This is a genomic window from Roseburia porci, assembly GCF_009695765.1.
In the GTDB taxonomy this organism is placed as follows: Bacteria; Bacillota; Clostridia; order Lachnospirales; family Lachnospiraceae; genus Roseburia; species Roseburia porci.
The window spans coordinates 1-57,671 of the sequence record NZ_VUNI01000004.1 but is presented as its reverse complement, the minus strand read 5'-3'; the positions used below and the strand labels follow the sequence as shown (position 1 = coordinate 57,671).

General features: G+C 41.5%; 49 protein-coding genes (1 of these 49 running past the window's edge). 8 read left to right on the top strand and 41 right to left on the bottom strand.

Annotated features, from left to right (window positions below; all coding sequences use genetic code 11):
• The 9 genes from cas4 to FYJ75_RS03660 form a co-directional block, all read right to left on the bottom strand.
• A protein-coding gene (cas4, locus tag FYJ75_RS03700; RefSeq protein WP_154428983.1) for a CRISPR-associated protein Cas4 crosses the window boundary here: on the bottom strand, nucleotides 1-273 show its beginning. Its footprint begins 393 nt before the window's first position; only the first 273 of its 666 coding nucleotides appear in the window; the start codon lies at nucleotides 271-273; its stop codon lies off the left edge, out of view.
• Nucleotides 273-1,184 carry a type I-C CRISPR-associated protein Cas7/Csd2 gene (gene cas7c, locus FYJ75_RS03695; RefSeq protein WP_154428981.1) on the bottom strand — a complete coding sequence of 304 codons (912 nt, stop codon included), beginning with the start codon at nucleotides 1,182-1,184 and terminating at the stop codon, nucleotides 273-275. Before cas7c ends, cas4 begins: the two co-directional genes overlap by 1 nt.
• Nucleotides 1,185-2,933, bottom strand: a complete 1,749-nt coding sequence (gene cas8c, locus FYJ75_RS03690; protein WP_154428979.1) for a type I-C CRISPR-associated protein Cas8c/Csd1 — start codon at nucleotides 2,931-2,933, stop codon at nucleotides 1,185-1,187.
• A complete protein-coding gene (gene cas5c / locus FYJ75_RS03685; RefSeq protein ID WP_154428977.1) occupies nucleotides 2,930-3,592 on the bottom strand; it encodes a type I-C CRISPR-associated protein Cas5c in 663 nt (220 codons plus the stop codon). The genes cas8c and cas5c overlap by 4 nt, the downstream gene beginning before the upstream one ends.
• Nucleotide 3,593: 1 nt before the next feature.
• Nucleotides 3,594-4,034 carry a hypothetical protein gene (locus FYJ75_RS03680; protein WP_154428975.1) on the bottom strand — a complete coding sequence of 147 codons (441 nt, stop codon included), beginning with the start codon at nucleotides 4,032-4,034 and terminating at the stop codon, nucleotides 3,594-3,596.
• Nucleotides 4,018-4,485: a DUF3990 domain-containing protein gene (locus FYJ75_RS03675; RefSeq protein WP_154428974.1), complete on the bottom strand. Its 468-nt coding sequence runs from the start codon at nucleotides 4,483-4,485 to the stop codon at nucleotides 4,018-4,020. The genes FYJ75_RS03680 and FYJ75_RS03675 overlap by 17 nt, the downstream gene beginning before the upstream one ends.
• A gap of 263 nt (nucleotides 4,486-4,748) precedes the next feature.
• On the bottom strand, nucleotides 4,749-6,905 hold the full coding sequence (cas3, locus tag FYJ75_RS03670; RefSeq protein ID WP_235906998.1) for a CRISPR-associated helicase Cas3': 2,157 nt from the start codon (nucleotides 6,903-6,905) through the stop codon (nucleotides 4,749-4,751).
• Nucleotides 6,906-6,957: 52 nt separating this feature from the next.
• Nucleotides 6,958-7,521 (bottom strand): GNAT family N-acetyltransferase, encoded by a 564-nt coding sequence (locus FYJ75_RS03665; protein ID WP_154428972.1) that lies wholly within the window; start codon nucleotides 7,519-7,521, stop codon nucleotides 6,958-6,960.
• 155 nt (nucleotides 7,522-7,676) lie between these two features.
• The gene (locus FYJ75_RS03660) at nucleotides 7,677-7,910 is read right to left on the bottom strand and encodes a substrate-binding domain-containing protein (protein ID WP_154428970.1); all 234 of its coding nucleotides are present in this window, start codon (nucleotides 7,908-7,910) and stop codon (nucleotides 7,677-7,679) included.
• Here FYJ75_RS03660 and FYJ75_RS03655 point away from each other — a divergent pair, their 5' ends adjacent.
• Nucleotides 7,911-8,189: a hypothetical protein gene (locus tag FYJ75_RS03655; protein WP_154428968.1), complete on the top strand. Its 279-nt coding sequence runs from the start codon at nucleotides 7,911-7,913 to the stop codon at nucleotides 8,187-8,189.
• Between the two features lie 120 nt (nucleotides 8,190-8,309).
• On the opposite strand, the gene gtfA is transcribed toward FYJ75_RS03655, so the two are convergent.
• From gtfA to FYJ75_RS03630, 5 genes are read right to left on the bottom strand one after another with little or no spacing between them, the layout of a single operon-like run.
• On the bottom strand, nucleotides 8,310-9,788 hold the full coding sequence (gene gtfA, locus FYJ75_RS03650; RefSeq protein ID WP_154428966.1) for a sucrose phosphorylase: 1,479 nt from the start codon (nucleotides 9,786-9,788) through the stop codon (nucleotides 8,310-8,312).
• Entirely contained in the window at nucleotides 9,778-12,585 is a 2,808-nt protein-coding gene (locus tag FYJ75_RS03645; protein WP_154428964.1) for an alpha-galactosidase, read from the bottom strand. The genes gtfA and FYJ75_RS03645 overlap by 11 nt, the downstream gene beginning before the upstream one ends.
• Nucleotides 12,586-12,606: 21 nt before the next feature.
• Nucleotides 12,607-13,449 carry a carbohydrate ABC transporter permease gene (locus tag FYJ75_RS03640; protein WP_154428962.1) on the bottom strand — a complete coding sequence of 281 codons (843 nt, stop codon included), beginning with the start codon at nucleotides 13,447-13,449 and terminating at the stop codon, nucleotides 12,607-12,609.
• Nucleotides 13,446-14,321, bottom strand: a complete 876-nt coding sequence (locus FYJ75_RS03635) for a carbohydrate ABC transporter permease (RefSeq protein ID WP_154428960.1) — start codon at nucleotides 14,319-14,321, stop codon at nucleotides 13,446-13,448. The genes FYJ75_RS03640 and FYJ75_RS03635 overlap by 4 nt, the downstream gene beginning before the upstream one ends.
• On the bottom strand, nucleotides 14,318-15,619 hold the full coding sequence (locus tag FYJ75_RS03630; RefSeq protein WP_154428958.1) for an ABC transporter substrate-binding protein: 1,302 nt from the start codon (nucleotides 15,617-15,619) through the stop codon (nucleotides 14,318-14,320). The genes FYJ75_RS03635 and FYJ75_RS03630 overlap by 4 nt, the downstream gene beginning before the upstream one ends.
• 169 nt (nucleotides 15,620-15,788) lie before the next feature.
• Here FYJ75_RS03630 and FYJ75_RS03625 point away from each other — a divergent pair, with 169 nt between their 5' ends.
• The 3 genes from FYJ75_RS03625 (at nucleotide 15,789) to FYJ75_RS14930 (ending at nucleotide 17,203) form a co-directional block, all read left to right on the top strand.
• Nucleotides 15,789-16,631 carry an AraC family transcriptional regulator gene (locus tag FYJ75_RS03625; RefSeq protein ID WP_154428956.1) on the top strand — a complete coding sequence of 281 codons (843 nt, stop codon included), beginning with the start codon at nucleotides 15,789-15,791 and terminating at the stop codon, nucleotides 16,629-16,631.
• 126 nt (nucleotides 16,632-16,757) lie between these two features.
• A complete protein-coding gene (locus FYJ75_RS03620; protein ID WP_331467433.1) occupies nucleotides 16,758-17,147 on the top strand; it encodes a CNNM domain-containing protein in 390 nt (129 codons plus the stop codon).
• The gene (locus FYJ75_RS14930) at nucleotides 17,099-17,203 is read left to right on the top strand and encodes a hypothetical protein (protein ID WP_456300124.1); all 105 of its coding nucleotides are present in this window, start codon (nucleotides 17,099-17,101) and stop codon (nucleotides 17,201-17,203) included. The genes FYJ75_RS03620 and FYJ75_RS14930 overlap by 49 nt, the downstream gene beginning before the upstream one ends.
• A 132-nt stretch (nucleotides 17,204-17,335) precedes the next feature.
• Here FYJ75_RS14930 and FYJ75_RS03615 read toward each other — a convergent pair whose 3' ends face one another.
• The 13 genes from FYJ75_RS03615 to FYJ75_RS03555 form a co-directional block, all read right to left on the bottom strand.
• A complete protein-coding gene (locus tag FYJ75_RS03615; RefSeq protein WP_268878578.1) occupies nucleotides 17,336-19,030 on the bottom strand; it encodes a recombinase family protein in 1,695 nt (564 codons plus the stop codon).
• Entirely contained in the window at nucleotides 19,023-19,880 is an 858-nt protein-coding gene (locus tag FYJ75_RS03610; RefSeq protein ID WP_154428954.1) for a KilA-N domain-containing protein, read from the bottom strand. Before FYJ75_RS03610 ends, FYJ75_RS03615 begins: the two co-directional genes overlap by 8 nt.
• An 81-nt stretch (nucleotides 19,881-19,961) precedes the next feature.
• On the bottom strand, nucleotides 19,962-20,246 hold the full coding sequence (locus FYJ75_RS03605) for a helix-turn-helix domain-containing protein (RefSeq protein ID WP_235906997.1): 285 nt from the start codon (nucleotides 20,244-20,246) through the stop codon (nucleotides 19,962-19,964).
• A gap of 95 nt (nucleotides 20,247-20,341) precedes the next feature.
• Nucleotides 20,342-20,632, bottom strand: a complete 291-nt coding sequence (locus FYJ75_RS03600) for a hypothetical protein (RefSeq protein WP_154428952.1) — start codon at nucleotides 20,630-20,632, stop codon at nucleotides 20,342-20,344.
• Nucleotides 20,613-21,413 (bottom strand): ATP-binding protein, encoded by an 801-nt coding sequence (locus FYJ75_RS03595; RefSeq protein WP_154428950.1) that lies wholly within the window; start codon nucleotides 21,411-21,413, stop codon nucleotides 20,613-20,615. Before FYJ75_RS03595 ends, FYJ75_RS03600 begins: the two co-directional genes overlap by 20 nt.
• A 2-nt stretch (nucleotides 21,414-21,415) precedes the next feature.
• A complete protein-coding gene (locus FYJ75_RS03590) occupies nucleotides 21,416-21,904 on the bottom strand; it encodes a replication initiator protein A (protein ID WP_154428948.1) in 489 nt (162 codons plus the stop codon).
• The gene (locus tag FYJ75_RS03585) at nucleotides 21,905-23,188 is read right to left on the bottom strand and encodes a serine/arginine repetitive matrix protein 2 (protein WP_154428946.1); all 1,284 of its coding nucleotides are present in this window, start codon (nucleotides 23,186-23,188) and stop codon (nucleotides 21,905-21,907) included.
• Nucleotides 23,189-24,533: 1,345 nt separating this feature from the next.
• The gene (locus tag FYJ75_RS03580; protein ID WP_154428944.1) at nucleotides 24,534-25,376 is read right to left on the bottom strand and encodes an amidohydrolase family protein; all 843 of its coding nucleotides are present in this window, start codon (nucleotides 25,374-25,376) and stop codon (nucleotides 24,534-24,536) included.
• Nucleotide 25,377: 1 nt separating this feature from the next.
• Nucleotides 25,378-26,925: an ATP-binding cassette domain-containing protein gene (locus FYJ75_RS03575; RefSeq protein ID WP_154428942.1), complete on the bottom strand. Its 1,548-nt coding sequence runs from the start codon at nucleotides 26,923-26,925 to the stop codon at nucleotides 25,378-25,380.
• Between the two features lie 402 nt (nucleotides 26,926-27,327).
• Complete coding sequence (locus FYJ75_RS03570) at nucleotides 27,328-28,782, bottom strand: ISLre2 family transposase (RefSeq protein ID WP_154428940.1); 1,455 nt, start codon at nucleotides 28,780-28,782, stop codon at nucleotides 27,328-27,330.
• A gap of 265 nt (nucleotides 28,783-29,047) precedes the next feature.
• Nucleotides 29,048-30,748 carry a 23S rRNA (uracil(1939)-C(5))-methyltransferase RlmD gene (gene rlmD, locus FYJ75_RS03565; RefSeq protein WP_154428938.1) on the bottom strand — a complete coding sequence of 567 codons (1,701 nt, stop codon included), beginning with the start codon at nucleotides 30,746-30,748 and terminating at the stop codon, nucleotides 29,048-29,050.
• Nucleotides 30,749-30,756: 8 nt separating this feature from the next.
• Nucleotides 30,757-31,704, bottom strand: a complete 948-nt coding sequence (locus FYJ75_RS03560; protein ID WP_154429161.1) for a 3'-5' exoribonuclease YhaM family protein — start codon at nucleotides 31,702-31,704, stop codon at nucleotides 30,757-30,759.
• A gap of 53 nt (nucleotides 31,705-31,757) precedes the next feature.
• Complete coding sequence (locus FYJ75_RS03555) at nucleotides 31,758-33,023, bottom strand: S1C family serine protease (protein ID WP_154428936.1); 1,266 nt, start codon at nucleotides 33,021-33,023, stop codon at nucleotides 31,758-31,760.
• A 161-nt stretch (nucleotides 33,024-33,184) separates the two neighbouring features.
• Here FYJ75_RS03555 and FYJ75_RS03550 point away from each other — a divergent pair, with 161 nt between their 5' ends.
• From FYJ75_RS03550 to FYJ75_RS03540, 3 genes are read left to right on the top strand one after another with little or no spacing between them, the layout of a single operon-like run.
• A complete protein-coding gene (locus tag FYJ75_RS03550) occupies nucleotides 33,185-35,584 on the top strand; it encodes an endonuclease MutS2 (protein ID WP_154428933.1) in 2,400 nt (799 codons plus the stop codon).
• A gap of 20 nt (nucleotides 35,585-35,604) precedes the next feature.
• Nucleotides 35,605-36,306 (top strand): response regulator transcription factor, encoded by a 702-nt coding sequence (locus FYJ75_RS03545; RefSeq protein WP_154428931.1) that lies wholly within the window; start codon nucleotides 35,605-35,607, stop codon nucleotides 36,304-36,306.
• Between the two features lie 14 nt (nucleotides 36,307-36,320).
• Nucleotides 36,321-37,757 (top strand): sensor histidine kinase, encoded by a 1,437-nt coding sequence (locus tag FYJ75_RS03540; RefSeq protein ID WP_154428929.1) that lies wholly within the window; start codon nucleotides 36,321-36,323, stop codon nucleotides 37,755-37,757.
• A 21-nt stretch (nucleotides 37,758-37,778) separates the two neighbouring features.
• Here FYJ75_RS03540 and FYJ75_RS03535 read toward each other — a convergent pair whose 3' ends face one another.
• The 7 genes from FYJ75_RS03535 to FYJ75_RS03505 all read right to left on the bottom strand — a co-directional run bounded on the left by FYJ75_RS03535 (nucleotide 37,779) and on the right by FYJ75_RS03505 (nucleotide 48,264).
• Nucleotides 37,779-38,918, bottom strand: a complete 1,140-nt coding sequence (locus FYJ75_RS03535; RefSeq protein ID WP_154428927.1) for a hypothetical protein — start codon at nucleotides 38,916-38,918, stop codon at nucleotides 37,779-37,781.
• A gap of 69 nt (nucleotides 38,919-38,987) precedes the next feature.
• Entirely contained in the window at nucleotides 38,988-40,790 is a 1,803-nt protein-coding gene (gene aspS, locus FYJ75_RS03530; protein ID WP_154428925.1) for an aspartate--tRNA ligase, read from the bottom strand.
• 9 nt (nucleotides 40,791-40,799) lie between these two features.
• A complete protein-coding gene (gene hisS / locus FYJ75_RS03525) occupies nucleotides 40,800-42,059 on the bottom strand; it encodes a histidine--tRNA ligase (protein WP_154428923.1) in 1,260 nt (419 codons plus the stop codon).
• Complete coding sequence (gene hemZ, locus FYJ75_RS03520; protein WP_154428921.1) at nucleotides 42,050-43,627, bottom strand: coproporphyrinogen dehydrogenase HemZ; 1,578 nt, start codon at nucleotides 43,625-43,627, stop codon at nucleotides 42,050-42,052. Before hemZ ends, hisS begins: the two co-directional genes overlap by 10 nt.
• Nucleotides 43,624-44,253 (bottom strand): MBL fold metallo-hydrolase, encoded by a 630-nt coding sequence (locus FYJ75_RS03515; RefSeq protein ID WP_154428919.1) that lies wholly within the window; start codon nucleotides 44,251-44,253, stop codon nucleotides 43,624-43,626. Before FYJ75_RS03515 ends, hemZ begins: the two co-directional genes overlap by 4 nt.
• Before the next feature lie 165 nt (nucleotides 44,254-44,418).
• Entirely contained in the window at nucleotides 44,419-46,776 is a 2,358-nt protein-coding gene (locus tag FYJ75_RS03510) for a RelA/SpoT family protein (RefSeq protein ID WP_154428917.1), read from the bottom strand.
• A gap of 108 nt (nucleotides 46,777-46,884) precedes the next feature.
• Entirely contained in the window at nucleotides 46,885-48,264 is a 1,380-nt protein-coding gene (locus FYJ75_RS03505; RefSeq protein WP_154428915.1) for a glycosyltransferase family 2 protein, read from the bottom strand.
• A gap of 165 nt (nucleotides 48,265-48,429) precedes the next feature.
• On the opposite strand from FYJ75_RS03505, the gene FYJ75_RS03500 reads away from it, so the two are divergent.
• Nucleotides 48,430-49,446 (top strand): alpha-hydroxy-acid oxidizing protein, encoded by a 1,017-nt coding sequence (locus tag FYJ75_RS03500; RefSeq protein ID WP_154428913.1) that lies wholly within the window; start codon nucleotides 48,430-48,432, stop codon nucleotides 49,444-49,446.
• A gap of 80 nt (nucleotides 49,447-49,526) precedes the next feature.
• On the opposite strand, the gene FYJ75_RS03495 is transcribed toward FYJ75_RS03500, so the two are convergent.
• From FYJ75_RS03495 to FYJ75_RS03465, 7 genes are all read right to left on the bottom strand, one after another.
• Nucleotides 49,527-50,411: a GNAT family N-acetyltransferase gene (locus FYJ75_RS03495; RefSeq protein WP_195838934.1), complete on the bottom strand. Its 885-nt coding sequence runs from the start codon at nucleotides 50,409-50,411 to the stop codon at nucleotides 49,527-49,529.
• 72 nt (nucleotides 50,412-50,483) lie between these two features.
• A complete protein-coding gene (locus FYJ75_RS03490; RefSeq protein WP_154428909.1) occupies nucleotides 50,484-51,005 on the bottom strand; it encodes a peptidylprolyl isomerase in 522 nt (173 codons plus the stop codon).
• A 232-nt stretch (nucleotides 51,006-51,237) separates the two neighbouring features.
• On the bottom strand, nucleotides 51,238-52,650 hold the full coding sequence (locus FYJ75_RS03485) for a UDP-N-acetylmuramoyl-tripeptide--D-alanyl-D-alanine ligase (RefSeq protein WP_154429159.1): 1,413 nt from the start codon (nucleotides 52,648-52,650) through the stop codon (nucleotides 51,238-51,240).
• Nucleotides 52,651-52,688: 38 nt separating this feature from the next.
• Nucleotides 52,689-53,747: a D-alanine--D-alanine ligase family protein gene (locus tag FYJ75_RS03480; protein WP_154428907.1), complete on the bottom strand. Its 1,059-nt coding sequence runs from the start codon at nucleotides 53,745-53,747 to the stop codon at nucleotides 52,689-52,691.
• 144 nt (nucleotides 53,748-53,891) lie between these two features.
• Nucleotides 53,892-54,635, bottom strand: coding sequence for a pyruvate formate-lyase-activating protein (gene pflA, locus FYJ75_RS03475; RefSeq protein WP_154428905.1), 744 nt, complete (start codon nucleotides 54,633-54,635; stop codon nucleotides 53,892-53,894).
• A 140-nt stretch (nucleotides 54,636-54,775) separates the two neighbouring features.
• A complete protein-coding gene (gene pflB, locus FYJ75_RS03470) occupies nucleotides 54,776-57,028 on the bottom strand; it encodes a formate C-acetyltransferase (protein ID WP_154428903.1) in 2,253 nt (750 codons plus the stop codon).
• Between the two features lie 225 nt (nucleotides 57,029-57,253).
• Entirely contained in the window at nucleotides 57,254-57,547 is a 294-nt protein-coding gene (locus FYJ75_RS03465; RefSeq protein WP_154428901.1) for a hypothetical protein, read from the bottom strand.
• Nucleotides 57,548-57,671: the final 124 nt, after the last annotated feature.

Below are 57,671 nucleotides of genomic sequence, written 5' to 3'. Positions count from 1 at the left end.
ACCATCTTCACATTTATGAAACTCTACAATATCACATTCTCCGCTCACTCCCAGTTGTCTTGACGCAACCGGTAGTGCTCGAACAACGATAATATCTTTCCGTTTTTCTGTAAAATATGGGTCGTGCGCTCTTTTATGCATCAATTCTCCAACTACTGTATGAACGTTTTCTGCCCATTGTTGTTCAACATGAATCAATGCCCATTGTCTTCTACAAAATTTGAAGTGCTGTATCCCCGATATCATTAAATACTCTTCTTCTGTATATTCCATTAAATCATCCTTTTCACTTCGACCGAATCCGGAATGTCTTCATCATGTACCTGTACAATATAATCCTGATATTTTCTTGGATAATCAATCTCCTCTTTCTTTTTCACTTCTACTGCATCAAACAACTTATATGCTGGACAATCTCCTAATTCTTTGCTGTGTTTGAATACAATAAGCTCACGTACTGCCATTTTTCCCCTTGCTGCTGAATGATCATTTTCAAACATATTAATAATTGCTTCCCAAAGAAGTTCCAAATCCTCCTCCGAAAAACCAGTAACTTTTCTGGCAAGATTTGCAGAAACATACCCTTCCACACGATATAATCCATATGGTACAATGTTTTTTCTTCCCATTTCTGTACTTTTATTCTCAGCATCTTTTTCTGTTGTAATAGCAACTCGTGTTATTGTTACTTCCTGACTAATGATTGGATCAATGCTTCTTGCAAAGCCAATCTGTACAGGTCCCCTCACCTGCCCACAATTTAATGAAGCTTTTACGAATGTTGTCATAACTGCCCCAAAAGTACGGATGTCATAAAAATTATCGCACATATAATCCCTTAATTTTACATCTGCATCTGGATCTGATTTCTTTAATTTTTTTAAGGCTTCTGTCACCTTTTTATCATCATTCTCCTCTATTCCCAGACTTTCGCATGCTTTCCGGTCACTTCTATTCAAAGGAATATCTTCTTTAATATAAATCTGGTAGCCTTTTTCATCTTCTTTTACGGTTTCAACATAATTACGGATTTTGCGCTTTAAGCATACATCTGTAACTAAACCTAATCCACTTTCCGGATCGATTCTTGGCATATTCCCAGCATCCGGATCCCCATTTGGATTTCCATTTTCCACATCAAATAATACAACAAATTCATATCTGTTTTTTATTACTTCTCCCATTTATTTGTCCTCCTTTTTTTCATACTTTTTCTGTGTCTGATGATAATAACCTAACATAAATTTTCCCTGATCATCTAATGACAACCTCTTCGGGAAACCACTTGAATCTTCTTTCATTTCTATTCTTCCCATAAGTTCTGTCAATAACTTCTCATAATATACTTTCGTTCCAGCAGATGTTCTCTCTAACTTCTTTATATGGCTGTTTTTCAACTTAATCAAAACAGGAAAAACAGATGCTGGTGTTGCACATGCAGAATTAAAATAACGATCACGAATTGTTGTATTGATTCCCGGATTTGCGTCCTTTTGAATGAATTCCAATACTGCAAACAACCGTCCCAACACATATGCTGGTTCTTTACATTCTTCATTTAATCCCATATAATGTTCTCCTTCTTTCCATTTATAATTTTGTATTAAAAAAGCTTTTAAAATAGCAGCCCTTCCGTAAGTAATATTTCCCTGCTCTGCGCGTATTCGAATCATCGTATCCGTATAAAGGCTTGCAGGATACCTATCATCCGCTAATATTGCTTTTAAAACCATTGCAGCCATATTCGAGATTGGTGTTTTGTCTCTTGAATTCAGATTTACTGTTTCCAACAGCATTTTCCGAATTCCTAAATAACTGCGGTTTTCCCATGAAGGTTTTACAATTTCCATACGCTTATAATGCTTTTCAATATTTTGCATTATACTTCCAAATGTATTTTGATAAAAAAAGCGAACCGACAATCTTGCTGCATTGGGTGCCAAACTAAGGATATAAAATTTTTGCTCTGGATCAATCTTTATATTATTAGTATCAACCCATATATTTTTCTTTAAATTTCCGAAAACATTTTTTAATTGTTCCTGATTATCCGGTTGTGGATCTAATGACAAAAAAAACATTTCCTGATATTCCTTTTTTGCAGATTCTGCCCAAAAAACGATCATAGAATCGCCCAGTTGAAACGTATACTCTCTTTGACTTAAAAGATAATTCAATGCAGTTGTATATGCAAATTCTGCATATTTTCCAACTGGAGCATTATAACTTTGTTCTTTTCCATATGACTCAAATGCTGGTGCATTAAACGAAACCAGTGCCGCACCACTTGACTGCGCTCCTGGAACACCTTTAATTCCTCTATGAATACGTGCAATCTCTGCTTTTTCACCAGTTACCAAACATGCTCCTAGTTCTCCTTCCTGCGAGCGATTCTGCTGATCATTCCATGTTTTTTGGATAAATTCATCATCCTGCGCATACTTTCCACGCATTCCGAAAATCAGATTGCCTCCTTCGTTTAATTCTTCCCAATGCTCTTTTACTGCATCATTTTCCTGTGCCACTTCCGGATCCCAATGTTCAAAAAAGCTGCAAATTGCCTTCGCCATTCCTCCATCCGTATTTTTTAAAATAGACAAATGCTTTTCTTTTGCTGCCTGAAAGCAGTCTATAACTCGTTGATTTGCACCCTCTAAATCAATTCCCAATAAATATTTTGCATTATCACACAAGAAATTAGCTGATACACCGGATGATCTGGTCACCATCTCTGGTACACATAATTTAGATGGGACCCAGTTTTTTTTCTTTCCACGTTCTTCTTCCTGCTTTAAAGGCGTAATCGCTTTTATAGTCCCGTCCTCATTCAAGTCAATTTCATAAGAAATTTTTGCATGACACCAGCCCGGTTTTGATACTTTTCCATCTTGGGCAAGATTTTCATAATGCTGAACCAATGCCTGTAAAATCATCGAATCACCTCACAATCTCTCAAATCCAGTACGCCTCTTTTCATAACTGCTCGAAAAAACATTGGCTGTATATTGTTTTTATCACTATAGTCCATATCATATAGCATAAAACCAAGATCTTTTTCAGGCACTTCATCATATATCGTATGTATTTCATCTTCCTCACACAGGCAAAACTGTGCTGGGAATTCTCTGCATCCAAAATACGGCATATGATAGCATTCGCCTCTTTTTAATCGTCGCATCATAATATCCTTAAATTTTCCGGGATTATCTGACTTATTCGCATGGTCTGTCATTTCAAAATGAGCTTCAATCACATAGGACACATCGCATAAAATCAGTGAAGCTCTTTGAACAATATCCTCTTTTGTGTTGATATAAAGCGGCTTGTCTGCCCCGTTATACACCTGCAAAACATTGCTGGCAGAGACTTTACTCTTCACTTCATTGCGACGCACACTGGTAAATCGAATTGGATTCTTAACATATATTTTGTCAATTACCCATCGAAGCCCTGGATGCCAATATATTGCTTCTAAAATTCCTCGCGCAGCCGAAGGAGTCATAACATCATAAGAACATCGTTCCACCTTCATTTCTGGGCGAGAAAATAATGCATAATCTCCCCACACCTGAACCTTTACACCCATTGCCATTTTATAATACCTCTCCTTTCTTATAGCACGCTGCTATATAATCTCGCGGTTGATAATAAAAATCTGTATTATAATTGGAAATCTGCTCATCCATCCACGAATGATATACCTCCCATATTCCAGCTAAGATCTGTTCATCGCTATAACAGTCTTCAACCAGTCTTTCATACACTTCACCAATATCCCAATAATCGGGTATCCGATATCTGCAATCTCCAACATTATCAAAATTACCATTCTGTATATGAAATTCATTAATAAATTCATTGGCAACCTTTTCAATGGGTTCACAATGAAACACATCTGCATATTCATAGATTCTCTGAATTGCATTTTTCCCTAGGATGTCCGTTACATCCTGTCTGGATCTCTTTTTTTGACGTCCAATATATTCAATCAAACTGCAGGCGTAAAACAGTGCATTATTATTTTTTGTTCCCATATACAACCTCATTTCCTACATATTTCAAAGTATCCAGTGCTGCCAATGTATGAAAACTAATCTGATGCGTTGGATGATTAAATTTAGCCAGTTCCCAAAATGCTGCTCTGGATATCTTGCCATCTATATAATTCTGAATATAATTATAGATCGTATCATCTGCCATTGGACCTTCCACAATATCGTAATTATGTGACTTTCCATTCCGACATTGTACAATAAAGTCTAACCATTCATCGGTCATCTCTTCAAAATGTAAATAGTTTAAAGAATCATTTTCTGTATATTCGTAACGATTCAGATATCCTTTCCCGCCATAACGACTTGCCCATCGTTTTGCCTGTTCAAGTAATCTAGTACAATAGAACCCGAAATAAAAATCCTTGTTGTATTGCGCTTTTCGAATTTCAGGATATTCTACTATTTGTTTACTTCCATGGTATAAAATCATAAACCTTCTCCTTTTTCAACCATACCTTCGCTTTATTCCATGCTCTATAAATTGACTATACTACACTGATTTTCAATTATCAATCTTTATTAAAATTTATATATAAAATTTTATTGAATATTTTTAACAAATCCTTGATGTTTATTTAAAATTAATCTATACTAACACAAGTCTGGTGTTCCAGTGGATTGAAATAATAATATTTTTTATATCACAAAAGTAGCGGTGTGAAGATTTTTTCCATACCGCTACTCTTTCAATTCCTACATATATAATGCCATTCCATCGTCTATAGAAAAATCAATCCCACAGCTTTCAGAATATTGATCCAATGCTACCAATTCGTAAAAATCCTGCATATCTTCCGAAACAGGTTGAACCATTCCTGCTCCATTTAATTTTTTGAAGAAATTACTGTATACCTGAATGCAATACTGCCCAGCTTTTCGCATCCTTTCTTTTGATGCTCCTTTTATTTTAAACTCCTGCAATATTTCATCTGCTTCTAATTCTCTTCCAATAAAAATAGTTTTTGTGTCCTCCTCAATTAATTTAAATTCTTCTCCTACCTTTGCAAAATTATATTCCTTGTTTCGAAATTCATCCATAATGTTTTTTTTATCCAAACTTTCTCCACGAAATTTGTATAAACGAGCAAAATAATCTGTAATACTCTCTGTATTTGCAATACTCTTATAATCATGTAAAATTGCTTTTGCAACATCAATTTGCAATAATTGACTTTGTACTGCTTTCTGTTCTTCAAAATCAAAAATATAAACCTTACTTTCTTTTGCATTTCTTTTTCCTTCACGATTACATCTTCCAGCAGCTTGAATCATTGAATCAATTCCAGCAATTTGTCGATATACACAAGCAAAATCCAGATCAACCCCAGCTTCCACAAGACTGGTCGATATCAAAACACATTTTTTCCTCTTGGATAATCTTTCACGAACACTTTCAAGTACTTGCTTTCGATGCTTCGGATACATACTCGTTGATAAATGATAGACGCCCTCTCCTTGAAGCAAATGATACAGTTCTTGTGCGCTTTTCTTCGTATTAACAATGCACAAAACACTCTGTTCCTCTGTAAGCCGTCCTACAAGAATCTCTTTTGAAATAGATCCAATATTCTGATATGTCACACGTTCAAAAAAACGAAACTGTTCATCCATCCGCGGACATAATTCAACAATTTCTTCTGCATGTGGAATAAAATTGTCCAGAGCAGGCTGTGTTGCTGTACATAACACAGCACTGGTTCCATAGTTTTCCACCAATTCCTGTATCATTGAAATACAAGGCTTTAAATAATCCATTGGAAGCATCTGAGCTTCATCAAAAATAATCACACTGTTTGCAATATTATGAATTTTTCTGCACTTGGAAGATTTGTTTGCAAATAACGATTCAAAAAATTGCACATTTGTAGTTACAATAATCGGTTTATCCCAATTTTCGCATGCAAGTTGCATTGGTTTGAATTCTTCTGTTCCTTCATATTCTACATTGCAATGATTTTCCAATACATTATCGGAACCAAGAATCTCCCGAAAAACCTGTGCATTTTGTTCTATAATACTCGTATATGGTATGACATAAATAACTCGATCCATCTTGTTCTCTACTGCATGTTTCAAAGCAAACGCAAGAGATGCGACTGTTTTTCCTCCACCTGTCGGTACTGTTAACCGAAAAATTCCTTTTGCGCTCTTACCTTCATTCAAACAATGCCTAAGTATTTCTGTTCTTCTTCCATTTACACTGTCTATCTCCTGATTTAAAAGCCAACCCGAAATATAATGTTCGAGTTTTTCCAAAAGGATATCCATAGACTGTCCCGCCATCCGTTCTACCTGTCCATTTTTCATAAAAAACTCAGTATCTAGAAAATCAGCATCAACAAGACAAGAATATAGCATTCTCATAAATGTGCTTAATGAAAAATCCAAATTTTTCCCTTGCTCTATTTTGATTGGCATGGATTGAAGTTCTGGAACCTCGATTTCTTCTTTATATGCTTCATAATCCGCTATTTTCTTTTTCCTTCTTCCACATAAGCTGGAAGAAATTGCTGTATTTCCATAATCCGGAAGTCCCGCATGATGCCCTGCAATGCAATAACTTAAAAACTGATAATATCCCCCTAATTTCATACAAAGCTGTGCTCCCGCAGTCGCATGATCAACCATATTATTTGTATTTTCTTTAATTTTCTTCTGAAATGCATTAGAATATTTTCCTATATCATGCAGCATTCCGCAGCAATATCCCCAATCTTCTTTTCCGAATTTTGCCGCAAATTTTTCCGCCAGTTGTGCAGTACCAGTCAAATGTTCTTTAACTGTTTGTTCTCTTTCACCATCCTTATGTGCAATGTATTTCCCCATTTGTTCTCTTTCTGCAGTTCCCATATTGCTCCTCCATTCTTTCTCTCATGCTCTCCTAATTTTTCATATTTTATAATTACTTCTTTAATACATAATATGCCCCATACTCTGTTCCATCATGGCCTATCAGTTTCTCTGATGATGCCACGAATCCCAGGCTCTTCAATGCCTGAATCCGCTCTGTTGCAGACTCGATTGCTTTTGTTGCGATCTTGTCACAGTGAAACATATCATATGTTGGTTCAATGATAAGATTTAATATCTGGCGTATTGCATCGGATGTCTCATAGTCACTTCGAAGATCCAGTCTGAGCAGACCACAGTCCGTAAAGTAATCTTCTGCATCTCTATGGAAAAGCTCGATCGTTCCGATTACTTCATCCGTTTCTTTGGATACAATCGCCCATCTTACAAATCCTTCCCTGTCATATTCATACAGCCAATAATTGATTGCCTGTTCCATTCGTTCTTCTGTTGTGTAATAAAAATCATCTCCTCCGCAGTTGTCGCTGTTGAAGAATGGAAGTGCCTTTTTGTCGGAATATACCTTCAAAAGATCCTTTTTATCTTCTTTCCTGACCTGTCTTAAAACATATGATTCATCCTCATATTGTGGGCATTTTTCGTATATGCTTTCCATTATAATCCTCCATTTGTTGCAGTAATCTGTATCCTAATTATACGGCAACAATTGTCTGTCGTAAATAGTTTTTCGAACATTCGTTCTGTTTATAATCAAAAAACTCACCGGACTGTCAAATCCGGTGAGGAACAATAATTATGTATCGATTATGTCTAAATAGTATAATTCCAGCTGCTGTATTCTGCATCCACGCAGCTTTCTCTGATAACCAGATGCCCTTCCAGTTCCATGGTTGTCACAGAGTCGTGTTTCCCATTGATTCTGTCGATCAATAAATATACGGCGAATCTTCCCATCTCCACTTTAGGCAGGGCAACCGTGGTAAGCATAGGTTTTGTAAACTGCGCCTGCTCGATATCATCACTTGAAATTATAGACCAACCCATATGAAAGACAGCAACACTGCCAGTGATATTGACTATCAAAGCATGGTAAAAAATATCATTGATGATTTTACTTCTCCCACTCAGATTGCTACAGAGGATACTCCCGAAGTCTCTAATGATGCTTATATTAACGGACTACTCCTTTTGTTTTGCAAAAATTTGGAAATGAAAATTACCCAGCTTTCTGTCGAAGAAAAACAGACCTTAAAAGAAATATTTTCACGTTCCAAGCCGGCAAAGGAACATAGGAAACTGAGAAGACGAAATCCGAAGTTATAAGATTTAAATTATCCATTTTCAAAACAAGCCACCGAGCATTATCCCTATGTGGCTTGTTTCATCTATGATTATTTCCATTATAAAGTTTAGGTTTCATGTACAATCGACAGCCCAACTTAACTATCTGCTTTCTACTATTGTATATGTTCCTGATTCAAAATTTACATATAATGCTGCAAATGCACTATTATATTCCCAGCGGATTTCCAGAGCCCTCTCCCCTCCGGAGATTGCTACCTCTGCGCCTTCCGAAAATGCCTTATGGGTATTTCGCATGCGGATTAACGCAAGCTGTTTTTGAACCACATCTTTTTTCAGACCTTCCGCAATCTGATCAGTGGAAAGATTTGTCCGGTTGATTTCCTTATGTCCGGATTCTCCCGCACGTTGCACCGCTTCATGGTCATTTTTACCAGCAAACAGATCCAGATACCAGACCTGCGGTTTGCCCGGCATAAACATCTGTATAGCACGCGCCAGAAGCATTTTTTCGTCCGACGCACCCAATGCACTGTAATATGTGGCATTTACCTGATAATACAGATTCTTTTGGCCATGTAAATTTTTGACCATGCCTCCGCGGGATACGATCCGTTCAATTAACGACTGGATTTCCTCTTCCGGAAGCAGCCCCTTTAAGTCCAGAAGCGGGATGCCATCGTGACAGCCGAGCATGTTGACCGTTGGGATCTTCTTTTCCACAATTTCCTTCGCCCATGCCGCAAGGTACGTTCCCCGCCGGTTCTCAATTGCATCAATGATCAGTCCCGGCAGGAAAAAGTCGTAGGTTGCATAGCCTTTTTCTGCAAGTGTCTCATATATTTTTTCATCATACGCTGCGTGGATCTCCGGCAAAAGCGTAAGTCCCAAAGGTTCTGCCAGTGCATGGATCTTTTGTAAAAGTTCCCACGTCTCCGGATCATTGAGGAAGTTTTTCTTTCCCGGTGTTTTTGGTGCATAGGCAAAGGCATCCAGCCGCACAATCGCCGCACCGTAAGAGGCTATTTTTTCCAGTGTTTCACGATAAAACTCCCACACTTTTGGTGACTGGATGTTTACATCCATCTGTCCCAGATACTGTCTGCCATGCACTTCCTGATAAAAGGTATTCCAGTACGGCACTTTTTTTCCATCCGGGAATTCCACCATCAGGATCGGCAGCCCGGGTTTGCGGAAAAACATCTGCTTCAGGCAGCTTTCATCCGGCTGGATATAGCCTTCCTCCGTCATGGTTCCATGCCCTTCCCAGAAATGGTTCCAATCGATGAAAAAATCGCGGTACGCAGAAGCCTCCCCTTTTTCCACAAGATCCCGAAACTGCGGGGACTGTGCGGAAGCATGGTTTAAAATAAAATCGAGTTTCAGATCAATTCCCATATTCTTTAACCGGTCAAGATCCTCCCTGTTGGCAAGCTGCTCATTCAGGTCATAGTCGATCACGGAAAATCCCCGGTCGAGATCGGAATGGTACAGGCTCGGCAGAATATAAAAAGAAGAAAATACATCCTGTAAATCCTCCGTTTTCAGCAATGTTACGATATTCCCAAGATTTCCTCCAAGACTGTCTGGATATGCATTGAGCATCGGTTTACTGTTCATAAACATTTCCGTCCTTTCCAACGATCAACCCTGCATTTTTACGCTGCACCTCAAGCTTTTCCTGTTCCAGTTCTACCACGCGGCAGATAAACGGACTTGCGGCATTCTCATCGCGGTTTCTGCGGATGCGCCGCTCTCTTGTCTCCTCCAGAGAACTTTCCAGAAAGACGGGCAGATCCACACCATGTAAATCGTCACTGCCTCCGTGTGTCCACTCCAGAAGTAATACGGATATTCCGGAAAAATCGGTTTCTTCCAATGAAATCTCGCCATCTTCCCGTCCCATATGCCGCAATGTAATCGAATCTTTTCCCTCATGAAATGCCGCAAGCACTTCATTGATCCGGTCGAAGTCAATCTCTTTCTTTGTCCCGAGATATCCACGCAGTCCGTCTTCCCCTGCCTCTTTATACACACGCATCCGTTCTTCATCGTTGCGTTTTGGAATCCGGTGTGGATAATCATCGCCAGAGAGCAGATAACAACCCGTTCCGTCATTTAAAAAGTACTGCTGCAATGCTGTTGCAAGTGTTGTTTTTCCGGAACCGGAACCACCGTAAATGCTGATGACCATGCGTTTTTCTGCATTTCTATCACACCATTTCTGCACTTTTTCATATAATCTTCCCGCCTCTTTCAGTTCGGTAAAGGCAAACTGATACGCCTCATATTCCCCGGTAAACGGTGGAAGCGGAATTCCCGCATGCATCAGTGCCGCACCGGAATACTGTCTGCCGCTTTGTTCTTCCAGATACACAGCATCCGGTTTTAACCCACGCAGGCGGACATAAACGGTCGCCTGATTTGCCTCAGCCATAAGACGCACCACACTTACCAGTGCATGATCCTGTTCCTCTGATACCGACATCCATGCCGCAATTTCATCTGTAAACGGATCAGACAGCCGCCAGTACGTTCCCTCGTTAATGAGCGTTTCATACTTCTTATACGTTTTTATCTGCTCCCGGATCTGCTGCTTTTCCTCATCCGATAAAAGCGCCGGGTTTAATTCATAACCGAAGGTTCCCGCCATCGCCGTCACCCCGCGGGTATGGAAACTTGTCACCCGTCCCGTCTGGTGATTCGGCACCGCCGAAACGTGCGCCCCCATTGCGGAAACCGGATAGAAAAACGACGTTCCGTACTGAATTCTTGTGCGGTTGATCGCATCAGTATTGTCGCTGCACCAGATCTGTGGGGAATAATAAAGCATTCCTGCGTCAAACCTGCCGCCGCCACCGCTGCATCCCTCCAGCAGAAGATCCGGATAGCGGCTGCACAAACGCTCCATGAAATCATAGACACCAAGCACATAATCATAGGAAAGATTTCCGGCATAAACATCTGCCATGCTGCGGTTCATATCCCACTTGACATAATCAATTTTTCCCTGATCGAGCACGGCACAGATCTGGTCAAATACACAGTCGCGCACTTCTTTTCTGGAAAAATCAAGCAGTAACTGGTTTCTCGAGCGCACCGGCTTTTTCCCCGGAATCTGGATTGCCCAGTCCGGATGCGCCCGGTACAGATCACTGTCTTCATTGACCATCTCCGGCTCAATCCAGATGCCAAATTTCACGCCTTGCTCATGCACACGGGCAATAAGCTCTGCCAGACTGCCCCCCAGTTTCTTTTCGTTGACCTGCCAGTCCCCAAGGGAAGAATTGTCATCATTTCTTTTCCCGAACCAGCCGTCATCCATTACTACCATATCAATTCCAAGGGAAGCGGCTTCTTTTGCCAGATCCACAATCGTATCTCCCGTAAAATCGAAATAGGCTGCCTCCCAACTGTTGATCAGTACCGGACGCTGCATATGGACATATTTGCTGCGGCACACATGGTTGCGGATGCAGTTATGATACTGCTGCGACAATGCAGACAATCCATCTGCCGAATAGGATAAAATGACTTCCGGCACCGTAAAGGTTTCTCCAGCCGCGAGTGGGTAGGAAAACAGTTCTTCATTTAATCCAAGAAGCAGGCGCGTCTGGTTGAACTGGTCTTTTTCTGCCTCACAGGAGAAATTTCCGCTGTATACAAACAGCATTCCATAGCAGCTTCCTGCGGTCTCCGTTGTCCCTTTTTCTGCCAGAATCACTGCCGGATTATACTGATGGCTGGATGTTCCCCTGCGGCTGCCAAACGCAATGGTTCCATGTCCCAGCGGTGTGCGTTCCAGATTGCGCTCCATGGCATGTTTTCCATAAAACCGCAGGACATCAAAATCTCCCTGTACAAAATCCAGACAGGCTGCCGCTGCCTTTTCGATCGTAATCTGCCCGGTTCCCGTATTTTTAATCCGGACACTCCTTGTAATGATATCGTTTTCTTCCAGAACACCATACAGCAGATGCACTTCAACCTGTGCGTTTTCATCTGCAAGGACTATTTCCAGTGTCTGTGCTTCGTTTTCATCTGCCCAGACAGCCGGAAGTCCCTGTAACTGATACTTGCCACTTCGGATCTCATAGCTCTTAAAAAGCAGATCCGCACTTTCCACCCCTTTTTCATTTTTGATATTCAGTGCGATATTGCGGTAATCCCCGGTGCCAAGGGACGGATACTCCTGTGGCAGCGCATCCAGCGAATAGGTGCGGTCCATGCCCGCTGCATAAGGATTTCCGGAAAATCCGCGATCTGCATAAGTTAAGACATAATCCATGGAACTGTTTGTTTTTTCTCCGTAGTACAGATGCAGCAGATATCCCAGTGGATCAACCTGCATCTGATAAGCTGTATGAGCCGTATACAGGGTAAATATTTTTTTATTTGGATTGTATATAATTGCCATATAAGTCACCTCATTTTATTCTTATCCTTTGACTGCACCGTTTGCCACACCATTCAAAATCTGTTTCTGACAGATCATATAAAAGATCAGGATCGGGATCAGTGCCAGAATATAGGAGGCAAATGCCAGATTGTAATTGGTTCCAAACTGTGTCTGGAAGTTAAGCTGTGCAAGCGGCAGCGTATTCTGTCCTGTTCCGGACATGATCACAAGCGGTGTCATAACATCGTTCCATGTTCCAAGGGCTGTCAGGATCGCAACCGTCGCATGCATCGGTTTCATCATCGGGAATACCACTTTCCAGTAAGTCGTCCAGGTACTTGCCCCATCAATATCTGCTGCTTCTTCGAGTGCTATCGGAATATTTTTTAAGTACCCACTGTAAAGAAGGACGTTCATTGGCATATAAAATACCAGATACAACAGAATGACACCCGCGCGGTTTCCAAGTCCCATATGCGCCGTCTGCTTTACCAGAGGCATCATTAAGATGGAAAACGGAACAAACATTCCGCTGACAATATACAGATAGATAAATCGGAAACTTTTTCTTCTTGCCATGCCGCGTCCGATCACGTAGCCTGCAATTGAGTGGATCAGGATTGCCAGTACGATTGTTACCAGTGTGATCAGTAAACTGTTTCCAAGAGAGTGCCAGAAATCGGTCACTTCCATTGCCTGACGGAAGTTTTCAAAACTCCACTGTTTCGGGAAAGAAAGTGCACCCGCCACATCGTTTGTCATCTCACTCGGTTTCTTAAACGCAATGATCACTGCCATATACAGCGGGAAAAATACCGTAACCGTCCCCAAAATCAGAACAATCGTAAGTACCCAGTTTGTTTTCTGTTTTTCTTTCATCATAACTGCTCCTCCTTCTTATTCATGACTGTCATCTGGAAAAGTGAAATCGCCACGATCACAATAAAGAAAATGACTGCATTTGCACTCTGGAATCCAAACTGTCCGCCATCCATACCATTTTTATAAATCAGGTAAGAGATGGATTCAGTGCTCTGTGCCGGACCTCCCTTGGTCAATGACATAATCTGGTCGAATACCATGAGGAAATTCTTTGTGCTCAGTACCAGATTAATCGTCACAAACGGCATCACCAGTGGAAATATTACTTTCCAGAACTGCTTCCATTTACTGGCTCCGTCAAGCATGCTCGCCTCGTAGACTTCCTCCGGTACAGTCTGCAGACCAGAAATATAAATAATGGTATTCATGGCAACTGCCTGCCATACACCAACAATCAGCACACCAATCCATGCGTATTTTTCACTTGCAAGAATACTGTTCTGTAAAAATCCAATATGAAACACATTTCCCACAGTTGGAAGAATGTAAGTAAAAATAAAACTAAAAATATAGCCGATGACAAGTCCTCCTAAAATATTCGGTACAAAATAAATACCACGCAGTGCACTTTTGCAACGGATCTTACTGTTTAAGCCGACTGCCATGACCAGACTTAACACATTTACCAGAATGGTTCCTGCCAGTGCATATTTAAATGTAAACAAATAGCTTTTTCCCACTCGGGAATCCGTAAACAGATCTGCATAGTTCCGGAATCCGACATAATCGTACGTTCCATATCCTTTATAATTGGTAAAACTGTAAATTACACCTTTGATCATTGGAAGTGTATTGAATGCAAAAAATAAGATTACAACCGGTATGATAACCGCCCAGAATGTTTTGTCCCTGTTTGACATTTTCTTTTTCATTGTGCATCCTCCTGTTCTTTCTGATAATCCTGTACTTTCCGAATCAGATCCCGGTTGTAGCGCTTCCAGTCGGAATCAAATTTTGTCAAAAACTTTTCCTGTGCATTGTCGCTTGTATCCAGCAGGAACGTCTGGATCATGGCATCCACACCCATCTCACTCGGATAATGGTGATCCTGATAATCTGCCATGCGGTTGTTTTCAATGTAAGGACGCATATCCTCGAGTGTTTCCGGAATTGCAAAATCCCCGTCTTTGCAGGCAATTCCGCCCTGTTCATCCAGATAAATCTGAATGGTCTCATCTTCATACAGATATTTTAAAACTTCATATGCAGCCTCTTTATTTTTGCATGCTTTCATTACGGAAAACTGCAGATCAATTCCTGAATTTAATACATTGTCTGATTCGTTATCATTTGCAGGAAATGTAAAAGAGCCAATATTCATGTCCGGGTTGACCGATTTAATCTGCGGAATCGCATAGCTTCCAATCGGATACATGGCAGCTTCCCCGCGGGCAAATGCTGTACATGCATCGTTGTAACCATATGCATACGGATTTTTTTCGGCGTAATCCAAAAGCGCACGCATCTTTTCTGCTACCGGTCCATACGTATCGGAAAATGTGGTATTTCCCATATTTACCTGATTGTATGTATCCGAATCGGTAAGTCCGACTGCCAGCGCATTCCACGGAGCCAGACAGGTCCAAGTATCTTTAAAGCCCATATACAGCGGAAGTGTTCCGCTCTGTTTTATTTCATCACACAGTGTGGTAAATTCCTGCCAGGTGGTCGGAACTTTCCAGCCATTTTCCTCAAACAGATCTTTGTTATATAAAATTCCTGCCGCGTTTGCCGCATATGGAAGTGCATACGTGCCATCCTTTGGAATAAACTCCAGTTCCTTATCCATATCCAGATATGCCTGTTTTACGGTCTGAACCTCATCCAAATCGGAAATATCTTCAAACAGGTCTGCGTCTAAAAAGTTAGAATAGTTGCTGTCTCCTCCGATTGCGATGATATCCGGATAATCCTCCCTGATAAAACGTGTCTTTAAAATAGTCATTGCTTCGTTTGGAGATGAAATCGTCAGATGGATGTCATCATGTGTTTCATTGAACCGCTTTTCAATTTTTTCAAATGCCTTAACTGCTTCTGGTTTGTAGGAAACCACTTCAATCTCCGTTTTTCCATCCGCCCTTTTTTCGCTTCCGCATCCAGCAAGACCTGTCATACACATACCAAGTGCAAGCACAGCCGCAAGACCACAGAAAATATTCCTTTTTGCCATATTCCTCTCTCCTTTTCTTAAATATATCCGCTTGCCTTTTTGATAATCTGATTATAACATACCTTTATGCGTCCTTAAATACCTATATTTTTTTAATTTTATACCCAAATGCAATATTTTGTGCTATAATAGATACTAATATCGCATTTTGGTATATACGGAGTGTTTTATGAGTAATACATTTTTTAATATTTTTCCAAATGAAAATTTTATTGATCTGTGCATGTATCAGTTTGGATACGAACAGTGTGATCCCGGTCATTCTTTCGGACCTGCAACACGCAACCACTATCTGTTTCACTATGTTCTTTCCGGAACCGGAACGCTTATGGCAGACAATACAAAAGGAGATACACAGACCTATTCCGTAAAAAGCGGACAGGGATTTATTATTTTTCCCGGTCAGATCAACACTTACATTGCCGATAAACAGCTTCCCTGGGAATATATGTGGATCGAATTTGACGGCTTACGTGTAAAAGAGGCTTTAAGTGTCACAGATTTGTGCAAAGACGCGCCCGTTTATCATTCCCATTCCAAAGAATTACGGGAAAAACTTGCCGATGAAATGCTTTATATCGTCAATCATCCGCAGGAATCCTCCTTCCATCTGATCGGGCATCTGTATCTGTTTTTGGATTATCTGCTGCAGTCGGCAAAGTCAGCAACGCTGATCTCCAGTGGGCGCATGAGTGATTATTATATAAAAGAAGCGATCAATTATATGGAACAGAATTTTCAGAATACTATTTCGATTGAAGATATCGCTGCGGTATGTGGCATCAACCGGAGTTATTTCGGAAAAATCTTCCGCAACTCGACCGGTCGCTCCCCACAGGAATTTCTTATGAACTACCGAATGGTAAAGGCAACGGAATTATTAAAGCTGACTTCCCTGTCCATCGCAGATATCGGCTCTGCCGTCGGATACGAAAATCAGCTTCATTTTTCCCGTGCATTTAAAAATATTTATGGTGTTTCCCCTCGGGAATGGAGAAAACAGAACAAGTAACACTAGATAAGCTACTCCATCTTTTCCTGATTTAATATCATCCATCATCTGATTAAACGAAACACTTCTCTACTTCCTATATATTAAGGACTACAGTACTCAAAAGCTTGCTGCCATGCCTTTTGCATGGAATACGGCGTTCTCGTCCCTAAACAAGACCCGCCTAAAGGGGTGTTGGCGGACAATGGAAACAAACGGGCAGCACTGGCACTTAAGTTGTCCGAAGACTACGACAAACTGATCTCCACCATCCTGATCGGCAACAATATCGTGAATATCATGGTGGCGTCCATCGGCACACTTCTGTTCGTAGAGCTTTACGGTGATATTGGTGCGACGGTTTCTACAGTGGTCGTAACAATCGTTGTTTTGATTTTCGGTGTTCTTCATCAGAAGGATTTTTATATCAACGGCAAAATGACTGATCAGCCAGCTTGGAGGATTTTATGGAATTCTTTGACGTCAAGCTGGAATCGGACAGTGTTTCTGTCGGTGGCTGGGTCATGGAGCAGCTGAATAGATTCCCTCGCAAACTTCTCTTTTATGAATCTCTTCTGCATCACTACGTATAGTTCCATAAGGAATGACATTCTCACTATCAATTCCTCCCCAGACCTTAAGCCAATACATAGCTCCTTTTTTAGCTTTGTAGCCTGTTGTTTCCTTGGAACTCTCCTCGTTGCCTTCGCGCAAATCAAGGATTCTTACAAATCTATCCGATGTAGTACAACTATTGTCTCGTCATTCGTTTCTTTGTCCCAACAACTTTCAAAATCAAGTTGATCTGTTTCAACTCCATTATAAAAGATTGGGAACCTGAATTTGATTCCCTTTAAAAATCTTCCATCCGGGAGTTCCTGCTCATGGACAAATACATCCTTCACAAATGATTTAAGAAATCGTTTCTTTTCTAAATCTGTAAACTCTGAATACATTTTATCAAACTGTAACAATATTTGATAGACTGCTTCCCCAGATAATTTGTTTTTATGGAGGTTATCAATTCGCAAACTTACTGATTCAATCTTTTCCTCTAATGATGAAATCTCATCATACTGCTTATCCAATCGATTCTGCATATCCTCATATTTTCGGTCATAATGTTTATCTGTAATATCAAGTCTGTCCATCTGCTCAGCAATTTTGTTCTTTGCACCTATAGCCTGCTGTAATTGCTTATTTAAGACAACTTTTTCCTTATCCAATTCAGATGTATCTATTTTAGAACCTATTTTTTGCTTAAGTGCAGTCTGAAATTTTGGATTATTAACCATTTTTCTAATCACTTCTTCTACTGCAGCATTTACTTTATCCTGCCCCCACTGCTTATGATAATCGCAACTGTGTCCATCAATTCTTATTCTATGCTTACAAGCATAATAGAAAAAATCTCTATAATACGTGCCATCTTTTTTCTTCTTTCGATTCACGTTTGCATACATTGCGCCACCACACACCGGGCATTTTAAAATTCCTGATAAAATATGTTCGTGATCCAGGCTATGTGTTTTTTTAAATCTAACTCCAGTATCAACGCGCTTCTGTTTTGCCAACGCAAAATCTTCTTCTGAAATGATGGCATCATGAGCTCCTTCATAAAGCGAATATTCATCCTGCTTTACTACATGGAATTCATTTCTTGTTCCTGGAATTTTCTCTGTCGCGCGTCTTCCATAAGGCATCTTCCCCATATAAATTGGATTATCAAGAACGCCTTTTATAAATGATGGTGCGAATGCATCTAATGTATTATTTTGACGCTTTTTCTTTTTGTAACCATGCGTATTCAAATACTCTGCAATTCCATTAGCTCCTAGATTTGTATGAATGTATTTATCAAATATAACTCTTATAGTCTCTGCTTCATCCTCTGCTATAATAAGTTCTCCATCTTCAAGCTTATAGCCATATGGAGCAAAACCTCCATTCCATTTTCCTTCTCTAGCTTTCTGCTTACGTCCTTCCATTGTTTGAACAAGAATATTCTCACGTTCAAGTTCCGCTACAGCAGAAAGAATGGAAATCATGAGCTTCCCAGATTCCTTTGAGCTGTCAATCCCATCCTCAACACAAATAAGGTTCACTCCATAATCCTGCATTAGCTGTAAAGAATTTAATACATCTGCAGCATTACGTCCAAATCTCGATAATTTGAAAACAAGGACGAAAGTAACCTCGTCCTTGCCATCCTCAATATCTTCTAACATTCTTACAAATTCTGGTCTTCCAGCTATATTCTTTCCTGAATGACCTTCATCTGAATACTCTCCAACAATTTGCATTTCTTCATATGCTGCATACTTTTTTAATTTTTCCTTTTGTGCATCCAAACTATATCCATCAACCTGCATAGCCGTTGATACACGTGTATATATGTAACACTTTCGCTTTTTAGTCAATTTTATCCCCTCCTGGCAATCTCTTTATATCCTCCAAACATGCGGAGGATAATGTACTCATCTGCTTCACTGCCAGATTTCTTAGCAGCACCAAACGTTCAGACATCAATTTCCCTTGTTCAATCAAAATCGAATTATAGCTTTCCATATTTGCAAGAACCAATAATTGATTCAAATTTGCTTCATCTCGAATATTGCCTTTAATCTCAGGATTCTTTTCGCGCCATTGTTTTGCTGTTTCGCCAAACAAAGCAACATTTAGCAAATCTGCTTCATTCGCATACTTATATGAAATCTGCTCCATTGTCAGCTCTGGCGGAATTAGATTTTCTTTTATTGCATCCGTATGTATTTTATAATTCAACTTTGCAATCTCGCGATTAAGATTCCAATTTAAAGATAATCTACTGTTTTCATCCTTTTTTAACCGTTGGTAGTCTTTCATAATATACAGCTTAAACTCTGCCGATACCCATGAAGCAAACTCTAATGCAATATCCGAATGTGCATAAGTACCACCATATCTTCCAGCTTTTGATACTATACCAATAGCATTTACTCCCTCAATCCATTTAGTAGGCGACATAGTAAAAGCATGAAGTCCTGCTTCACTTTTAAACCCGTCGAATTCGACGGGTTTAAAATCAGAATTATGTAACTTTTCCCATAATCCAAGAAACTCCAATGTCTCTCGACCTCTCATCCAATTCTTAATAACATCATTAGGATCATTGCTTTTATATTTTGCTATATCGGTAAGTGATAAATATTCATTTTCAAAATCAGTTGTGAAAATACGAATGTCAAATCCATTTGCATGAATTATTTCCTTTTTTATATTTTCTGCCATACATTCCATCCTCCAATAATTTTAACGTCACAATTTATAACCTTAACTTCTTACCCCGTCGAATTCGACGGGTTTAAACTATCATATAGAAGATTTTTTTCCCGCATCTTTTAGCTTGTCATAATAGGCTTTATATCGGTATGCTGTCCTTCTACTAATATCGCTTTCAGCCACAATCTCCATAATAGTCATACCACCCTCATATTTCACAACAAAATCATTATAAGCAGTCATCCACGCTTCATTATGTTTCTTTCTACCTCCATAATTTCTATTCCTGTAATACTCTAATTCTGATAGTAACTGTTTATTTTCCGCTTCCAGCTCATTGATACGCTCTAACGCTTCTTTTAATGTATTAATCATAGTTGCCTCCAACTCCACACTTACATCTGTGCCATTTTGATATTTGTCACAATAATAGCATTAAACCCACAGTGTGTCAATTTGTGTTTTAGGCACTACGCACTTTTTGCAATTAGTCCATTAGCGTAAGCTACCTGAACATATGCTTTTAAAATATCTGCGTTTGTTATTTTCTCAGCCTCACATAATACAGACATTCCATTTGCAATAAAAATATAGTCGCAAACATTACTAGAATTCACACCATCTGAAATAGTATCTAACACCTTGTCTCCATACTTTTCCACCAGCTCAGCAAGAACATCAATACAACAAATAAATGCTGCATTTTGTACTGGATCATTAAAGTATTTTTCATTAATTGCTCTATTCATATTTTTCTTCATCCATCTTGCCCCCATTAATTATCTTTCCAAATTTGACCTTTGCTTCCACCCTATTATCTTTTCTAAAATCATTCTCTGAAACACATACTGGAATACAGCGCTCCAGTACTCGGTCATAAATTCGCTTTAAGCTAAGCTGCTTCTGATTCTTCAATTCCTCTAAATTTAAATTGGTTGTAATAATCATCGCCTTTCCTGACACATATCTGGCATCAATCACATTAAATAGATTTTCCAAAGAATATTCCGTATTACGCTCAATTCCCAAATCATCTAAAATCAAAAGACTATATCTGCATAAGGATCTAATATATTCATTCTTATCCTCGCAATTGAATAAATCATTTAATACGGTTGCAAAGTTGGTCATCTTTACGTCGGCTCCTTGCTTAATCAATTCATTTGCCACGCATGCTGCCATATAGCTTTTACCACTGCCTACAGAGCCCCAAAGCAAAAGCCCTAAGCCATTTTTCTTCATTTCATTCCAGTTAGCCACATATTTCTTAGCAACTTGCATCTTGGAATTACGACCATTATCATTTTCAAATGTCCATTCATGCTGGATACAACTTGGAAAACAACGGTCTCTTTTAATATGTTCCTCCTGCTGTCTCTGTCGTTCCTCTATCTGCTTCTGCAACTCTCTCTGGCACTTACACATTCTGCCATGACCTGTGATTCCCATTACAGGAACATCAAATTTTACTTCTACAGCTTCATTACATACAGTGCAATGGAGCAAACCATCATTTCCTAAATAAGTATTTTTCTTTTCCATAATTAAAAACTCTCCCCTTCATCATATGTATAAGTAGTTTCATCAAGTGTTTTGTTATAGTAGTTAGTAGGCCCTTTATGTACTGTCAGTGGTGCCTTTTTTGCACCTACAGTAGTGCCATTTGTGGTCTCCCCAGTAGTTCCTTTTTGCTCCCCTGGAAGAATAACAAATAAGTGATTTGGTTTATTAAATCCTCCGCTTCTCTTCTTCAAGAGGCCTTCATTTACAAGCTCCTTAATCAAACGCTTTATCTGTGTTTCTGATAAATTTAGACGCTTACTTAGTTGATCAATAGGATAGATAACATATACATTTCCAAATTCATCCGTCATATCATTTTTCTGTGACAGGCTTGCTCTATTTAACAGTTCTGCATATAAAATCATTGCAGATGAGCTAAGGCCTGTCCCAATCATGCTACTAGGAAGTGGAACATACGAAGGAAGCTTCGTATTCTTTTTGATATAATTTATTCTCTTTTCAAATGACAATTAACGTCCCCTCCTTCTACGAACAACCTGTTGAGCTATCTCCTGTGTTTTGGAACCGACCTTTCCCATGTCGCTATAATTCAATTCATTTCCATAGCAAATTTCATAATCATGAGGTCCAGACTCTGCTAGACGGTCCAAATTTCTCCACATTTTTTGTTGCACAAGTTGTATATTCTTGCTCCTATTGTCATCTTGTGAAAACTTGCATTTTACCCTATAAACAACATCATCAATTGTCTGCTCAACTCGATTGATAAATCTTTTCAGCAAACTTCCCATAGCTTGTTTTTCATAACTTGAATAAAAGCTTGTACGCTCTTCCTCATCCTTCGCAGCTTTTGCACTGTCGATACTCCTCTTCAGCACATCCCTAGTAACCACTTCAGCTACAACGCTACAAGTACTGTCATAGATGGATGATGCGATTGAATTCATAATCGTATCTATAGCAGCAAACTCTACATTCGCCTTTTCTAAATCTTTTTCTTTGTCTGCCACTTGATCTGCAATATTTGCCAGCCGAGTCTGCTGATTTTGAATTATAAAATCCTGCTTGTCAAGATATTTCTTGCCACCATAGGTCGGTTCTCGATCCACAGAAAGCCCATACTCCTCACAAATGGATAAAAACATATCTCTACAAATTGCATCGAATACCATCTTTCGATTATTGGATTTACTCTTTGGTTTATTTGGATCTGGAAGATCAATTCCAAGTGCCTCAAGTGCCTTATCCTGTTGTGGTGCTAGTTCTCCGTGTGCATTTAATGCATCGAATACATGTCTTTCATGGATATGCGGTGTTTTTTCGTCCACATGTAGCGCCCAATCAAGAATATGGACATGCTCTCCAAACCGCTCGTTAAATTGCTCAAAAAATGTTTCTGCAACATTCATTAGTGTTTCTGCACTTACACTTCCATCAATATTGCCAAGTTGCAAAATGCTTTCTTCAGGACATGTTTTCTTATTACGATAGATTTCCTCCACAGAACGATTTCTCTCAGAATGTCCATTGCATTCATTTCTATAATTCTGTCCATTAACAGAGTCCTGATAATTATCGTGATAAAATCTGAGCTCAACTTCCTCAAAGCTCTCATCATTTTCTGGAGTTTCAGCGGAAGTACGTCTCCCTCCATAACAATCCCAATACACATTCTGTAATGCCAACTCTCCATCTATATGCTCACTATGTGAAATATCAAATTGCCTATCATTATGCTTAGGATTGTAGGAGCCGTGCTTTCCACTTCGACCATTGTGTCTTGTCGCTTTCATTGCGCACTCCTTTCACTGTAAAATTTTTCTGTTAATCTGGCTTCACAACCAATGGGTTCGCAGACACCTCTGCGAACGGAACAGGCATTACCTCCGCCAGATAGTACCCAGTACGAAGTGACGTGCACATCACTTCTTTTTGTCAACGATGTTGACAAAACCTGGGCCAAGGTTGCACCCTGGACGGGCTCAAAAAATCCACTCACTACAACTTGCTTTTCCCGGGAAGCAAGTTATAGTGCAATTCCTTTTGTGCCTATCTGAACTGTATTTGGTAACATATCCACCTAATACCTTCACGCAGCACAAAAGTTTTTCACTGCAATACTGGTCTATCAGCCAATCTCCCTACTTACATAATTCACATAGGCGATTGAACAGACGCATCTGCAGTTTTTTCAGATTTTTCCTTTCATAAAGTACTTAGGGTCAAAAAAAGGTGATTACAAATTTTCCTTTCATAAAGTACTTGGGACATGAAAAATCTGATTGCAGAAATTTTTATCTTTCTACACTACATTTGGGTTGAAAAAATCCTGATTACTAAATACAAGCAAAAAATTTATAAAGTTTTTACTATTAAGTACTTGGAGCCTAGAATTCGTGATTACAGATACTAAGCAAAATTTCTTAACCCTTTACAAAATGCATATGGGAAGAAAATTTCCTTTCGTTGCACTTTTTTACAAAACTTTTTGAGGCATCATCAGTTTGTGTGAGCGTGTAGCTGCCTCTGGCAACACACTCATCCATTATTCTGCTTGATTACTTTCCATCTGGTATTGAATTTAGGGACAAGGGTTTCCACGGAGTGGTGCTTGAACCCTTGCGGCTGAATTCAATATCAGATACCCTAATCGAAGCAGAAGAAAGAAGTCCATTCATGATAGAATTTTTGTTAAGCATATGGGACTCTTTCCTTTACGATTTTTTTAGGAAAAAAAATCATAATAGAGCCCATATGCTTTTTTAATACCTAAGCGGCTTTGAGCCGATTTTCTATACCACACATACTAATGAAGAGCCAACTTTTTCAACCTTACATAGGGAATATGGGAACAAAAACTCTTAATCTTCCTTTTTATTTATTTTTTCTTGCATCCAGGTAATAGCTTAAAAAATGAAAAATTCACGATTATTCAAAAATAATTAGAAAGCTTCTGAGCCACTGGAACATAAGCTAATAGATGTGCCTTGGGATAAAAAGTCCCAAGCTTAGAACGACTTATACATGGATTTAACACAAGCTAAGGTGTAAACTCATTTAGATTCTGAAAAATAAAAAAAGGCATCTGATTATGCGATTTCCACATAATAAGATACCTATATTTCTAGACGTTTTATGTCATTTATTAATCATTTTTAATGCATTTAGCCTGCATATTTTCTCAGCTTCTTCCTCTGAAAAGTCCATTTGACTAAGAATTTCAAAATATTTGTCATATATTTCGATAGGTTCAAGTTTACGATTATCAGGATAATCAGTAGCAAATACTAATTTTTCTACATCTAATCTTCTTAAGATTTTATTTGTACCAGCAATACCGTACTTGTCTACCAAATCTGGCAAAATAGCAGAAATATTAAAAAACAGTCCAAGGTCAGTTAACTCTTCATATTGGAAGCCTCCAATATGAGCAATTGACATACGTAGCTTCGGATATTTTTTTATAATATTTTTTATTCTAGTCGGAGAACACATATCATCCATAAGGTGTGTTCTTGGATACGAATGTATCTCAACTAAAATATTATTTTTATTTGCCCATTTAAAAATCTCATCATAATATATGCCATCAATCGGATAACTGGTATTTGCTGCATGTATTTTCACGCCTAATACCTCTTCCCTTCTCACTGCATCTTCTAATATTTGAATTGTCTTCTCTATATCATTTCTGATATCGATATCGGCAAAGCAAAACAATCTATTTTTTGCTTTGCCACACATATCAAGCAAATTATTATGAACGGTACATACATTAAAATCCATAGATAACATGTATGGATCATTAAACGGCATTATAAATGCTGACTCAATATTATATTTATCCATTATTTTGAGATAATCTTCCACATCTCCAAAATCTATAAAGTTACCACCATACTCTTTATTTGCCTCAATAACATCTGATGGCATTAAATGTATATGTGCATCTATCTTTTTTATATTTGTCCAATCAATCATCCTATTCCATCTCCCTTTGTTTAAGTCCATCAACGGTTAATTCGTATATCTTTTCACATACCTCTTTTATATATTTTCTGTCGTGCGAAATACTGATTACAGCACCGGGAAATTCCTGTATCATTTTTCTAATAACCGGCCCTGATAAAGGAGAAAAATTTCTAGTGGGCTCATCTAATATCAACACATTTGCCTCAGACATACTCATTTTAAGCAAGAGAACTTTCGCTTTTTGACCTCCTGACAACTCTCTGATTGGATGATCCATCTCATCTGCCGTGTATTTTAATGAGCCAAGATAGGTTCTGATTTTTGTTCTTTCTTCCTTTTCTCCTGTTTTATCCAAAAAATCCACTGGTGTCATATTTAAGTCTAATAAATCTTCATAATTTTGCGGCATATATTCTGCTCTGATATCAGTTCTGTTTAACAGGTCTTGTGCCATCTTTCTTAAAAGAGTAGTTTTCCCTGCACCATTCATACCAACTATACATATTTTTTCCGAGCCTTTGATATTTAAAACAATATCTTTTGATAATATCCTATCCTCATCTGGTGTATATAATTTGTCCAGGCTGTATTCTACAACTGTTTTTCCTGCAGGGATTTTTGATGTTTCACTTCCAAGTTTAAAAAATATCGCAGTCTCCTGTTCTGGCATCTGTGTCATATTTTCATCTTCTTTTTCAAATCGTTTCCCCATAGACTTTACCGTATGCATCTTATCCTTTAGATTTTTTGCTACTGAAGGACACTGCCTTGAGCAATCCTCTAAAGCATGCTGCACACTATCTAAAACTCGTCTATACTTCTCATCTCTGATTTGCTTTTCACGTTTGTCGCTTAAAGCCTGCTGCTCCTGTTTTTCAAAAGCATTGAGTCTTTCTTCCACATATTTTCTATATCCCATCTTTGCAACAGTATACCTGCATTTTGTTTTTCTCTGAATCTGCTCAATATGGACAATCATATTTGCAGTATTCTCAATTAATGTCTCATCATGTGATATAAAAAGTACGATGTATTGCCACTCATTTATGATTTTTTCCAAAAGCTCAAGACTGGCAATATCAATATCATTTGAGGGCTCATCCATTAAAAGTACAGTTGGTTCCTGCATTAGTAATTTCATAAGCTGAGCCTTTACCTTCTCCCCTCCAGAAAGTGTTACAAGCTTTTGTTCACTATAGAAAAAGTCTACAGACACTCCAAATTTGTTTGCATATTCTCCCAAATCCTTTGGCGTCTGATTCCAAAAACAGTCCATTTCTGAAAAGAATTCATATAGACTTTTTTCCTTATCCTTGTCTTGAAGCTCCTGGGGCAGATAACCAAGTCTTTCATTTCCAAGTATTCTCGTCCCCTCTGCTTCAATATAATCTTCCACAATTTCTGGATTATATATCCATTTCATAAGTGTTGATTTACCATTTCCTTCTTCACCTATGATTGCAGCTTTATCACCATAGTTTAATACAAGGTCAAACTTGTCCAATATTATCCTTAAGTCTTTTTTATGTGTTAAATTCAGTCCGTTTATTTGTAACATATACTTCACTCCCTTTTTGACAGAAGCAAAAAAGTCTGTACTTGCATACGCAAATACAGACTCACACACAAATTTATCCTTATTAAATTTCATATCACGAAATTAAAAAGAAAATGAACTATGCGATAATCTAAATTAAGCGTACACAAATAAGACTGCCTCTGCAGCATCAACTTCTTATTTGTTTCACCTAAATTAAACTATCTATTATTCATTTCCTCACCATACACATAAAATGTGCTCTTTCTCTAAAATCTATGCCTATGGTAGCACTATATTTATATGTTGTCAACCCAAACTAGCTTAGCAGATAGCGTAAATTTACTGTAGGAATTGAAGAATAGACTCATCCTATGAATGTCAGGATTCTGACACAATTAATATACTTCAATTACGCTCATTCTACAATCCCCATATATGATTCTTCAAACTAGCGATTTTTTTGATTTGTGGATATGGGATGGAATACCATGGTAAATCTGCCACCTTTCCCAATTCTCTTTTGTTGTGGCTCAATGATGCCTGGATATCTGCATAAGAAATATTTTTTTCTTCACAGCCAGCCGCCTTAGGTAAGCACACTTTCTGATAGCGCACAAGCTCCAACATATTTCCGCCATTGAATTGATACACTCTCAGACGGGCTATTTTATCAGCCCCTGTTCGAGACCAACCCAATGGTCGTGAACTCATTCGATCTGCAAATACATGACTAACATGTCCTTCAGCACTACAATGTATTTCATCTTTCCTGTTTCGAACGCCAGTCATAATCGCTGACCAATGAGATGCTATGTAATCTCTGGAGCGTTCTACCGCTTTTGCCTTTGTTTCGGAGTCTGTCACTTCTAAGATATGTTCGAATGCAGCCATCATTCGATGCTTGCTTTTGCTATTTACCGCACGCCATATTTCTTTTTTAGCATCATCTTTGGAATCCATCAGATGTGAAGTGGCTGCAAGGATGTATTTATGCATATGAAACTTATCTAAGACAAACGATGCTTTCGCATGTATTTTAGCACCTGTTTTTATCCATTCAGCACCATCCCCATTTATATATATCTTTTTCAAAACATCCTGGTCATATGTTGATTCTATGTAATCATAAATCTCTGTCCATAGTTCCTTTACTCCTTGTGTGCCTTCATATCCCCCACCAAAGTATTTAACATTAAGCAGACTATTCCTATCACCATTAGCTTCAACACCTTCATAAACATATGCTATTTTAGGCATAAATGTATTGGAGTGAGAGTCTTTTATATCACCTTTTTGCTCAAGATATTGTAGCGAAATATGGTCTTCGTCTGCATCAATGTATAACACTTCTGATTTACGCTTTTTGAATGGTGCAACAACTGTGGGAAACCTCAATGCATGCACTTTGTTCATTACCGTTTGTTTTGATACTTCAAAGTTTGAAATGCTGGCGTTCTCCCCGCCTTTTCTATAACAGCTATCAACTGCTTCTCTGAGCATGGCAGCTTCTGCATCTTCCGTCATTCTTGCATGGGCTTCAACGCCAAGTAACTCATCAAGAAGATATCTTCTTTCACCAGTAAACTTATTCTTGAAAAGTGTCTTATGATATCTGACTACACCTAAGCTTGTTCCTAGAGAAGTTTCATCCGTTCTTACCACTTGCCATTCAGGTCGAGTATCCCTCCTTTGATGCAAGATATCATCTAAAGAATTCCACTCTTCCGAGATGAGTGAAAGACCGAAATCAACTACTACGGATGTAATCCCTTCAATGTATTCGGCAATCTTTGTTGGGTCTGTGTGATATTCCTCGGAAATTTTTTCGATTCTTTTGATTCCAACCTCGTTAAAATATTGTATACTAGTAGACATAGAAAGCACCCTCCTTTGGATCTTGGTTTCGTCACCTTAAATCCTAACACAGAAGGATGCTTTCTTCTTTTTATTCTTAAGTTATTCCTACAAAAACTTTACCCTATCAGCTTAGCAATACCATGTTCTATTTTATTTTCATTTTTCCATATTTAACAATAGAAATAACACCCTTGCAGAACCATGTAAAGGTGTAAAACCTTGACATGCATCTACAGGGGTGTTGTATATTAAACAAGCACTTAAGGCTAAGTGCATATAGATATTATATCATCTGAAACGCCTTCAATGCCTCCACAATAGCATCCTCTTTTTCTTTCGGACACTGTGGTTGCTTAGCATTCTCAGATTTAGGCAAATTAAAATTCTGTCCTAGCTCAATTCCACATTTCTTCTTCACCTGCGCAATATAAAGGTTAGATACCTTCATCCCATCATTATGCTCTGCAACATATTTCTTAATTTCTTCATATGTAGCCTTAGTCTCTGCGCTAGTAGCATCAAGCTCATCCAAGTCGATCTCTACTTCCAGATAATCATCCGCTTTTTGTTGGGACAAAAGAACAACACTCTCGACATGCCCCGTATGTGCGAACTGGTCCACAGGTCTGACCTTTTTCAGTTCATACCCGCCGTCGCACAGAATGCGAAGATCCCTTGCAAGTGTTGCAGAATCGCAGCTGACATAGACTACACGCACAGGCTGCATTTTAAGAATCGTGTCCAGACACAGGCGGTCACAGCCTTTTCTTGGTGGGTCGACCACGATCACATCCGGGCGGGACATGGTGTCATCTTTGCCTTTGTGGCTTTCATAGAATTCCGGAAGCACTTCCTCGGCTTTTCCGACAAAGAATTCTGCATTCGTGATTCCATTGATGCTGGCGTTATTTCTGGCATCCTCAATGGCCTGTGGCACAATTTCCACGCCATAGACCTGTTTTGCCTTCTGTGCCAGGAAAAGGGAGATTGTTCCGATTCCACAGTAGAGATCCCACACGCTTTCCTGTCCGGTAAGTCCCGCATATTCCAGTGCCAGACTGTATAGTTTCTCAGTCTGCTCCGGGTTGACCTGATAGAAAGATTGTGGAGAGATCCGATACGCGATTGCCGTATCCGTAGTGGTGAAATCTTTCCCTTCTCTCAAATGAATATAATCCGTGATGTATGACTGTCCCCAGATACATTCCGTTCTGTCCCCGAGAATCACATTGGTATTTCTGGTATTCACATTAAAGGAGATAGAAGTCATTCCGTCAATCTTTGTCAAAGCATCGATCAAGTCCTTCTGATTCTGCAGTTTTGTGCCATTGATGATCAGACAGACCATGATTTCCTTTGTTGTGAATCCAAAACGGATCAGAACATGACGGATGAGACCTTTTCCGGTCTTTTCATCGTACGGCTCGATGTGGTTCTTCTGCATATAATTTTTCACAGCAAGGAGAATCTCTTCGTTTTCAGATACCCCAAGAAGGCAGTCTGTCACCGGAATGATGCTATGCGTTCTTGACGCATAGAATCCGGTGATCAGATTGCCTTCTTTATCTTTTCCAACAGGAAACTGTGCCTTATTGCGATAGCGGTATGGTTCGTCCATGCCAACCGTTGGTTCCATGACCTGATCCAGTTCTTCTTCCGAAAATCCACCGATCCGCAGGAGATTATTCCGCACCTTTTCCCCTTTGAATTCCAGCTGTTTCTCATAGGAAAGTGCCTGAATCTGACAGCCTCCGCATTGTCTGTGGATCGGGCACTTTGGTTCTACCCTGTATGGCGACGGTGTCAGAATCTCTTCCACCCTCGCATATCCGTAATTTTTTTTCAGCTTCAGTGCACGCGCAAGGATTTCGTCTCCGATTAATGCATCCTTTACGAAAAAGGTCATGCCATCGTATTTGCCGATTCCTTCCCCATCCACACCCATATCTGTAATTTTTAATTTAAAACAATCGTTCTTATTCATACATTTTCTCATTCATGACTTGTTCTTCGGAAGTTGCTCTCCATGAAGCGGTTGTAGCCCTGCCACTCCAGATTATTCTCTGGTACATTTGAGAACATTTCCGTGATCGTCTCCATTTTGGCATCAATATTGTCTGCAAAACTCAGTGCAACTGCTTCAGCCAGCGCCGGTTTCTTTGGCGAACCGTATTCCAGTTCTCCATGATGTGCAAGGATACAGTGTTTTAATTCGTTTGCAAGAATTACCGGAAATCCTTCGATTTCACGGATTTTTAATCCGACCTGTTCTGCACCGATCATAATGTGTCCAAGCAGCTGTCCCTCATCCGTGTAATCATTCTCCGGGAATGTAGAAAGCTCCTCCAGTTTACCGATATCGTGAAAAATTGCTGCTGTTACGATAAGATCTCTGTTTAAGATCGGATAACATTTTGCAAAATAATCGCAGTTTCTGGTAACGCTTAATGTATGCTCTAAAAGTCCGCCGACGAATCCGTGGTGTACACTTTTTGCGGCAGAATGGAATTTAAAACGTTTCTCAAATTCCGGATCTGCAAAAAATGCGTTTAACAGCTGATTCAGATATGTATTTTTCACAGATGCGATGTATTTTTTCAAGGTCTCATACATAGCATCAATGTCTTTGCTGCTGACCGGGAGATAATCCTTTGGCTCATATTCTCCCTCATCCGCTTTTCTTGCCCGTTTGATTGACATCTGCAGATTCCCCTGGAAGCTTGTGATATCACCGGTGACTGCAACGTAATCCATTGCTTCAAACTCAGCGATTCCGACAGAACCCGGATCCCAGATCTTGGCATCGAGTGTTCCGGTCTTATCCTGCAGGATCACATTGTCATATGGCTTTCCTGCTTTGGTCAGTGCTGCCTGTTTGGACTTCACCAGATAGATTTCCGATACACGTTCTCCTTCTCGGAGTGTTTCAATATATTTCATAATTTCCTCACTTTCTTCACCCATTACAGGGATTCCACCTGTAAATCATTCCTTTATTCAAGTACGCCGACTTCCACTTTACAGGTAATTTCGGAATATCCGTCTGCACTCTGCCTCTGGACAACTACTGGAATGGTGTCGCCCGGTGTCAGTTTCATAACCTGGGAACTATAAGCTGTGTCGCTGGCAACTTTCTCTCCATTGATCTTCGTAATCACATCCCCGCTCTGAAGCCCCGCTGCCATTGCCGGAGAATCCATCATGGCTTCTTTGATATATACGCCCTCAGGAATGTCATATTCTTTTTCAATTTTCTCCGTAACGGTTGTAACCGTCATTCCAAGATATGGAATATCTTTTCCCTCCGCAAGCATATCGATCATGCTTTTCAATTCGGTTGACGATACTGCGATCAGCGTATTTTCCTCGGAAGAATTGCTGTAATCCTGCATGACCATACCGACAATCTGACCACTTACATTGATCAGAATTCCGCTGCTGCTTTTGCTTGCCACAATGTCTGTTGTAAAAATGGAATAATTATGATCAATGGTCGATATTTCATTGTCCGTCGAAGTAACATTTCCGGTCAGAATGGAATAATTGGTTCCAAGCGGGCTTCCCAGAGCAATGACAATACTTCCCTTTGTCACCCCGTTCGAATTGCCAAACTCAGCAATTGAGATCGTATCTAACGTACTGTCACTGATGTCCGATTTTGCCACACTCAAAACTGCAATTCCAGTATTGCCATCGTATTTTTTCATGACTGCACCGGCAGTGGTGTCATCAATAAATGTAACTGTTATTCGGGACGGATCTGTGATGACTTTCTGTTCCGTCAAAATCAGCACTTCCGATGCATTTTCCTGAATGATCACCCCGGAGCCCTGTCCCTCGCTCTCATAGGAATTGTGGAACCAGTCGGTATTGCTCACGACGCTTGTCACGGTCACAATGGAATAATTCCCCTGACTGCCGATTGCATACAGCTGATTCTGCAAGATCTGATAATCTGCAATCGAAAGGCTTTCCTGTGCCTGACTGGTCACATCAGGATCACTTTGTTCTGACTCTGTTACACTTTCCGTATCTGCGATATATGTGTTTACAGAATCCGGATTCTCTTCTTCCTGAGGGCAGAGGATTTTCCGGATCGCAGGCTCAGCAAGAACAAACGTGACAGCTGCTGCAAGGGCAAAAACGACACCACAAATGGCACATATACCAACCTTTGCTGCTGCCTTTTTCCGGTTCACCGGCTTATTCTTGATCTGTTCCCGGATAAATTCATTTTTCTGCTGTTTCTGATCTTCCATTTACCGTATCCTGCCTGTATTTCGAAAATAAGTGGTAGCAAAACCCACGCTATTACTCATTATATTCGCATTTATCCTTACGCGCAACTATTTTTACCTTTCAGAAAACAGGGGAATGCGATATAATAGAGGCAGCATATTAGAATAAGGAAATACACATTATGAATCATAAAGTACTAAAAACATTAGAATATTATAAAATATTAGAGCAGCTTGCCACATTTGCTTCCTGTGAGGAGACCAAAGAACGCTGTCTGCATCTTGAACCGCTGACAGACCCGGATGAGATCCGTACACTGCAGACAACCACTGAGGATGCGTTAAACCGCCTGTATAAGAGCAGTTCCATTACTTTTGCAGGAATCCATAATATCCATGCTTCCTTAAAACGTCTGGATATCGGTGGCTCTTTAAACGCATCTGAGCTTCTTCGCATCCGCTCTCTTCTTGAGGTTGCCAAGCGTGCCAAGGCTTACGACCGTTCAGACCGCGCAGATGAGAAAACTGATTCCCTGACTCCGCTTTTTACAGAGCTTGAACCGCTTTCTCCGTTACACGATGAGATCAGCCGTTGTATTTTATCCGAAGATGAGATTGCCGATGATGCAAGCCCGGCGCTCTTTAAGATCCGCAAATCCATCCGTGGAATGAATGACCGTATCCACGCACAGCTGACTTCCATCATGAATAACAGCACAACCAGAACCTATCTTCAGGATGCTGTCGTTACCATGCGTGACGGACGTTACTGCCTGCCGATCAAAGCAGAAGCCAAAACACAGGTTCCAGGTATGGTACATGACCAGTCTTCCAGTGGTTCCACACTTTTCATCGAACCAATGGCAGTTGTCAACCTGAATAACGAGCTCCGCGAACTTTTCATCAAAGAACAGGATGAGATCAATGCAATCCTTGCAACTTTGAGCAATCTGGTTGCCGAACATGCCGCTGCACTGGAAAATGACTACCGTGTGCTTGCTGAACTGGACTTTATCTTTGCCAAGGCAGCCCTTGCCAAAACCTACAACGGTGTTGCGCCTGTTTTTAATACAAACGGATACATCAATATCCGCAAAGGACGCCATCCGCTTTTAGATGCCAAAAAAGTCGTGCCGATCGATGTCCGTCTTGGCGGGGAGTACAAGCAGCTGATCGTTACCGGTCCGAATACCGGTGGTAAGACCGTTTCCTTAAAAACGGTCGGTCTTCTGACACTGATGGGACAATCCGGTCTTCATATCCCGGCCGGTGACCGTTCTGAACTTGCAATTTTTGATGAGGTATTTGCCGATATCGGAGACGAGCAGAGCATTGAGCAGAGCTTAAGTACCTTCTCTTCCCATATGGTCAATATCATCCGCATTCTGGAGCATGCAGACGACAGAAGTCTTGTCCTTTTTGATGAGCTCTGTGCCGGAACTGATCCAACGGAAGGAGCTGCTCTTGCAATCTCCATCCTGCACAAACTCGGCCAGTATGGCTCCGTTGTCATGGCGACCACACATTACAGTGAACTGAAGGTGTATGCACTGACCTCGGAAGGCGTGGAAAATGCCTGCTGTGAGTTTAATGTCGAGACTTTGAGCCCGACCTACCGCCTCCTGATTGGTATTCCTGGAAAAAGTAATGCTTTTGCAATCTCCTCCAAACTCGGTCTTGCCGACAATATCATTGAGGATGCCAAAGACCGTATCGGTCAGAAAGATGCGGATTTCGAAGATCTTCTTGCCAACCTTGAGGCCAGCCGCGTAACGATCGAAAAGGAACGGCTTGAGATCAACCGCTACAAAGCCGAGATCGAGACTTTGAAAAAACAATTAGAAAGCAAACAGGAGCGTCTGGAAGCAAGCAAGGACAAAATCCTGCGTGAGGCCAATGAGGAAGCTTTACAGATCCTCAAAGAAGCAAAAGATCTTGCTGATGAAACCATCCGCAATTTCAATAAATATGGAAAAGGTACTGCTCCAATGAGCCAGATGGAGAAGGAACGTACCAATGTCCGTAATAAAATGACGGAAAAAGAGAAGAAATTATCCAACGTCAAAAAGAAAGAGACTACAAACCACAATGTACCGAAGAAGCTCCGCATTGGAGATACGGTAAAAGTACTCAGCATGAATTTAAAAGGTACTGTACACACGCTTCCAAATGCAAAAGGCGATCTGTATGTCCAGATGGGTATTCTCCGTTCTCTGGTAAATATCAACGATCTGGTACTGATCAATGATGATGCGTCTTCTCCGATTGCCAAAAAATACGGACTTGGAAAAACCGGCGGAAACGGCTCCGGAAAGATCAAGATGAGCAAAGCCTCTTCTATTTCCACCGAGATCAATCTGATCGGTCTTACAACCGATGAAGCGATTGCGCGTCTGGACAAATACCTGGATGATGCCTACATCGCCCATATTCCTTCTGTGCGGATCATACACGGAAAAGGAACCGGTGCACTCCGCGCAGCGGTACAGAATCACTTAAAACGTCTGAAATACGTCAAATCCTTCCACCTTGGTGAATTCGGTGAGGGAGATGCCGGTGTAACCATTGCAGAATTTGAATAATTATAACAGGGAGAATTTATATGGTCGCTAAACAGAAAATACTCATTGTAGATGACGACAACAATATTGCAGAGCTTGTCTCTCTTTATCTCACCAAAGAATGCTTTGACACAAAAATCGTCAATGACGGCGAGGAGGCACTTGCAGAATTTGAGCGCTATCATCCCAATCTGATCCTTTTGGATCTGATGCTGCCGGGCATTGACGGTTACCAGGTCTGCCGCGAAATCCGCGCCAAAGCCAACGTCCCGATTATCATGCTCTCCGCAAAGGGTGAAATCTTTGACAAGGTGCTTGGACTTGAACTTGGTGCAGATGACTACATCATGAAACCATTCGATTCCAAAGAGCTTGTAGCGCGCGTAAAGGCCGTTTTACGACGTTATCAGCCGGTCAAACAGGAAGAACCTTCCATCGAGATCAAATGCGTGGAATATCCGGATCTGATCGTGAATCTTTCCAACTATTCCGTAATCTATAATGGAAACCCGATTGATATGCCTCCAAAGGAGCTGGAGCTTTTGTATTTTCTTGCTTCTTCTCCAAACCAGGTATTTACACGTGAACAGCTTCTGGATCACATCTGGGGCTATGAATACATCGGAGACACCCGAACCGTTGATGTCCATGTGAAACGACTCCGTGAAAAGATCAAAGATCATGATGTATGGCGCCTTTCCACCGTCTGGGGCATCGGTTATAAATTCGAAGTGAAGAACTAAACACAGGGGATGTTATGAAACGCACACTTTTTACCAAACTGCTCTGCGGCTATCTTGTATTCGGAATCATTGCTTTCTGCATTCTGAGTACCTTTACGCAGAAAAATATGTCCAGCCATATGGAAGCTGAGGAAGCCCGTTCTCTTTACCGGGAATCGACACTGATTGCCTCCGACTATGCATCGACCTACTATGAGAATTCCATATCCCTCGACGATCTGCAGCTCAGGCTGCAATCGCTCGCGAGCTATCTTTCCGCGGATATCTGGATCATCGACCAGCAGGGAAACCTGCTTCTGAATTCGAGCGACAGCAGTGTGAGCCAGAAGGCACTGGATCAGAATTATGTCACGATCAAAAACTTTAATATTTCTGATTTCGGGAATAAATATTACCGCATCGGAACCTTTTATCATTCTTATGACGAGGAGATGCTCAGTGTTTTTTCCCCGATTACGATCAATTACAAAGTACGCGGATATGTTCTGTTACATAAACCGTTATCGGATATTCTGAAAAATGCCAACGGCTACACAAACATTTCCTTCTACACGATGGGGATCATTTATCTGTGTGGACTGGTTCTGCTTTTGCTCTTCGGCTACACATTTTATGTACCGCTGCGCAGGATTACGAAGGCTGCCAGATCTTATGCCAAGGGAGATTTTTCTGCAACGATCGATGTGCACCGCAACGATGAGATGGGCTATCTTGCCAACACCTTAAACTATATGTCCCATGAGCTGAATACGCTTGAAGAGGATCAGCGCAAGTTCGTCTCGAATGTCTCCCATGATTTCCGGTCTCCGCTTACTTCGATCAAGGGGTATGTGGAAGCCATGATCGATGGCACGATTCCATTCGAAATGCAGGAAAAATACCTGAATATCATCCTTTTTGAAACGGAGCGTCTGAATAAACTGACGAAAAGCCTTCTGGATCTGAATCAGTTCGGACGCCATGGTATGATGCTCGATATCAGTGATTTCGATCTCAACCAGATGATCCGCATGACGTTACAGACCTTTGAAGGAACCTGCAGCAAAAAAGGAATTACTTTTGAAGTCATCCTGACTGGTCAGAAGCTGCTTGTTACCGGCGATATGTCGAAGATTCAGCAGGTTCTTTACAACCTGATTGACAATGCCATTAAATTCAGCCACAACGATTCTTCCATCCGTATCGAAACCAGTCTGAAAAACGAAAAGGTATTCGTTTCCGTCAAGGATTACGGCATTGGCATTCCTGCGGACAGCGTAAAAAAGATCTGGGAGCGCTTCTACAAGACCGATCTCTCACGCGGAAAAGACAAAAAAGGCACCGGACTTGGTCTTTCCATCGTCAAAGAGATCATTCAGGCTCACAACGAACATATCAATTGTATCAGTACCGAAGGCGTCGGTACCGAATTCATTTTCACATTACCGGTATCAAAAAAAGAATCTGACTGATGATCTCAGCCAGATTCTTTTTTAGGTTCCAAACGTGCGTACCGCGCCATTTGGATCTGTCACCGTGTAAGTGTATGGAAGATAATCTTCCGACTCCTGCCAGCCATCCACCGCTGTATCCGGTTTCTGTGGATCTGCCTGCGCTGTTTTTCCTTCAAAGATTACATAATCAAAGGTGAATCCATCCGTTGTCTTCGCCTCCAGACGGATCTGTACCTTCGTGTCCTGTGCCACCTGAAGCACATCTGTAATCGTGTAGGTTCCATCCGTATTGGATATCGGCCCGCTTTCTTCTGCTCCTGCATTTTCCGTTGCCGACTCAATCACCTGCTCCGCAGAATCTGCCGCATTATTCTCCGGAGAATTATCACCATTGTTATTATCCTGGTCTGCATGATCATCCGTGGTGTCATCCGCAGGTTTCAGCAGTACTTCCCCATTTAACAGATTCCCCCTGTAAATATCATCCGTTCCGGCTTTTACCACGATATCACAGCTTTCAAACTGGAAGGTATCATTCCCCTGCAAAGTAAATTGCGTCTCGCCACCAACCTTTAATTTACCGTCTTTGTATTCCGGAAATTCACCAAGATTGCCGTAGAGGACATCCTCGAAAGCATGTGGATAACCAACATAGTTTTTCAGCACTTCCGTGGATTTCTTTTCACCATTGATAAAAAGGAACGTTACATTTCCGTCATAAGAATTCAGGAAACTTAACGTTGCGCTTCCTTCAAAATCCTTACTGCCCTTTTGCAGATGATACTCTGTAGTTCCAAAATACACAACGACCTGTGTCTCATCCGTGTATTCCTTCGGTGTCACATGGATCTCAACATCGTATGTTCCCGCATTAAAATCTACCGCCGTTGTCTCGATGGAATAATTTGAAAGCAGACTCGCCTCCTCATCCAGTTTTGCCTGGATATTGGACTGCATTCCACTCACATCGCCCTGGATCGTACTGTTGGTATCCATCAGATATGTCAGCTGGTTATCCAGCTGATCCATCCGCTCTTTAAAGCTCCAGAGCTGCCACACCAAAAGTCCGATGATCACAATATTGGCAGATGCAAGCAGAACATAATTTCTGCGTCTTTTCCTTCTCAGCATCCCGCCAATTGTTTCCGGCTCTTTTTTCCTTCTCTTCCATTTTCTCATGCCTTTCGCCCCCTTTCCTATAAAGGAATAAAGGGCAGTCCCATATGAAACTGCCCTCTGAATTCTATATTATTCTGCGTCCTCTTCCTTCTGTGGAATAACCGCAATACCAAGTTCTTCCAACTGCTCCTCGTCTACAACGTTCGGAGTTGCTGTCATAAGATCAGATGCATCCTTTACTTTCGGAAATGCGATAACGTCACGGATCGTATCTGCGTGTACCATATGCATAACCATACGGTCTACACCATATGCAAGTCCTGCGTGTGGTGGAACACCGTAAGAGAATGCATCCAACAGGTAACCAAATTTCTCCTGTGCACGTTCTTTGCTGATTCCAAGTACTTCAAACATCTTCTCCTGGATATCATCCTGATGGATACGAACAGAGCCACCACCAAGTTCGGTACCATTTAACACGATATCATAAGCGATCGCACGAACAGAGCCTGGATCCGTATCTACGTTTTTCCAGTCTTCTTCCATTGGCATGGTAAATGGATGATGCATTGCCATATAACGGTTCTCTTCATCAGACCACTCTAATAATGGGAATTCTGTTACCCATAAGAAGTTGTACTGATCCGGATCCATAAGACCTAACTCTTCACCCATTTTCAGACGGAGTGCACCAAGTACATTCCATACGATCTTATTCTTGTCAGCTGCGAAAAGAAGCAGATCTCCCGGTTTACCATTCATCGCAGAAACAAGGGCATTTAACTCTTCTTCCGTCATGAATTTGGCGAAAGAGGATTTGTAAGTTCCGTCTTCGTTGACACAAAGGTATGCAAGGCCTTTTGCTCCGTATCCTTTTGCGAACTCAACTAATTTATCGATCTTCTTACGAGGCATAGCCCCCTGTCCCTCTACGTTGATACCACGGACAGAACCGCCTGCTTCCAGTGCACTTGTGAATACAGAGAAGCCACAGCCCTTTACAACATCGGATACGTCTTGTAATTCCATTCCAAAACGTGTATCCGGCTTATCTGAACCAAAGCGATCCATTGCTTCCTGCCAAGGCATTCTTGGAAGCGGAAGCTGGATGTCTACGTTGATTGCCTCTTTAAATACGTATTTTAACAGTCTTTCATTGACATCTAATACGTCTTCCATGTCTACGAAAGATAACTCCATATCTGCCTGTGTAAACTCCGGCTGACGGTCTGCACGAAGATCCTCGTCACGGAAGCAGCGTGCGATCTGGAAATAACGGTCATATCCGGATGCCATCAGAAGCTGTTTGAAAAGCTGTGGTGACTGTGGCAGTGCATAAAAGTTGCCTGGATGCACACGGCTTGGTACAAGGTAATCTCTTGCTCCTTCCGGTGTAGATCTGCAAAGAATTGGAGTCTCGATCTCTAAGAATCCCTCTTTTGCCATGAAATCTCTCATCAGGTATAATACCTTGCTTCTTAACATCAGATTCCGCTGGATATCTGGTCTTCTCAGATCCAGATAACGATATTTCAGACGAATCTCGTCTTTGGTCTGGCTGTTCTCTTCGATCTGGAATGGTGGTGTCTGTGCTTCTGATAAAATACGAAGGCTTGTTGCAATTACTTCGATATCACCGGTCTTTAAGTTCTCATTCACTGCTGCAGAACGTTTCTGAACGGTTCCCTCTACTGCGATTACATACTCGCTTCTTAATGTTCCGGCTTTTTCAAATCCTTCTTTGCCAATGCTGTCCTCATCAAATACAAGCTGAAGAATTCCACTCCTATCTCTTAAATCTACAAAGATCAGACTTCCTAAATTTCTTCTTTTCTGTACCCATCCCATAACGGTAACTTTCTCACCAATATTGGAATTGGATACCTCTGTACATCTGTGGCTTCTGTGTAAACCTCTCATTGACTCTGCCATGATTTCCTCCTAACGGTTGAAGAATTCTACAAATTCTTCATATCCCTCTTTATTTAACTGTTCCTTCTGGAACTTTTTATTTTTATTCATGCGGACAACAAGCACCTGCTGTCCATTTTCTCTTGCTTCTTTCGCCTGTTTCATAACCTCCACAAGCTTGTCAGCAGGATATCCTTTTTCTACAAGGTATGCGACTTTCTTCGGGCTTTCCGGGATCTTGAATCCATTCTCCATAAGAAGAAGAATGATACGCTCAAATCCGATGGAAAATCCACAGGCCGGCACATCGTTTCCGGTAAATTTACCGATCATCTTGTCATAACGCCCGCCGCCACCGCATGCAGCACCGAGTTCCGGCATTGCGATCTCAAAAATCGTGCCTGTATAGTAGCTCATTCCACGGACAAGTGTTGGATCAAATACCAGTGTAAACTCCGCAGCTTTTGTTGCATTTACAGCTGCTGCGATCTCTTTCATATTATTTACAACTTCCGGGTCCAGATACTCGCCAAGTGTATCTGCTAAGAATGCAACACCTTCTGCAACATCCTTTTTATCCTCTAAAAGTTTGAAAAGTCCAAGATATTTATCGATGGATTCCTTTGCATATCCGTCTTTCTCAAGTTCCTCTGCAACACCATCCACACCGATCTTATCCATTTTATCCAGTGTGATAAATACACTGTCATACTGATCCTCGGTAAATCCACTGTAAGCAGCCATTGCCTTTAAGATACGGCGCTCATTGATACGGATCTCAAAATTTTTAAATCCAAGTCTTCCGATGGTTGTTGTTGTCGCAGTGATCAACTCGATCTCTGCCAGATTGCTCGGCTCACCCAGAATGTCGATATCGCACTGTGTGAACTGACGATAACGGCCTCTCTGTGGACGGTCTGCTCTCCAGACACTTCCGATCTGAAGTGCTTTAAAAGGTGTAGGAAGATTGTTTGCATTATTCGAATAGAAACGGGAAAGTGGCACCGTAAGGTCATATCTCATACCAAAGTCAACAACGTCTGCCTCTTCCTTTGCTGTCTCAAGATTCAGCTTCTCTCCTCTTTTTAATACTTTGAAGATCAGCTTCTCATTCTCTCCCCCCTGTTTGCTGCTCAGGTTAGCAATATTCTCCATGCAAGGAGTCTCTATCGGTGTAAACCCAAAACTTCTGTAAGTATCCTTGATCACGCTTGTCACATAATCGCGGATCTCCATTTCTGCTGGTAAAATATCTTTCATACCGTTAACCGGTTTCTTGCTTAATGCCATCCCACTTCCTCCATCTTTCTGATTTTTCTTTCTATCATTTCGTCAATACGTTCCAGATAATTCTTTACATCCTTGACATTTTCCACACGTTCGATGCGCTGGCTTCCATCCGGATTCTTCTCCGGAAGAACAAATTTCGTTGTCGCGCCGGCACCAAGTGCCATTATAGTCTGTTTTTCTTCCATAATCAAGATATTATATACGCCTGCTTTACCGGCTTTGGCATATCCCACGTTCTCCATATTTCCTGCCATGCCTTTCTGGCGATAGAGATAATACGGTTCGAGTCCCATGCTCCTGCAATACGATGCGCACAGGTCCATGTGCTCTTTCGTGTTGATCATCTGCATGTCTTTATAATGATCCTTGAAAATGTTCAGTCTTGCCGCGCGCTTGATTGCAAGCGAATGAATGGTAATATTGTCCGGGTCAAGCGCCTTTAATTCTTCCATTGTATTCTTTACATCCTGCAGACTCTCCTGTGGAAGTCCCATGATAAGATCCATGTTGATATTGTCAAAACCAAGCTCTCTTGCCATATGGAAGCTTTCTTTGATCTGTTCTACCGTATGACGCCTTCCGATCAGATCGAGCGTCTCCTGTTTCATAGTCTGCGGATTAATGGAAATTCTGCTGATTCCATTGTTGCGGAGCACCTGAAGCTTCTCCCGTGTAATAGAATCCGGTCGCCCTGCCTCAACTGTAAACTCCAGGCAGTGCGTGAGATCAAAGCTGCACCGGATCTTACGGATTAACCGGTCTAACTGCGCCGGATTTAATGTCGTCGGCGTTCCACCACCAATATAGATGGAATTCAGCTTTTTATGATAAAACTTCTGCGCGGTAAAATCGATTTCCTTTTCCAGCGCATCCAGATAAGCATCTACCTTCGCACTCCAGGACGCAAGCGGATAAGAAGTAAATGAACAATACAGACAGGTACTCGGACAAAACGGGATTCCGATATACAGACTGTATCCGTTTTCATAATCGATCTTATTTAAAAGCGCCAGCTCACGCTTTGCGATCTCAATGCTCAGATTGATTTTCTCATCTGTCGCATAATAAGTATCCTTCATATGCCGAAAGATCTCTGCATCTGTTTTCCCCTCAGTCAGAAGCTTCATCGGGATCTTTGTCGGGCGGATTCCCGTAAGTGTACCCCACGGAAGTTCTTCCTTCCGTCCTTTTGCAAGGAATTCATACAGATGCTGTTTCAGTGCATTTTTGGTTGCACGTCTGTCACTGTAATCCACGGCAAATTCGCTTGACATTTTCAGACCGCCCGCAGCAGCTTCACCGCTTTCGGAAGACTTGTCCTTTTCCTTCCAGCTCAGGAAAATCTTATCGTCCTCATAGGTAATGTCAAAAACATCTGTGACATTCAAATCGGCTGTCTCACCGCCTGTATGACCTCTTCCGGCTCTGGAATGGTTCGTACATGCCACATTCTGTCCTTCCACATCTCCCGTATAATAAATCTCCACATCATCCTTCGGGAAAAATGCCTTGATCAGCGAATGGATATCATATTCAAATTCCGGTTTATTCAGGTTCACATTTATCATAGATATGGGTTGTACATCCTCTCTTGTTCGATCGTAGTAATATCATTGTGTCCGGTGTACACAGTTGTGTTATCCGGCAATGTCATGAGTTTGTCCTTGATGCCCCGGATCAGTTGTGACATACTTCCCCCCGGGAAGTCTGTGCGTCCTACAGAACCACAGAATAACGTATCTCCGGCAAACACAGCATCCTCGTATGGGAAATAATAGCAGCATCCACCCGGTGTATGGCCAGGTGTGAACAATACACGGATATGAAATCCCGCAAGATCCAGTTCCTGCTCATCTTTTAAATACACATCCGCATGGTATACATGATGTTCTCCTACCATGCCGCAGAGATTGATTTTCTCATCTTCGAGTGTCTGTTTTTCCGCCTCATGCGCGTAAATCTGGATTCCAAATTCATCCGCCAGTGCCTGTGCTCCTGTTGCATGATCAAAATGTCCATGTGTCAGAAGAATCGCCACCGGTGTATATCCGTCAAAGCGGATACGGTTTGCAAGTTCTTTTGCATCTGCTCCCGGATCAATAATCAGAATCTCATTTGTCTCTGTATTCACTGCGAAATAGCAGTTCGTCTGTACCGGTCCGACTACATAGTGATCTACTTTCATTTTACCCATTGTTCCCACCTCTTTTTTGAATTTATCTATTATACCATATATCCGGACTTTTGAAAAACAGATTTTGCCCCGTAACACAAAAACAGGATGAAATCCGGTCACAGATTCCACCCTGTCTCTTTTCTTTTTATACCGCAAATACATATGGGCTTCCGTCCCATATGATCAGCCGGTCGTTCTCTCGATGTCGATCACGCTGTCCACCTGACGAAGCTTCTCAACAATACTGCTGATCTCAGCTCTGCCCTTCGTGTGAAAGGAAACCTCGATCGTAGCGATTCCCTGCTTGCTTGTCTTGGAATGGATTCCGATAATGTTGATCTCACGCTCCGTAAAAATACGGGTAATGTCAACCAGAAGTCCAGGTCTGTCATGACAGAATATCTTGATCTCCGCCAGATACTCACCCAGCGATTCTGCCTCAGCGCCTGCCTGCCATTCTGCTTCGATCAGTCTCGCGCGTTCCATTTCAGAAAGGTTGATCACATTAATACAATCGGTTCTGTGAATGGAAACACCTCTTCCTCTCGTCACAAATCCAACGATCTCATCTCCCGGGACAGGACTGCAGCATTTGGAAAAATGAACTGCAACATCGTATAGTCCCTTTACCACGATTCCACTCTTGGATTTCTTAGGTGTCTCCTGTGGCTTCTGCTCTCCGATTGTCTCCAGAACATCTGCATCCGTCAGAGGGATTACATGATCCTTCTTATATTCCTCATACATACGGTTGACGATCTGTCCCTCTTTGAGACCACCATGTCCAACGGTAGCCAGACAGGAATTCCAGTCATGAAAACCGTATTTTCTTATAATCTTTTCCTGATACTCCGGTCGGTTAATATCAGAAAAATTGATGGATTTTGCCTTGGCATACGCTTGCATCAGTTCTTTTCCGTGAAGGATATTCTCTTCCTTCAACTCACTTCGGAACCACTGGTTGATCTTATTCTTTGCCTGCGTGCTCTTTACGATCTTTAACCAGTCTCTGCTTGGTCCTTTGGAGTTCTGTGACGTGATGATCTCAATCCGGTCTCCATTCTGGATCAGATAATCGATTGGAACAAGCTTTCCGTTTACTTTTGCTCCGACCATCTTATTACCGACCGCCGAATGAATGCTGTATGCAAAGTCGATCGGTGTGGAACCATTCGGCAGGTTTTTTACATCTCCGGATGGTGTAAAACAGAATACCGTGTCCGAAAACAGATCCAGATCGCTCTTTAACAGGCTCATAAATTCCTTATTGTCGGACATATCCTGCTGCCACTCAAGAATCTGTCTGAGCCAGCTTAACTTCTCTTCCTCTGTAACTGTGGTATTGGTTGCAACACCATTATTCGCCTCTTTGTATTTCCAGTGTGCGGCGATACCATATTCCGCAGTACGGTGCATCTCATAAGTACGGATCTGGATCTCAAACGGCTGTCCACTCGGTCCGATCAGCGTTGTATGCAAAGACTGATACATGTTCGGTTTCGGCATGGCAATGTAATCCTTGAAACGTCCGGGAATCGGCTTGTACTTCTCATGCATGATACCAAGAGCTGCATAACAGTCTTTAATGGAATCCACAAGGATACGGATTGCAAACAGATCATAAATCTGGTCTATCGTCTTGTGCTGGTTTACCATTTTCTTGTAAATACTGAAAAAGTGCTTTGCACGTCCCGATACATCAGCTTTGATGCCCGCCTCTGCAATATCCGCTTTCACGTCATTCACAAGGCTCTGAACATACTGATCACGGACATTTTTGCGTAAAACAACTTTCTCGACCAGATCATAATATGCATCCGGGTCCAGATATTTAAGGGAAAGGTCTTCCAGTTCGATCTTGATCTTGCTGATACCAAGACGCTGGGCGATCGGACAGTAAATCTCCTGTGTTTCCCTTGCGATACGGATCTGTGCCTCACGTGACTGGTATTTCAAGGTACGCATATTGTGCAGGCGGTCCGCCAGCTTGATCAGGATAACACGAATATCCTTTGCCATGGCAAGGAACATCTTTCTTAAGTTCTCTGCCTGCATCTCTAGACGCTCTGCATTCTTGTCCCTGGTAGCCTTGTCGTCTCCGTCTTTCTTGCCGTTATCTGTCAGATGCAGATGCTGTAACTTGGTAACGCCATCCACCAGAAGCAGTACTTCCTCGCTGAATTCGTCTACGATCTGCTGTTCGGTCATGATCGTATCTTCCAGTACATCATGCAGAAGCCCTGCTGCAATAGTCTCCTTATCAAGCTCCAGTTCTGCAAGAATAATGGCGACGCACAGCGGATGGATAATATATGCCTCTCCTGATTTGCGCACTTGTCCCTTGTGTGCTTCGTATGCAACTTTATATGCCTTCTCAACAAGTGTAATATCCGCAGACGGATGATACTTCCGAATGCTTGCAATCAGTTCCTCATATAATGCTTCAGGACTTACAAATTCTTTAATAGGTCTGATTCCATCCGTATTCGAATGGAACTCGCTCTCCATTTTCTCAAGTTCTTCAGTCGAAATGTCTGCCATGCGTCTCACCTTCTTCACTAAAATCCTGCGTATTGTATTCCATATTATATTTTATTTCTATGTAAAAAGCAATATTTTGTCAAATTATGCGGATAGAATCCGTCTTTTTTATTCCTGTTCACAGATGCCTGATTCTTTTTGGAATCTGCTGCGGATCTCACGGGCCAGCCGAAGGAACAATGGCTTCTGCGAAAAAAGGAATACATTCCTGCAATAATCATAATTTGCCACCATAAAAGCATCTTCTTCCGTTGCAAGAATGTTCTCATCCACATCCATATAATAGGAAGAAATGCTCAGATCCTTCTGCCTGAAAATGTCCTCACAGAATATAATCTGTGCGTCACACCCAGCCAGCGCTTCTTCATCTGCTGCGCTAAAACTTCCGTCTCTTTCACAGCGTAAAACCTCTTCTCCCTCTGCCTTTGTCAGATATATCTGACACTCCGGATAGCACCGGCTCACTTTCCATGCGAGATCCTCTGCCGTTCTCGGATACTCTCCAAAAACAATACACAGACTCTTTTTTCCTGTCAGGATCACAGGCAGCGGATCATAGGTGTGTTCAATCTCAAAAATACGCTCTTCCCCGGCTTTTCCAAGGTTGCCGTGAAGAGCATCATCCAGTGCTGCCATTACGGTTTTGGCACGGTTTTCCTCATTGCGGTATATTCCCTCATACTGGATCATAAAGATCGAATTTAAAAATACCTGTGCCATATCTTCAAGCTGTTCATCCGGAATATATTTTAAGAAAAACCATATCCAGTTTCTCCATGCATAATATGTCGGGAAAGTATTCACGTCTTCCTTTTTGGCACCCATTGCATGACACGCGGCGGCTGCACCAACCGATGCGATCTTATAACCGGCAAGCGTGCACCGGTAACACCATTCGGTATCATCCCAGTAAAGGAAGTTCTCCTCCGGCATGAATCCGATTTTTTCCACAACACTTCTTCGTATCATCAGTGCACAGGCAGGAACTGCATCCGAATATACAACTTCCGGAAGCGTGCCATCCTCAAACCGGTTCAGATAAGTAGAATCCACACAATAGTCTTTCCAATTCAGGAAGGAACCATACTGCTGGATATAATCCGGCTCCTGCGTGTGATAGATCTTCGCTGCAGCAATTCCGGTCTCTGGATGCGTCTCCAGGAAATCTGACAGCTTTTCAATGCACTTTTCATCTAAAAACGCATCGTTATCCACACACATCAGATATTCGTGCTCATGTTTAAACGCTTCCCTTAATCCGGTGTTGAAACCACCGCTTCCACCAAGATTCTCATCATTGCAGATCAGCGTCAGTCTGGCTTCTTTCGCATATTTCCCACGGATCTTTGCAACCGACGCATCGGTGGATGCATTATCCACAACATAAATATGCAAATCCTGATATGTAGATTCGAGTACCGACTGGATACTGATCAGTACATCATTCTCTTTATTGTAGTTACAGATTACAACTCCGACTTTTTCCATTCCAGTTACCTCTTATGTCTTGTTCTAATCATTGCCTATATTATAACAAATTCCGTTTTGAATGGGTAGTTTTTGTATTTATGAGGAAAATTCTCAAAAATAGTCCATTCGCACGCAAATTCATGATATACTAAAACTAGCAAAAAACGAAAGAAGGAATGGGAAATGAACTATTCAGAATGTATTGAACAGGCAAGGGGAAAAGTCGGCAGCTATTGCAAAGCCTGCCCGGAGTGCAATGGAAAAGCCTGCAAAAACCAGATGCCTGGTCCAGGTGCAAAAGGAATCGGCGATACTGCGATCCGAAATTATGATAAATGGAAAGAAATCCGGGTACAGATGGATACGCTCGTTGAAAACCGCCCGATCGACACTTCCTTATCTTTATTTGGCAAGGATTTTAAATATCCGTTCTTTGCCGGTCCGGTCGGAGCTGTCAATCTTCATTATGGAGACTCCTTAAACGATATCACTTACAACGATATTCTGGTGTCCTCCTGCGCAGAATTCGGAATTGCCGCTTTCACCGGAGATGGCACCGACAGCAATGTCATGGTTGCCGCCACCAAAGCGATCAAAAAAGCCGGTGGATTCGGAATTCCAACCGTAAAACCATGGAATATCGAAACAATCCGTGAGAAGATGGCTCTTGTAAAAGACGCAGGAGCATTCGCTGTTGCCATGGATATTGACGCCGCTGGTCTTCCGTTTTTAAAGAATCTTACTCCACCTGCCGGAAGCAAATCCGTTGAGGAGCTTCATGCAATCGCCGAAGCCGCAGGTGTTCCTTTCATCGTAAAAGGTATCATGACCGTAAAAGGAGCCTTAAAAGCCAAAGAAGCCGGCGCTTCCGCAATCGTTGTATCCAACCATGGTGGACGTGTTCTGGATCAGTGTCCTGCAACGGCTGAGGTTTTAGAAGAGATCGCCCTTGCTGTGGATGGCTCCATAAAAATCCTCGTTGACGGTGGAATCCGTTCCGGCACAGATGTGTTTAAAGCACTCGCCCTCGGTGCTGATGCAGCGATCATCGCACGTCCGTTTGTTACTGCCGTATACGGCGGTGGAAGGGAAGGCGTGGAATCCTACATCCAGAAGATTGGTGGAGAGCTTGCTGATACGATGGCAATGTGTGGTGTTTCCTCACTTTCCGAGATCACACGTGACTGCGTAAGAATCTAGTTATATTGCCCAAATGAGATCAGGGTGTCAAAAGGCAGCTTTTGACACCCTGATCTCATTTTTATGAAAATTTCAAATATCTATATTTCTTTCACATAGCGAAGCATCGTAGTTCCTGCAACTTTCGATTCTCCCACAAATATAAAGCCAAGCGATTCGATGAAACGTATGGATGCTTTATTTTCCTTTTCGATCAGGCAGTTGATCCTTGGATATTCCAGATTTGCCTGCGCATAGGCTATGATTGCCTGGCAAACTTCCGTTGCATATCCCTTACGCTGGTACGCTGTCCCGATCGCATATCCCATCTCCAGCTCCATATGTGGTTCTTCTGGATACTCGCGGTGCTCCAGTCCTGCGCGCCCAATCAGCTTACCGGTATCTTTCTCGATCACAACCCACATACCATATTCATATAGCCGGTACATATGCTCGATATATGACTTTTCATATTCCAGTTCCTGCTCCCACGGATAGAGCGGCTCGATATAATCCGTCATCCCAGGCTCCGCATACAGATCAAACAACGCCTGCATATCTTCCATACAGATTTCACGCAAAATACACCGCTTTGTCTGTGCGATCACCCACGGAATACCATGATGTCTTCTCCGGATTCGCTCGAGATATTCCAGATCAACATCCTCAAAACTTTCGATCAGCACATCTGCCTCAAACAGGCTTTGCCCTGGAATTGCCGGATTCGGATATGCTGCCGTGGCAAGGTTCCATTTTTCTGCCAGATGGATACGTGCATCTCTGGAAGTGATAAGCAGACAGTCCATCGGATCGACATCTTTTAACGCATTCTCCAAAATGTCTTCCAGGGTCTGTGCTTCTTTTGTTCCAGCTTCCGGCAGTTCATAAAATATTTTGTTGTATGCCTTTTCTAATGTCCGCAGATGTTCTTCCCCTGCGGTCTCCTCTTTCCAGTAAAAAATACGTTCCAGCTTTCCTGTTCTCATACTGTGCCCCTGATCCTGTAAAGTAAAAATAAATGACAGCTGCATAAAATGCAGCTGCCGTATTCTTATTTATTACATTGTTTCCGGTTCCGGATACTCTACACCAAAAGTCTCAACAGTAACCTTTTTCATTACCTGATCTTCTAATGGACGATCGCTGTAATCTGTTGCTGTCTCAGCAATCTTATCTACATTCTCCTGACCTTCGATGATCTTACCAAATGCAGCATATGCGCCATCCAGATGTGGAGCATCTTTATGCATGATAAAGAACTGGCTTCCTGCAGAGTTTGGCATCATGGAACGTGCCATGGAAAGAACGCCTGCTGTATGTTTTAAATCATTTTTCACACCATTCTGTGCAAATTCACCTTTGATTCCGTATCCCGGGCCACCCATTCCGGTTCCTTCCGGATCTCCGCCCTGGATCATAAAACCTTTGATACAACGATGGAAAATAAGTCCATCGTAAAATCCGTGATTGATCAGACTGATAAAGTTATTTACTGTATTTGGGGCGATTTCCGGATAAAGTTCCGCTTTCATAATATCGCCGTTTTCCATTTCAAATGTTACAACTGGATTCTGTGCCATATTGTTTTCCTCTCTTTACATAATCTGGCAGGCATCTGCACTGCTGTCATTATTATAAATTCTAACAGCAATTAATTCAAGTTAATTGTTCATGCTAAAATGAGTACGACCATCGGTCATGGTGCTCCGGCTTCTTATAATACTATAGTAGGAGAAACCTTTTATATATACAATATTTACGTAAGAAAACGGGATTATCTCAAATCGAAAGAGCTAATTTCTCACTAACTATCTATTTGTTAAAACTCTTTAATGCCTCGACTACTTTCGGAAATTCCATGAAATGTGAAGCCTTCACAAGAATGGTATCGCCTTCTTTCACATAAGAAAGAAGCTCTTCTGTCATGCTCTCACGGTCTTCAAAATAATGCACATCGCAATCCGGATTGACTGTTTTGGCTGCATCTGCATACTCTTTTGCAAGTGTTCCTGCAGCAAAAAGTGTCTGAATCTTCTTCTCTCCAACGACTTTTCCAACACCGTAATGAAGTGCTTTCTCATCTGCGCCAAGTTCTCCCATATCACCGAGTACTGCGATATTTCTGCCAGCAGCATGTGACAATACGTCAATGGAAGCTGCCATGGAAACCGGGTTTGCATTGTAGCAGTCATCAATGACGGTCATTCCATGAACTTCAAGGAAGTTTGTTCTTCCGGAAATCGTCTCAACTGCCACAATTCCAGCCTGGATCTCTTCTAATGTCAGTCCCATCTGAAGTCCGACTGCCGTTGCTGCGAGCGCATTGTATACATTGTGTTCACCAGCAATCGGAATCTGTGCCTGAAATTCTCCTGCCGGAGTATGGATCACTGCTTTCATTCCTTCAAAACCAAGGTTCTCGATGTCTGTTGCATAGATGGATTTCTCTGCCATCTTCTGACCAGCCTCATCAAATGCGGCCTCCTGTCCAATTCCATAGAAAACAGCCGGCTGGCCGTTTACCATCTTCTGTGTGCAAAGCTTGTCATCATCCCCGTTTAAAATTGCAATGCCGTTTGGTCTCAGATGATCAAAGCTTTCTGTTTTCGCCTTTAAGATTCCGTCTCTGGTGTGAAGATTCTCCAGATGACAAAGCCCGATATTCGTGATCACGCAGATATCCGGGTTAGCCATCTCTGCCAGCCGGTGCATCTCACCAAAATCTGAAATTCCCATCTCAAGTACTGCAACTTCATGTTCTGCACGGATATTAAAGATTGTGAGCGGAAGTCCGATCTCATTGTTAAAATTGCCCGCTGTTTTCAGCACGCTGTATTTCTGTGAAAGAACGGAAGAAATCATCTCTTTTGTGCTTGTTTTTCCAACACTTCCTGTAATTCCGACAACTTTGATCTGTAGACGTTCGCGGTAAAAACGGGCGATCTTTTTCATGGCTTCCGTTGTGGAATCCACTAATATGTACGGTCCTGCCGGGTCTTTTAAGGCATGTTCAGAAAGAACTGCGATCGCGCCCTTTTCAAAAACGTCCGGAATAAACTTATGTCCATCCACCTTTTCCCCTTTGATCGGGATAAAAAGATAATCCTGTTTTACCTGACGGCTGTCGATCACCACACCCGCAACCGTATCGGACATGCTCTCCAGCGAACCGACATAGGTTCCGGAGCATGCCTCTGTAATATTGCGGAGTGTCATTTCCGGCATCTGATTTTCCATTTTGCTTCTATGATAACATCCAAACATTATGCATCCTCATATTTCTTTAAAGATATTGCAATCAGGTGTTCACACAACTGATTAAAGTTCACACCGACAACAGCTGCCTCCTGTGGCAGAAGACTGGTTGGTGTCATTCCCGGAAGTGTGTTGGCTTCCAGACAGAAAATCTCGTTTTTGTCATTTAACAGGAAATCCGTTCTGGAATATGTGTCAAGTCCTACGCATTTTGCAACTTCTTCTGCATATTTCTGCATCTGTTTCGTAACTTCCTCAGGAAGTTCTGCCGGGCAGGTCTCTACTGCACTTCCTGCTTTATATTTATTCTTGTAATCGTAGAAGCCCTGGATTGGTGCAATCTCGATGATCGGAAGGGCTTTTCCTTCAATGACGCCGACAGAGAACTCGCGTCCCTGTACAAACTCTTCGATCACCAGTTCATTTTCCCAGAAAAACGCATCATCTAATGCCTTTTTGAATTCCTCTTCACTGCGCACGATCGTAACACCAATGCTGGAACCTCCACAACATGGTTTTACAATGCATGGAAGTGTGAGCGGAAGCTTTTTGATATCGTCCTCACGGTTCTCCTTTGTCATCGTGATTCCTCCTGGTGTCGGAATGTTGTTGGCAAGGAAGAACTGTTTTGCAATTCCTTTATTCATTGCAATCGCACTGCTTAAATAATCGCTTCCTGTATAACGGATTCCAAACAGATCGAAAGCTGCCTGAATCTTACCATTCTCACCATTTTCTCCGTGGAGTGCCATGAAAACGATGTCTGCCATCTGGCAAAGACGGATGACATTCGGACCAAAGAAACAATTGGACTGATCTTTTCTGGATGCCTTTACTTTTGCAAGATCCGGTGCGGTCTCCGGAATGGAAGTTACCTTTACACTGACTTCCTCACTGCGGTCAAAGATGCCAGTAAGGTCCTCTTCTTTATCACTATATCCCATAAAAACATCAAGCAGGATCACCTGATGTCCATTCTCTCTCAATGCTTTTGATACCATGTTTCCGGTTACAAAGGAAACATCTCGTTCTGTACTTAATCCACCTGCTAATACTACAATATTCATAGTAACGCCTCTTTCTTCTCATTTATTATATAACATCCCTATTATACTAAACGATTCCGCTTACAGAAACAAGAATTATAAAATGATCCGGCACTTTTTGAATACTTTTCAGCACTTTTTGAACATGTCATTGCATAACAGATATTAATTTTTCTTAATACCAAGGATCTTCTCTGCCCGTTCCACATCCTCTTTCGTTGGCGGCTCAACATGTTCAAGCTGATATGGGATTCCAAGCTCCTTCCACTTAAAAACGCCAAGTGTATGATACGGAAGAATCTCCACACGTTCCACAGTGGAAAGTGTATCGATAAAAGCCTTCAATCTGGTGAGCTGGTCTTCATCGTCGGTAACGCCCAGAACAAGCACATGACGGATCCACATTGCCTTGCCATTTTCGGACAGATAATGCGCCATATCCAGAATATTATCATTTGGCTGACCTGTCAGCTTCTTATGTCCCTCCGGATCAATATGCTTGATATCGAGCATATAAAGATCCGTATACTTCATCAGTTCATTGAATTTTCCAAAGAACGGTTCTTCTCTGGTAAATGGATTGCCTGAGGTATCCAGACAGGTATTGACCCCGGCTTCTTTTGCAAGACGGAACAGCTCTGTTACAAAATCGATCTGAAGCAGCGCCTCTCCACCGCTTACAGTGATCCCGCCTTTTGATTTCCAGTAATTTTTATAGCGAAGCGCTTTCTTTAACACCTCGGATGCACTCATAAGCTGTCCGTCATCCGTTTTTGCCCAGGTATCCGGGTTATGACAGTATTTGCAGCGCATGTTGCAGCCTTTCAAAAAAACGATATATCTTACACCTGGTCCATCCGCAGAGCCAAAGCTTTCCACCGAATGAATTCTTCCTAATATTTCTTCCATAGTTTCTCCTGTTACTGATGACATAATAAAAGAACAGCCACCCACTGTATGTCAGAGCAAAAACACGACGGTTTCCGCTCTGACATACGAAGGAATGGCTGATCCTAGTATTCCCAATTCACAGATTGGGATACGTCCTGCTACATTCTTTCGTGGCAGGTACGTGAAATTACATCGAGCTGCTGCTCTTTTGTAAGGTCGATAAACTTAACAGCATATCCAGATACACGGATTGTGAAGTTTGCATACTCCTCTTTCTCCGGATGCTCCATAGCATCGATCAGTTTTTCTTTACCGAATACGTTGACATTCAGGTGATGTGCTCCCTGGTCAAAGTATCCATCCATAACGTTTACAAGGTTCTCAATTCTCTCATCCTCGTTATTTCCAAGAGCTCCCGGGTTGATTGTCTGGGTATTGGAAATACCATCTAATGCCCACTCATATGGGATCTTTGTAAGAGAGTTTAAAGAAGCTAAAAGACCATTCTGCTCTGCACCGTAAGATGGGTTAGCTCCTGGTGAAAGTGGCTCTCCTGCTTTACGTCCATCTGGCATTGCACCGGTAGCTTTACCGTATACAACGTTTGATGTAATCGTAAGGATAGATGTTGTAGGCTCAGAATCACGATAAGTATGATGTTTCTTTAACTTATCCATGAATGTCTTAAGAAGCCATACACCGATCTCATCTGCACGGTCATCATCATTACCGTATTTCGGGAAGTCTCCTTCGATCTCGAAATCTTTTGCGATTCCGTTCTCGTCACGGATTACTTTTACTTTTGCGTATTTGATAGCAGAAAGAGAATCGATAACATGTGAGAATCCTGCGATTCCGGTTGCAAATGTTCTCTTTAAGTCAGTATCCATCAGAGCAAGCTCTGCTGCTTCATAGTAATATTTGTCATGCATGTACTGGATCAGGTTCAGTGTATTTACATAGATGTCAACTAACCAGTCCATCATCTTGTCATATTTCTCCATTACTTCATCATAATCTAAGTACTCAGAAGTAATTGGTGTGTAGTTTGGTCCAACCTGCTCGCCAGACTTCTCATCAACACCACCGTTAATTGCGTAAAGTAAGCATTTTGCAAGGTTTGCACGAGCTCCGAAGAACTGCATCTCTTTACCTGTCTGTGTAGCAGATACACAGCAGCAGATTGCGTAATCATCGCCCCATACCGGTTTCATTGCATCATCATTCTCATACTGGATTGAACTTGTATCAATTGAGATTCTTGCTGCATAATCCTTGAATGCCTGTGGCAGTCTTGATGAATATAAAACAGTAAGGTTTGGTTCCGGAGCAGGTCCCATGTTCTCTAATGTGTGTAAGAAACGGAAGTCTGTCTTAGTAACCATGGAACGTCCGTCAACACCTGTACCAGCAACGTCGAGTGTTGCCCATACCGGGTCACCTGAGAATAACTGGTTGTAGGAAGGGATACGTGCGAATTTTACCATACGAAGCTTCATTGTGAAGTGGTCAACTAACTCCTGAGCTTCTTTCTCGGTAAGAATTCCTTTCTCGATATCTCTCTGGAAGTAGATATCAAGGAATGTAGAAACACGTCCAACTGACATTGCAGCACCGTTCTGTGTCTTGATTGCTGCAAGATATCCAAAGTATAACCACTGGATTGCTTCTTTTGCGTTTGTTGCCGGTCTGGAAATGTCATATCCGTAGCTCTCAGCAAGTTTCTTCATGCCCTCTAAGCATTTGATCTGCTCAGCGATTTCTTCTCTTAAACGGATTACATCATCTGTCATCTGTCCGCATCCGCAGTTTGCTTTATCTTTTTTCTTCTCTTCGATCAGGTGATCAATACCATATAAAGCAACACGACGGTAATCGCCTACGATACGTCCTCTTCCGTATGTATCCGGAAGACCTGTTAAGATCTTTGCGTGACGAACTTTCAGCATCTCTGGTGTATATGCATCAAATACAGCTGTATTATGTGTTTTGTGATATTTTGTGAAGATTTCTTTTAATTTTGGACTAACTTCATAACCATAGGTCTCGCATGCCTGAACAGCCATTTTGATTCCACCATAAGGCATGAATGCTCTCTTTAATGGCTTGTCTGTCTGAAGTCCAACTACCTGCTCAAGGTCTTTTAAAGACTCATCCACATAGCCTGGGCCATATGCATTGATTCCGGTTACGACCTCTGTTTCCATATCAAGGATTCCGCCCTTTGCACGCTCCTCTTTCTGCAGCTTCTGAAGTGCTCCCCAGAGTTTATCTGTTGCTTCTGTAGGACCTGCTAAAAAGCTCTCGTCTCCATCATATGGAGTGTAGTTGTCCTGGATGAACTGACGAACGTTGATCTCTTCTTTCCAGAGTCTTCCTTCAAATCCATCCCACTCTTTCATTTCTATCATTTTGACACCCTCCTAAAATTTGTGCAAAATTAGTTATTGGTAACTGTAGTTAGTATATACTGACTGTTATTTTTTTGTCAATATATTTTCATGTTCCGAATTAAATACACGGGAACGTTTTTATTCTAATACAACTACTAAAAAAAGTCCACGGAAATATCCATGAACTTTATTCCAGTTCTGCCATTTTATAATCCGGCAGTCTGTATGGGACTTTTCTCTTTTCTAATTATAATGGTAACTCTTTGCCTGTGCTTCTTTCTCTCTTAAAAACATGACCAGCCGGGTAAATAACTGCCTTCCAAAAACATTGTCCGCCTTCAGGCAGCTTCCGTATAAAAAAGTCAGATCCCGTAATTCCTCCCATCGCTGATCGGTCATTGCGAATACCATTTGAAACAAAACAGCCATCCTCTCCGGATTAAGCGTAAGTTCTTTACAAAACGCAGCCAGAAGTTCCTCTTCCCCCTGTCTGGACTCCTGCTCCATTCCGTCTGTTCTTTTTCTTTTGTTTTCCATAATTATAATCCGCCTTTCTGCGAAAGGCACCAATGCGTCATGAAACACTTTGGCTAACTTCCGCTTTTCTAATTTATATTCCTTCTGATATTATTTACCTATAAGACTGACACACTACAGAACA

Excerpts from the sequence above, each read along its gene's own strand:
- cas7c (WP_154428981.1), bottom strand. The coding sequence starts at position 1,184 with ATGGGAGAAGTAATAAAAAACAGATATGAATTTGTTGTATTATTTGAT.
- cas8c (WP_154428979.1), bottom strand. The coding sequence starts at position 2,933 with ATGATTTTACAGGCATTGGTTCAGCATTATGAAAATCTTGCCCAAGAT.
- cas5c (WP_154428977.1), bottom strand. The coding sequence starts at position 3,592 with ATGGCAATGGGTGTAAAGGTTCAGGTGTGGGGAGATTATGCATTATTT.
- FYJ75_RS03680 (WP_154428975.1), bottom strand. The coding sequence starts at position 4,034 with ATGGGAACAAAAAATAATAATGCACTGTTTTACGCCTGCAGTTTGATT.
- FYJ75_RS03675 (WP_154428974.1), bottom strand. The coding sequence starts at position 4,485 with ATGATTTTATACCATGGAAGTAAACAAATAGTAGAATATCCTGAAATT.
- cas3 (WP_235906998.1), bottom strand. The coding sequence starts at position 6,905 with ATGGGAACTGCAGAAAGAGAACAAATGGGGAAATACATTGCACATAAG.
- FYJ75_RS03665 (WP_154428972.1), bottom strand. The coding sequence starts at position 7,521 with ATGGAAAGCATATACGAAAAATGCCCACAATATGAGGATGAATCATAT.
- FYJ75_RS03660 (WP_154428970.1), bottom strand. The coding sequence starts at position 7,910 with ATGGGTTGGTCTATAATTTCAAGTGATGATATCGAGCAGGCGCAGTTT.
- FYJ75_RS03655 (WP_154428968.1), top strand. The coding sequence starts at position 7,911 with ATGAAAGACAGCAACACTGCCAGTGATATTGACTATCAAAGCATGGTA.
- gtfA (WP_154428966.1), bottom strand. The coding sequence starts at position 9,788 with ATGAACAGTAAACCGATGCTCAATGCATATCCAGACAGTCTTGGAGGA.
- FYJ75_RS03645 (WP_154428964.1), bottom strand. The coding sequence starts at position 12,585 with ATGGCAATTATATACAATCCAAATAAAAAAATATTTACCCTGTATACG.
- FYJ75_RS03640 (WP_154428962.1), bottom strand. The coding sequence starts at position 13,449 with ATGATGAAAGAAAAACAGAAAACAAACTGGGTACTTACGATTGTTCTG.
- FYJ75_RS03635 (WP_154428960.1), bottom strand. The coding sequence starts at position 14,321 with ATGAAAAAGAAAATGTCAAACAGGGACAAAACATTCTGGGCGGTTATC.
- FYJ75_RS03630 (WP_154428958.1), bottom strand. The coding sequence starts at position 15,619 with ATGGCAAAAAGGAATATTTTCTGTGGTCTTGCGGCTGTGCTTGCACTT.
- FYJ75_RS03625 (WP_154428956.1), top strand. The coding sequence starts at position 15,789 with ATGAGTAATACATTTTTTAATATTTTTCCAAATGAAAATTTTATTGAT.
- FYJ75_RS03620 (WP_331467433.1), top strand. The coding sequence starts at position 16,758 with ATGGAATACGGCGTTCTCGTCCCTAAACAAGACCCGCCTAAAGGGGTG.
- FYJ75_RS03610 (WP_154428954.1), bottom strand. The coding sequence starts at position 19,880 with ATGGCAGAAAATATAAAAAAGGAAATAATTCATGCAAATGGATTTGAC.
- FYJ75_RS03605 (WP_235906997.1), bottom strand. The coding sequence starts at position 20,246 with ATGATTAATACATTAAAAGAAGCGTTAGAGCGTATCAATGAGCTGGAA.
- FYJ75_RS03600 (WP_154428952.1), bottom strand. The coding sequence starts at position 20,632 with ATGAAGAAAAATATGAATAGAGCAATTAATGAAAAATACTTTAATGAT.
- FYJ75_RS03595 (WP_154428950.1), bottom strand. The coding sequence starts at position 21,413 with ATGGAAAAGAAAAATACTTATTTAGGAAATGATGGTTTGCTCCATTGC.
- FYJ75_RS03585 (WP_154428946.1), bottom strand. The coding sequence starts at position 23,188 with ATGAAAGCGACAAGACACAATGGTCGAAGTGGAAAGCACGGCTCCTAC.
- FYJ75_RS03580 (WP_154428944.1), bottom strand. The coding sequence starts at position 25,376 with ATGATTGATTGGACAAATATAAAAAAGATAGATGCACATATACATTTA.
- FYJ75_RS03575 (WP_154428942.1), bottom strand. The coding sequence starts at position 26,925 with ATGTTACAAATAAACGGACTGAATTTAACACATAAAAAAGACTTAAGG.
- FYJ75_RS03570 (WP_154428940.1), bottom strand. The coding sequence starts at position 28,782 with ATGTCTACTAGTATACAATATTTTAACGAGGTTGGAATCAAAAGAATC.
- rlmD (WP_154428938.1), bottom strand. The coding sequence starts at position 30,748 with ATGAATAAGAACGATTGTTTTAAATTAAAAATTACAGATATGGGTGTG.
- FYJ75_RS03560 (WP_154429161.1), bottom strand. The coding sequence starts at position 31,704 with ATGAAATATATTGAAACACTCCGAGAAGGAGAACGTGTATCGGAAATC.
- FYJ75_RS03555 (WP_154428936.1), bottom strand. The coding sequence starts at position 33,023 with ATGGAAGATCAGAAACAGCAGAAAAATGAATTTATCCGGGAACAGATC.
- FYJ75_RS03550 (WP_154428933.1), top strand. The coding sequence starts at position 33,185 with ATGAATCATAAAGTACTAAAAACATTAGAATATTATAAAATATTAGAG.
- FYJ75_RS03545 (WP_154428931.1), top strand. The coding sequence starts at position 35,605 with ATGGTCGCTAAACAGAAAATACTCATTGTAGATGACGACAACAATATT.
- FYJ75_RS03540 (WP_154428929.1), top strand. The coding sequence starts at position 36,321 with ATGAAACGCACACTTTTTACCAAACTGCTCTGCGGCTATCTTGTATTC.
- FYJ75_RS03535 (WP_154428927.1), bottom strand. The coding sequence starts at position 38,918 with ATGAGAAAATGGAAGAGAAGGAAAAAAGAGCCGGAAACAATTGGCGGG.
- aspS (WP_154428925.1), bottom strand. The coding sequence starts at position 40,790 with ATGGCAGAGTCAATGAGAGGTTTACACAGAAGCCACAGATGTACAGAG.
- hisS (WP_154428923.1), bottom strand. The coding sequence starts at position 42,059 with ATGGCATTAAGCAAGAAACCGGTTAACGGTATGAAAGATATTTTACCA.
- hemZ (WP_154428921.1), bottom strand. The coding sequence starts at position 43,627 with ATGATAAATGTGAACCTGAATAAACCGGAATTTGAATATGATATCCAT.
- FYJ75_RS03515 (WP_154428919.1), bottom strand. The coding sequence starts at position 44,253 with ATGGGTAAAATGAAAGTAGATCACTATGTAGTCGGACCGGTACAGACG.
- FYJ75_RS03510 (WP_154428917.1), bottom strand. The coding sequence starts at position 46,776 with ATGGCAGACATTTCGACTGAAGAACTTGAGAAAATGGAGAGCGAGTTC.
- FYJ75_RS03505 (WP_154428915.1), bottom strand. The coding sequence starts at position 48,264 with ATGGAAAAAGTCGGAGTTGTAATCTGTAACTACAATAAAGAGAATGAT.
- FYJ75_RS03500 (WP_154428913.1), top strand. The coding sequence starts at position 48,430 with ATGAACTATTCAGAATGTATTGAACAGGCAAGGGGAAAAGTCGGCAGC.
- FYJ75_RS03495 (WP_195838934.1), bottom strand. The coding sequence starts at position 50,411 with ATGAGAACAGGAAAGCTGGAACGTATTTTTTACTGGAAAGAGGAGACC.
- FYJ75_RS03490 (WP_154428909.1), bottom strand. The coding sequence starts at position 51,005 with ATGGCACAGAATCCAGTTGTAACATTTGAAATGGAAAACGGCGATATT.
- FYJ75_RS03485 (WP_154429159.1), bottom strand. The coding sequence starts at position 52,650 with ATGCCGGAAATGACACTCCGCAATATTACAGAGGCATGCTCCGGAACC.
- FYJ75_RS03480 (WP_154428907.1), bottom strand. The coding sequence starts at position 53,747 with ATGAATATTGTAGTATTAGCAGGTGGATTAAGTACAGAACGAGATGTT.
- pflA (WP_154428905.1), bottom strand. The coding sequence starts at position 54,635 with ATGGAAGAAATATTAGGAAGAATTCATTCGGTGGAAAGCTTTGGCTCT.
- pflB (WP_154428903.1), bottom strand. The coding sequence starts at position 57,028 with ATGATAGAAATGAAAGAGTGGGATGGATTTGAAGGAAGACTCTGGAAA.
- FYJ75_RS03465 (WP_154428901.1), bottom strand. The coding sequence starts at position 57,547 with ATGGAAAACAAAAGAAAAAGAACAGACGGAATGGAGCAGGAGTCCAGA.